50 protein-coding genes, 1 tRNA gene and 1 other RNA gene (1 of these 52 running past the window's edge) are annotated in these 57144 nt (G+C 62.3%); 17 read left to right on the top strand and 35 right to left on the bottom strand.

The window, feature by feature from the left end; all coding sequences use genetic code 11:
* Positions 1-555 precede the first annotated feature (555 nt).
* From CDQ91_RS13905 to moaA, 13 genes are all read right to left on the bottom strand, one after another.
* Positions 556-1287: a hypothetical protein gene (locus CDQ91_RS13905; RefSeq protein ID WP_144036775.1), complete on the bottom strand. Its 732-nt coding sequence runs from the start codon at positions 1285-1287 to the stop codon at positions 556-558.
* A 68-nt stretch (positions 1288-1355) separates the two neighbouring features.
* Positions 1356-4571, bottom strand: a complete 3216-nt coding sequence (locus CDQ91_RS13900; RefSeq protein WP_088473323.1) for a type I restriction endonuclease subunit R — start codon at positions 4569-4571, stop codon at positions 1356-1358.
* Positions 4568-5623, bottom strand: coding sequence for a restriction endonuclease subunit S (locus tag CDQ91_RS13895; protein WP_158213680.1), 1056 nt, complete (start codon positions 5621-5623; stop codon positions 4568-4570). Before CDQ91_RS13895 ends, CDQ91_RS13900 begins: the two co-directional genes overlap by 4 nt.
* Positions 5620-7623 (bottom strand): type I restriction-modification system subunit M, encoded by a 2004-nt coding sequence (locus CDQ91_RS13890; protein ID WP_201791902.1) that lies wholly within the window; start codon positions 7621-7623, stop codon positions 5620-5622. Before CDQ91_RS13890 ends, CDQ91_RS13895 begins: the two co-directional genes overlap by 4 nt.
* A gap of 91 nt (positions 7624-7714) precedes the next feature.
* Positions 7715-8329 (bottom strand): hypothetical protein, encoded by a 615-nt coding sequence (locus CDQ91_RS13885; protein ID WP_088473320.1) that lies wholly within the window; start codon positions 8327-8329, stop codon positions 7715-7717.
* A gap of 1 nt (position 8330) precedes the next feature.
* Positions 8331-8564: an HGGxSTG domain-containing protein gene (locus CDQ91_RS22050; RefSeq protein WP_419722568.1), complete on the bottom strand. Its 234-nt coding sequence runs from the start codon at positions 8562-8564 to the stop codon at positions 8331-8333.
* A gap of 74 nt (positions 8565-8638) precedes the next feature.
* The gene (locus CDQ91_RS13875; RefSeq protein WP_144036774.1) at positions 8639-9346 is read right to left on the bottom strand and encodes a helix-turn-helix domain-containing protein; all 708 of its coding nucleotides are present in this window, start codon (positions 9344-9346) and stop codon (positions 8639-8641) included.
* 8 nt (positions 9347-9354) lie between these two features.
* Positions 9355-9537, bottom strand: a complete 183-nt coding sequence (locus CDQ91_RS13870; RefSeq protein ID WP_237245986.1) for a helix-turn-helix domain-containing protein — start codon at positions 9535-9537, stop codon at positions 9355-9357.
* Between the two features lie 129 nt (positions 9538-9666).
* Complete coding sequence (locus tag CDQ91_RS13865; protein ID WP_088473317.1) at positions 9667-10431, bottom strand: hypothetical protein; 765 nt, start codon at positions 10429-10431, stop codon at positions 9667-9669.
* Positions 10432-10593: 162 nt separating this feature from the next.
* A complete protein-coding gene (locus CDQ91_RS13860; RefSeq protein ID WP_088473316.1) occupies positions 10594-11784 on the bottom strand; it encodes a tyrosine-type recombinase/integrase in 1191 nt (396 codons plus the stop codon).
* 163 nt (positions 11785-11947) lie between these two features.
* Positions 11948-12022, bottom strand: a tRNA-Asn gene (locus tag CDQ91_RS13855).
* Positions 12023-12083: 61 nt separating this feature from the next.
* Positions 12084-12854 carry an NAD kinase gene (locus CDQ91_RS13850; protein WP_088473315.1) on the bottom strand — a complete coding sequence of 257 codons (771 nt, stop codon included), beginning with the start codon at positions 12852-12854 and terminating at the stop codon, positions 12084-12086.
* A gap of 25 nt (positions 12855-12879) precedes the next feature.
* Positions 12880-13902, bottom strand: coding sequence for a GTP 3',8-cyclase MoaA (gene moaA, locus CDQ91_RS13845; RefSeq protein WP_088473314.1), 1023 nt, complete (start codon positions 13900-13902; stop codon positions 12880-12882).
* 60 nt (positions 13903-13962) lie between these two features.
* Between moaA and CDQ91_RS13840 the strand changes: the two genes are divergently transcribed.
* The 3 genes from CDQ91_RS13840 to CDQ91_RS13830 all read left to right on the top strand — a co-directional run bounded on the left by CDQ91_RS13840 (position 13963) and on the right by CDQ91_RS13830 (position 17262).
* On the top strand, positions 13963-15162 hold the full coding sequence (locus CDQ91_RS13840; RefSeq protein WP_088473313.1) for a GGDEF domain-containing phosphodiesterase: 1200 nt from the start codon (positions 13963-13965) through the stop codon (positions 15160-15162).
* Positions 15163-15271: 109 nt separating this feature from the next.
* Positions 15272-16105, top strand: a complete 834-nt coding sequence (locus CDQ91_RS13835; protein WP_088473312.1) for a cupin domain-containing protein — start codon at positions 15272-15274, stop codon at positions 16103-16105.
* On the top strand, positions 16105-17262 hold the full coding sequence (locus CDQ91_RS13830) for a GNAT family N-acetyltransferase (RefSeq protein ID WP_237245988.1): 1158 nt from the start codon (positions 16105-16107) through the stop codon (positions 17260-17262). Before CDQ91_RS13835 ends, CDQ91_RS13830 begins: the two co-directional genes overlap by 1 nt.
* Positions 17263-17274: 12 nt before the next feature.
* On the opposite strand, the gene mfd is transcribed toward CDQ91_RS13830, so the two are convergent.
* Both mfd and CDQ91_RS13820 read right to left on the bottom strand, forming a co-directional pair.
* Entirely contained in the window at positions 17275-20769 is a 3495-nt protein-coding gene (mfd, locus tag CDQ91_RS13825; RefSeq protein ID WP_088473310.1) for a transcription-repair coupling factor, read from the bottom strand.
* Positions 20766-21026, bottom strand: coding sequence for a succinate dehydrogenase assembly factor 2 (locus CDQ91_RS13820; RefSeq protein WP_088473379.1), 261 nt, complete (start codon positions 21024-21026; stop codon positions 20766-20768). Before CDQ91_RS13820 ends, mfd begins: the two co-directional genes overlap by 4 nt.
* An 81-nt stretch (positions 21027-21107) precedes the next feature.
* Between CDQ91_RS13820 and recG the strand changes: the two genes are divergently transcribed.
* Positions 21108-23174: an ATP-dependent DNA helicase RecG gene (recG, locus tag CDQ91_RS13815; RefSeq protein ID WP_088473309.1), complete on the top strand. Its 2067-nt coding sequence runs from the start codon at positions 21108-21110 to the stop codon at positions 23172-23174.
* 48 nt (positions 23175-23222) lie between these two features.
* Here the strand turns inward: recG and CDQ91_RS13810 are convergent, their stop codons facing one another.
* A complete protein-coding gene (locus CDQ91_RS13810; RefSeq protein ID WP_088473308.1) occupies positions 23223-23564 on the bottom strand; it encodes a PilZ domain-containing protein in 342 nt (113 codons plus the stop codon).
* A gap of 74 nt (positions 23565-23638) precedes the next feature.
* Positions 23639-24865, bottom strand: coding sequence for a tyrosine--tRNA ligase (tyrS, locus tag CDQ91_RS13805; RefSeq protein WP_088473307.1), 1227 nt, complete (start codon positions 24863-24865; stop codon positions 23639-23641).
* A 32-nt stretch (positions 24866-24897) separates the two neighbouring features.
* Here tyrS and CDQ91_RS13800 point away from each other — a divergent pair, with 32 nt between their 5' ends.
* Positions 24898-25455 (top strand): DOMON-like domain-containing protein, encoded by a 558-nt coding sequence (locus CDQ91_RS13800; RefSeq protein WP_088473306.1) that lies wholly within the window; start codon positions 24898-24900, stop codon positions 25453-25455.
* Entirely contained in the window at positions 25452-26660 is a 1209-nt protein-coding gene (locus tag CDQ91_RS13795) for an exo-beta-N-acetylmuramidase NamZ family protein (protein WP_088473305.1), read from the top strand. The genes CDQ91_RS13800 and CDQ91_RS13795 overlap by 4 nt, the downstream gene beginning before the upstream one ends.
* Here the strand turns inward: CDQ91_RS13795 and CDQ91_RS13790 are convergent.
* The 3 genes from CDQ91_RS13790 to CDQ91_RS13780 all read right to left on the bottom strand — a co-directional run bounded on the left by CDQ91_RS13790 (position 26654) and on the right by CDQ91_RS13780 (position 29646).
* The gene (locus CDQ91_RS13790; RefSeq protein WP_088473304.1) at positions 26654-27505 is read right to left on the bottom strand and encodes a DUF817 domain-containing protein; all 852 of its coding nucleotides are present in this window, start codon (positions 27503-27505) and stop codon (positions 26654-26656) included. The genes CDQ91_RS13795 and CDQ91_RS13790 overlap by 7 nt on opposite strands.
* Positions 27498-28304, bottom strand: a complete 807-nt coding sequence (locus tag CDQ91_RS13785) for a lipid II flippase Amj family protein (RefSeq protein WP_088473303.1) — start codon at positions 28302-28304, stop codon at positions 27498-27500. The genes CDQ91_RS13790 and CDQ91_RS13785 overlap by 8 nt, the downstream gene beginning before the upstream one ends.
* 163 nt (positions 28305-28467) lie before the next feature.
* Positions 28468-29646 carry a vWA domain-containing protein gene (locus tag CDQ91_RS13780; protein ID WP_088473302.1) on the bottom strand — a complete coding sequence of 393 codons (1179 nt, stop codon included), beginning with the start codon at positions 29644-29646 and terminating at the stop codon, positions 28468-28470.
* A 1117-nt stretch (positions 29647-30763) separates the two neighbouring features.
* Between CDQ91_RS13780 and CDQ91_RS13775 the strand changes: the two genes are divergently transcribed.
* Entirely contained in the window at positions 30764-32185 is a 1422-nt protein-coding gene (locus tag CDQ91_RS13775) for a methyl-accepting chemotaxis protein (RefSeq protein WP_237245985.1), read from the top strand.
* A 128-nt stretch (positions 32186-32313) separates the two neighbouring features.
* Here the strand turns inward: CDQ91_RS13775 and CDQ91_RS13770 are convergent, their stop codons facing one another.
* The 7 genes from CDQ91_RS13770 to CDQ91_RS13740 all read right to left on the bottom strand — a co-directional run bounded on the left by CDQ91_RS13770 (position 32314) and on the right by CDQ91_RS13740 (position 39762).
* Positions 32314-33159: an AAA family ATPase gene (locus CDQ91_RS13770; RefSeq protein ID WP_088473301.1), complete on the bottom strand. Its 846-nt coding sequence runs from the start codon at positions 33157-33159 to the stop codon at positions 32314-32316.
* A gap of 127 nt (positions 33160-33286) precedes the next feature.
* On the bottom strand, positions 33287-33958 hold the full coding sequence (locus tag CDQ91_RS13765) for a DUF6975 family protein (protein WP_237245984.1): 672 nt from the start codon (positions 33956-33958) through the stop codon (positions 33287-33289).
* 252 nt (positions 33959-34210) lie between these two features.
* The gene (locus CDQ91_RS13760) at positions 34211-34492 is read right to left on the bottom strand and encodes a PspC domain-containing protein (protein WP_088473299.1); all 282 of its coding nucleotides are present in this window, start codon (positions 34490-34492) and stop codon (positions 34211-34213) included.
* Positions 34493-34867: 375 nt separating this feature from the next.
* Positions 34868-36898 carry an RNA polymerase sigma factor RpoD gene (gene rpoD / locus CDQ91_RS13755; RefSeq protein ID WP_088473298.1) on the bottom strand — a complete coding sequence of 677 codons (2031 nt, stop codon included), beginning with the start codon at positions 36896-36898 and terminating at the stop codon, positions 34868-34870.
* A gap of 33 nt (positions 36899-36931) precedes the next feature.
* Entirely contained in the window at positions 36932-38821 is a 1890-nt protein-coding gene (gene dnaG / locus CDQ91_RS13750) for a DNA primase (RefSeq protein WP_088473297.1), read from the bottom strand.
* A complete protein-coding gene (locus tag CDQ91_RS13745) occupies positions 38818-39207 on the bottom strand; it encodes an endonuclease domain-containing protein (protein WP_088473377.1) in 390 nt (129 codons plus the stop codon). Before CDQ91_RS13745 ends, dnaG begins: the two co-directional genes overlap by 4 nt.
* Positions 39208-39309: 102 nt before the next feature.
* A complete protein-coding gene (locus tag CDQ91_RS13740) occupies positions 39310-39762 on the bottom strand; it encodes a GatB/YqeY domain-containing protein (RefSeq protein WP_088473296.1) in 453 nt (150 codons plus the stop codon).
* A gap of 132 nt (positions 39763-39894) precedes the next feature.
* Here CDQ91_RS13740 and carA point away from each other — a divergent pair, with 132 nt between their 5' ends.
* The 5 genes from carA (at position 39895) to CDQ91_RS13715 (ending at position 46329) form a co-directional block, all read left to right on the top strand.
* Positions 39895-41190, top strand: coding sequence for a glutamine-hydrolyzing carbamoyl-phosphate synthase small subunit (carA, locus tag CDQ91_RS13735; protein WP_088473295.1), 1296 nt, complete (start codon positions 39895-39897; stop codon positions 41188-41190).
* Positions 41187-41765, top strand: a complete 579-nt coding sequence (locus CDQ91_RS13730; RefSeq protein WP_088473294.1) for a DUF6680 family protein — start codon at positions 41187-41189, stop codon at positions 41763-41765. The genes carA and CDQ91_RS13730 overlap by 4 nt, the downstream gene beginning before the upstream one ends.
* On the top strand, positions 41765-45100 hold the full coding sequence (gene carB, locus CDQ91_RS13725; protein ID WP_088473293.1) for a carbamoyl-phosphate synthase large subunit: 3336 nt from the start codon (positions 41765-41767) through the stop codon (positions 45098-45100). The genes CDQ91_RS13730 and carB overlap by 1 nt, the downstream gene beginning before the upstream one ends.
* A 97-nt stretch (positions 45101-45197) precedes the next feature.
* Positions 45198-45674, top strand: coding sequence for a transcription elongation factor GreA (greA, locus tag CDQ91_RS13720; protein WP_088473292.1), 477 nt, complete (start codon positions 45198-45200; stop codon positions 45672-45674).
* A gap of 19 nt (positions 45675-45693) precedes the next feature.
* Positions 45694-46329 carry a rhomboid family intramembrane serine protease gene (locus CDQ91_RS13715; RefSeq protein WP_088473291.1) on the top strand — a complete coding sequence of 212 codons (636 nt, stop codon included), beginning with the start codon at positions 45694-45696 and terminating at the stop codon, positions 46327-46329.
* Between the two features lie 169 nt (positions 46330-46498).
* Here the strand turns inward: CDQ91_RS13715 and CDQ91_RS13710 are convergent, their stop codons facing one another.
* The 5 genes from CDQ91_RS13710 to CDQ91_RS13690 are packed head-to-tail and all read right to left on the bottom strand — an operon-like array spanning position 46499 to position 49659.
* Entirely contained in the window at positions 46499-47044 is a 546-nt protein-coding gene (locus CDQ91_RS13710) for an NUDIX hydrolase (protein WP_088473290.1), read from the bottom strand.
* A gap of 8 nt (positions 47045-47052) precedes the next feature.
* Positions 47053-47733, bottom strand: a complete 681-nt coding sequence (locus CDQ91_RS13705) for a TPM domain-containing protein (protein ID WP_088473289.1) — start codon at positions 47731-47733, stop codon at positions 47053-47055.
* 12 nt (positions 47734-47745) lie between these two features.
* Positions 47746-48552, bottom strand: a complete 807-nt coding sequence (locus tag CDQ91_RS13700; protein ID WP_088473288.1) for a TPM domain-containing protein — start codon at positions 48550-48552, stop codon at positions 47746-47748.
* Positions 48549-49061, bottom strand: a complete 513-nt coding sequence (locus CDQ91_RS13695; RefSeq protein WP_158213679.1) for a TPM domain-containing protein — start codon at positions 49059-49061, stop codon at positions 48549-48551. Before CDQ91_RS13695 ends, CDQ91_RS13700 begins: the two co-directional genes overlap by 4 nt.
* A gap of 1 nt (position 49062) precedes the next feature.
* Entirely contained in the window at positions 49063-49659 is a 597-nt protein-coding gene (locus tag CDQ91_RS13690; RefSeq protein ID WP_088473286.1) for a LemA family protein, read from the bottom strand.
* Positions 49660-49781: 122 nt separating this feature from the next.
* Between CDQ91_RS13690 and mscL the strand changes: the two genes are divergently transcribed.
* Both mscL and ssrA read left to right on the top strand, forming a co-directional pair.
* Entirely contained in the window at positions 49782-50198 is a 417-nt protein-coding gene (gene mscL, locus CDQ91_RS13685; protein WP_088473285.1) for a large conductance mechanosensitive channel protein MscL, read from the top strand.
* A 38-nt stretch (positions 50199-50236) separates the two neighbouring features.
* Positions 50237-50594, top strand: a transfer-messenger RNA (tmRNA) gene (ssrA, locus tag CDQ91_RS13680).
* Between the two features lie 254 nt (positions 50595-50848).
* Here ssrA and CDQ91_RS13675 read toward each other — a convergent pair.
* The gene (locus CDQ91_RS13675; protein ID WP_088473284.1) at positions 50849-51259 is read right to left on the bottom strand and encodes a MerR family transcriptional regulator; all 411 of its coding nucleotides are present in this window, start codon (positions 51257-51259) and stop codon (positions 50849-50851) included.
* A gap of 103 nt (positions 51260-51362) precedes the next feature.
* Between CDQ91_RS13675 and CDQ91_RS13670 the strand changes: the two genes are divergently transcribed.
* Entirely contained in the window at positions 51363-51980 is a 618-nt protein-coding gene (locus tag CDQ91_RS13670) for a cation efflux transmembrane domain-containing protein (protein WP_088473283.1), read from the top strand.
* A 157-nt stretch (positions 51981-52137) separates the two neighbouring features.
* On the top strand, positions 52138-52836 hold the full coding sequence (locus tag CDQ91_RS13665) for a helix-turn-helix domain-containing protein (protein ID WP_088473282.1): 699 nt from the start codon (positions 52138-52140) through the stop codon (positions 52834-52836).
* Between the two features lie 84 nt (positions 52837-52920).
* Here the strand turns inward: CDQ91_RS13665 and CDQ91_RS13660 are convergent, their stop codons facing one another.
* Positions 52921-55530, bottom strand: a complete 2610-nt coding sequence (locus CDQ91_RS13660) for a TonB-dependent receptor (protein ID WP_088473281.1) — start codon at positions 55528-55530, stop codon at positions 52921-52923.
* A 252-nt stretch (positions 55531-55782) separates the two neighbouring features.
* On the opposite strand from CDQ91_RS13660, the gene CDQ91_RS13655 reads away from it, so the two are divergent.
* Entirely contained in the window at positions 55783-56586 is an 804-nt protein-coding gene (locus CDQ91_RS13655) for a ThuA domain-containing protein (protein WP_158213678.1), read from the top strand.
* On the opposite strand, the gene CDQ91_RS13650 is transcribed toward CDQ91_RS13655, so the two are convergent.
* Positions 56556-57144: the 3' portion of an aldose epimerase family protein gene (locus CDQ91_RS13650; protein ID WP_088473279.1), read on the bottom strand. 560 nt of this gene lie beyond the right edge of the window; only the last 589 of its 1149 coding nucleotides appear in the window; its start codon lies beyond the right edge, outside the window; its stop codon occupies positions 56556-56558. The genes CDQ91_RS13655 and CDQ91_RS13650 overlap by 31 nt on opposite strands.

Genomic DNA, 57144 nt, shown 5'->3' with positions numbered 1-57144 from the left:
CGGAACGAATTCTTCGGCCGCGGCGATGGCAGTTCTGGTCATTTTCCCAAGCCATCGAGGCCATGAAAGACATGCCCTCGGGTCTGGAAAGGACTTTAGGTGTGTGTGTGGGTGCTGCCAGCTTTGAAAGCCGACATTGTCGGTGTGTCGAGCGAGCGGAGCGGCGATGATTCAGGGCGCGCAAGCGCATTGGCCGTCGTCTGGAATCGGCCCCGTGCAGGTTCCTCGGAGGACAGTGCTTTTAGTCCCGGCTTCTGAAAACTGGTAGAAGGATCAGCTCAATCGTAAGCCGACTGCGCTTTTCGGCTAAGCGACGGCTCGCAACGAAATTATTTTGTGGGGACGGATGTGGGGTCACTTTTGCGACCGCTGTAAAAACTATCTAAAATCAATACTTTAGATGCTATAATTGGCTCCCCGGGTAGGATTATAACTCTATAGATATAAGTAACTGAATTTATAATAAAATTATTGGTTCTGTGATCGGTCGAATTTGCCGTTTCCCCCACTATATCCCCCGCCGTGCTTTGCGGAGGAAGCTTTCAGCACTCTGGCTCAGTCTGCCCTATTGCCGTGGATATGGTGGCGGGCCGTTGCCGCCCGAATCAAAACCTGCGGCTCGGCTAAGGGTGCAATCTCGTTCGGATCAGTTGCTAGCGTTGCCTTGTTGTAACGATGGCAGAATGTTGTCGACCGACGTTTCATGAGGTAGTCGGTATAGTCGATTCGGCCAAAGACAAAGATGAAACCGGGCTTCTTGGCGAAGTCCGAAATCGGGCCTGTGTTCTTAGTCCCCTGCCGCATCCTTGCATCGGGCAGCAAAGTCCGATCTGCGAGCGTTTGGAATGGCTCTGTCTCGAAGTCCACCGCATCGAATTTTGACTGCTTCATCCACACCCGCGCCGACACGTTATGCGCTGGTGTTTTTCCAATGTTATGTATCTCAATCTGGCCGCGATACTCGGATTTGCCGATATCTTTCTCAATCCCCTGAGGGATTACCACAACGTAGGCGCGCATCTCGATAGCGTTTCGATCCCGCTCCTCTTGGAGCGTTTCCTTTGTTGCAAGCAAGGTCGCGCGGATAAAATAGAGCGCAGCGAACGAACCTAGCATCGTAAGCATGCCGCCGATCATCGCCCAGAATGCCCAGTCGGCCATCTCTTGTTGGGCAATCAGATCAGCTTGGGCGATGGCAAGTTTAGCCGATGTAGTAGCATGACTATCTGTCCCGTGACTTTGTGGCCCCGATGGTGTGGACATCCCTCCAATCGCGCCTGCCAGCATAAAAGTGCCGAATAGGGCTAGGTAGCAGAAGAGCGCTCCCCAGAATCCTAGTTTGTGCTCTCCAGATTTCACCGGCCAGCCACCCAAGAGGTGCCACGTTGCCGCGCTTGCGTCATCAGATGCGCAAGCACCGCGTCCGTCTTGGCCTCGATTTCCGGTTCGCCATAGCTGGTCGGAAGGCCTCTGTTTTCGTCCCAAAGGTAATTTCGGATGGTCACGCGGACCTGATCACGCGTGGCTTGCTTGGCAGCGAAGTCCTGCGTGGCGTCGATTTGTGTCTGAATCGTGTCATATAGGCCGACTGCCACCAGCTTGAGGCGCTTGATGTCGGCCTTTTCGAGGTCGGGCTTCATCAGTAGGTCAAACAGCGCCTGAGCCTCCTCAGTCAGGCCTTCGCGAACGGCCCGGCGCTGTTCCTCGTCTAGTTCTCCGGCGAGCACGAGCAGCGCCTCGAACACCCGCTCGATGTTCATCGCATCCTTCTCGCTGTTGTATTCGGCAACCAGCTCTTCGTAATGCCTCTGGAAATCGGTGCGCATCGGGTTCTGGCGCAGCATCAGTTCCAGCTTCTTCTGGATCGCGTCCTTAAGGCTCTGGACCGTCGTATTCTTGCGGGGGCTCCGTTCAAATTCCTTCTTCAGCTTTTCAAAATCTATCTGGCTGATGTCATATAGCCGTTCGTCCTGATCAGCTGGATTGGTCTGAATTTCGATGCTTGCGTTCACCACCGCATGCAGCTCGCGCATGATGTCGGAAATGTCAGCGCGCTGCACATCCTCTTCCAGGCTGTTGTAAATAACCCGAATTGCCGCAAACCGCTGGCGATAGGCGTTCACCGCGCGGAAGTTCACGCATGCCTTGAATTTCTTGAACACCTCCCGCGCCATGATCTGGAAGCGTTTGCGGCTTTCGTCATTTTCGTTGACCGCTTCCTTGGCGTCGATGATCGCGCGATTCCGCTCGAATCCGGCTTTGTCGAGGATGTCGAGCAAGCGGAAGTTGCGCGCGGACAGGAACCCTTCCGCCGCGTCGATCGCCTCCTCCAGATCGGCCAGCAATTCCTCGGGGGGACGGACCGGGTCGACTTCGGGTGGGGGATCACCCGGACTGCCCAGCCCGCCTCCCGGCGTCCCGGCATAGGTCGCCAGCGCCTTGCGCAGGTTCTTCAGTATCCCGCAATAATCGACGATCAGGCCGTTATTCTTGCCCGCATGAACCCGGTTGGCCCGCGCAATCGCCTGCATCAGCGTATGCGCCTTTAGCGGCTTATCCAGATACAGGGTCGACAGGCTGGGCACGTCAAAGCCGGTGAGCCACATGGCGCAGACGATGGCGATGCGGAACGGGTGATCCTGCTTCTTGAAGGCCGATTCCAAATCGATGCGTTTGCCATCATCAGTTTCAAACCCGTTCTTGATCAGCGCCCGGTGGGGCGTGATGTCCAGATCCCATTTGCGGAACCGATCAACCTCGCCCTGTTCTTCCGATACCACGACGGCCGCGCGCGTCGCCTTGACCCATGCAAGCTGGCGCTGCCGGTCGGCCAAATCCTGTTCGTCGGTCGCCCTCGCCAATTCCTTTTCCAGCGCCGCGATCCGCAAATCCCAGTGTTTGGTAATCAGCGCGTGCATGCGAACGCACGTCACCTTGTCGATGCACACCAACATCGCCTTGCCGCTTTCCCAGGCCGTTGTGTAATGCGCCACGAAATCCGCCGCGACCTTATCCAGCCGCGTCTCTGCCGTGATGATATGATATTCGCGCTTCAGCTCCTTTTCGAGCCGTTCGGTCACGCTCGGATCGTCCAGTTCAAACTCTTCCAGCTTGGCCGCGATCTTCTCGTTCAGGTCGTTGGTCGCGACGCCCAGCTTGTCGCCGCGCGCGTCATAATAGAGCGGGACGGTCGCATGATCCTCCACCGCGCGCTGGAAATCATAGGTGGAGATATAGTCGCCGAACGTCTGCTTGGTCGTCTCGTCGCCCGACATCAGGGGCGTGCCGGTGAAGCCCAGGAAGCTGGCATTGGGCAGCGCGTTGCGCATGTTGAGCGACAGCAGGCCGTTCTGCGTGCGGTGCGCTTCGTCAGTGATGACGATGATGTCGTCGCGGTCGGAATAGGGGTCGTCCGGGTTCACATCCTGATTGAAGCGATGGATCAGCGTGAAGACATAGGGCTTCTGCACCGCCAGCAGCGACTTCAGCTCCGCGCCCGTCCCGGCCCGCACCTGCGCCTTGTCATTGTTGACCAGCCCGCACCCGGCAAAGGTGCCGTAAATCTGCCCGTCCAGGTCGATGCGGTCCGTGACGACCAGAAAGGTGAAGTTCGCCCCAATCTTGCGATGCACCTTCTGCGTCAGAAAGGCGATGGAATAGCTCTTGCCCGACCCCTGCGTGTGCCAGAACACGCCCAGCTTGCCGTCGCGCGCCTTGCGATCACGCACCGCCGCAATAGCGCGGTTGACGCCCAGAAACTGGTGATTGCGCGCCACGATCTTGACCAGCCGTTCGCCGCCATCATCGAACAGGATGAAGTTTTCCAGCAAGTCGGTGAAATTGCCCTTGGCGCACACGCCCTTCAGCATCGTTTCCAGATCGACGACGCCCGGCGCATCCTCCTCCAGCCGCTTCCAGTCGTTGAAATGCTCGTATCTGCTGGAAAGCGAGCCGACCTTCGCCGCATGCCCGTTGGTCAGGATGATGAAGGCATTTTGGTGGAACAGGTGCGGGATTGTGTCCTTATAATCGGACAGATTCTGTTCATAGGCGTGGCGAATGTCCTTGTGGACCGCCTTGCACTCCACGAACAGCAGCGGCAGGCCGTTGACGAAGCCGATAATGTCGGCGCGGCGGCGATACAGGTCGCCCTTGATCCACAATTCGCGCACGCACAGGAAATGGTTGTTTTCGGGCGTGTCGAAATCGATCAGGCGCAGCCGCTGTTTGACCAACTCGCCCTTGGCATTGCGGAAGCTGGCCTGCACGCCATCCTTGATCAGCGCATAGGCGTCGCGGTTGATCGCCATCAGGCTGGAGCCAAGCGGCGCATCGGTAATCTGGCGCAGCGCATCGGCATAGGCAGCATCGGGCAGGCCGGGGTTCAGCCGGATCAGCGCCTCGCCCAGATGGCGGGTCAGGATGACATCCTGTTCGGACGCCCGCCCCAGCGACCCTTCCGCGCCCAGCGTTTCGGTATTGAACGCAAACACACTGTCCCAGCCCAGCGCATCGGCCAAATAATCGGCCATGGTCGCCTGAACCAGCGTGTCTTCGTTCAACGGCGTCATACGGCGATGGCTCCGCTCATCAGCTTGGGGAGGAGAAGGTCTCTCGCTTTGGCGAGCTTTTCATTCCAGTCGGTCAGCTTTTGCATCTGAAGGAAGATCGGCGTCACCTCTTCCTCAAATCGAGCACCAACTACGTTCGATGGTCGAACCAAGAACCGGCTATAAGCGAAATCCCGATTCAAGCCGGGAACAGCAACATCTGTGCTCATAAATTGCATTTGTTGCAAGGTAAGATACAGGTGAAAATTAGATTGCTCGGAAACGATGAAATAGACCGTATCGATAGGAAAGAAATCGGAATGTGACCAGCGCACGCTGCCCACATTACCTTTTCGACCCAGAATAATTCCCGGTCCTGAAACCAGCGCCTTATCGTGCGATCCGACGATTCCACTAGACCCGTAGACGGGCACGTCGCCGGGAGTGCGTGTTTCTTCCTTTAGCGCCTTTCCATAGTGAAGGGTCGCTACATCGCGAAGCGTTCTGCATTTCCACCCCTCCGGCACGCCGTCGATGATTTTGACATGTTCATGGCCGGGGAAGCGGAAGCGGACGAACCATTCCTTGTAAAGCTGCCGCGCGGCCTCCTCCAACAAGGCGATGCGCCGCCGGTTATTCTCGATCAGATCGTCATAGGTTGCGAGGATTGCTGCGATGCTCTGTTGTGCTTCGAGTTCGGGCAACTTGATTTTCAGCCGGTAAGCATTTTCCCGGTTGAGACCAGGAACTGCTGCATCGGAGTTCATCGACGCCAACGGGAGAGATTTTACTAGGAAGTAGGCGTAGCGCAGATCGACATCAGCACGCTTCGGTGTAACGAAATAGGTGGTGTCGATTGGGAAAAAATCGCTTTCTGTCCAGTGGGTTGCTCCAATTGTGCCTTTCCGCCCTACGACGATTCCCGGACCCGTCACTAGCGCTCTGTCATGCGAACCGACAACACCCCCAGAGCCGTAAACTGAGAACTCCCCATCGTTCCGGTTACGGTCGGGAAGCGACTTGCCGTAGTTAAAAACTAGGGTTTCGCCGATGCTCGTCTCGACCCAACTCACAGACCCCACCTCGCAAAATTCCCCTGAATCTGCACGGCCAGCGCCGCCGCTTCCTCATTCAACCCCGCCAGCTCGATATGAATATCGCGCATCACGCCTTCAAAATCGAAATCCTCATCCTCTTCTTCCGGGGCCACGCCGACATAGCGGCCCGGCGTCAGCGACCAGTCGTTCGCCGCCAGTTCCGCCCTGTCCACCAGCTTGACCAGCCCCGGCACCGCGACCAGCCGCGCATCGGGAAAGCGGCTCAGCAGCCAGTGCGCCTGCCGGTGGAAATATCGCACCAGCTTGAGCTGATCGACGGCCTCGACTCGCGCCTCCTCCAGCGCCTTGACCGGGCTGGCCTTGCCGCGCTTGCCGCCCGCATCGCGATGCGCCTTTTCCGCCAGCTTGTAGAGTTGATCGATCTGCCGGATCAGGTCGCGCGATTGTTCCGCCATCGGTTCCAGTGCGTCATGCCGTGAATGAAGCGCCGCAATGTCGGGAACGGACATATCGCCACCGCCAACATGGCTCGTCACCGTCTCCGTGAACGCCTCCCAATCGGACGTGAACACGGCAGAGGCGGCTTCAAGCTCTGTATCGTCCGCCAGTGCGTCCAGCACATCCACCAGCGCGGCGGTGAAGGCAGGCTCTTTCAACAGACCGGCGATTGCATCCACCACGCAACGGCTGAGAAAACCGCTTACCAGTTCCCGAAACCGCTCTTCCTGCCCGCGATAGAGCCAGAAAATCGCCGTCAGATTCTGCGACTGTTCGGGGGAGAAGTCGAAGACCTTGCGCGTCACCTTGCGGAACACCTGCCGCGCATCCAGCATCAGCACCTTATCGGCATGCTCCGGCGCCTTCGCCTTGTCGAACATCCACAATTCGCAGGGAACGGTTCGCGTGTAGAAGAAATTGCCCCGGATCGCGACCATTGCATCGACATGGCCGGTCTCGATCAGCTTCTGCCGAACCTTGGCCTCTTCCCCGCCCGCGCTGGACGCCTGTGACGACATCACGAAGCCCGCACGGCCTGCGTCCGACAGGTAGCTGTAGAAATAGCTGATCCACAGGTAATTGCCGTTGGAAACCTTCTTGCCCTTGTTCACGCCGGGCAGGCCGAACGGCAGGCGCGGATCTTTCCTAACCTTCTCCGCGTCCACTTCGTCCACGTTGAACGGCGGATTGGCCATCACGAAATCGGCTTTGCCGACCAGTTCGTGCGCATCGGTATAATAGGTGATGCCGGGTTCGATCCGTCCCTCCAGCCCGTGGACGGCCAGGTTCATCTTGGCCAGCCGGATCGTTGTCGCGTTCTTTTCCTGCCCGTAGAAGGTGGCGACCTTGGTCGGGTCTTGCTGCATCCTCTCGATGAAATGCGCGCTCTGCACGAACATGCCGCCTGAACCACAGGCCGGGTCCAGCACGCTGCCATGATCCGGCTCGATAGCGTTGACGATCATCTGCACGATGGACGGGGGCGTGAAAAACTCGCCGCCGTCATGCGCGCTCTGATCCGCAAATTGCGTCAGGAAATATTCGTAGATGCGGCCGAACACGTCGCCCCTGGCTTCCTGAAGCGCCGGATCGTTGAAGATGCGCAGCACATTGCCCAGGACATCGTTTTCAAGACTTTGGTATTCGGTCTTTGGCAGAACGCCTTTCAGTGTGGGGTAGTCTTCCTCCACCGCCTCCATCGCTGCAATGATCGCTACTGCACGGTCCGCGCCATCGGGCAGGTTCACGAGGTGATCGAATTGCGCTTCTTTCCGCAGGAAGATCGCGCCCCGGCTGGTGAAATCCTGTTTGGTAAGGGCAGGGCGCACGCCGCCACGGCTGGGCAGGCTCGCTTCGATCTCGGGCTTCACCGCTAGATAGCGGCTGTAAGCGTGGCGTAGGAAGATCAGGCCCATGACGGGCATGAAATACTCATTGCTGGCAAAATCGCTGTTCGCGCGAAGCTGATCCGCAGCCGTCCACAAACGCCTTTCGACGGCTTCGATATTCTCAATCACTAACAACCCCCCAACACAATTTGTCGGGGACGATGTAACTGATTGAATGGGCACATGCTAGGCAAGGTGCATGGTGATTGTAGCGGTCGGCTTATCGGCCCAGTCGCCCCATCACCGCCATCATTTCCAGCGCGCACTGCTCGTCCAGTTCCCAATAGCGTTCAAGATGCCGCTCGAAGGTCCGGTTCCACATACCCTTGGGACGATAGAGACCAGCTTCCCAGCCAGGATCGCATCCCAGCTTCTTTTGCAGCCGGGAGAGTCGCTCGAACGGCCGGTCCCGCGCGGAGTCGCGCTGGCATTGATAGCCAAGCCGCCATGCGTGCCGCGACGCAAAGCGGTCGCCGCCGGGTGGCAGATACAATTTGCCGACGCGGATATGGCGATAGGGGCAGATCATCCACCATCGCTTCCCGCCATAATTCGGGCGGGTGTGGCAAAGCCGAATGGTCTGGCGCACCTGCTCGCGATCCTCCCCGCTTCCGCGCGCGTAGGAAAGTTCCAGCCGTTCCCCGCCCGGTTCGTGCATGATGGCATCATAGCGGATCGAGCCTGACGGCTCGCCGCCGCAGGTCCAGTTTAGCGCGCCGCGCTGGTGCGCGCCCTCTTTCGCCCGCCCCGTCCGCAGCATCCACGCCAGATCGATGCGAAGCGATGCGTCCGCCGTCGGCCTGCCGCCATATCGCCCCGAACCCCAGCCACCCATTTCAATCTCCTCCGCCAGCGGTCGCGTCGCCAGTTTTTCCTAAATCATCAGCTTTCTGCACCCTCACATGGGGTTCGCCTCGAATGGCCCGATTTCCATTACGAGCGGACCGCCGCTTGCCTTTTGCGGTTCGCGGCCCCGTCGAAGGTCCGCCATGCAACTTGCACCGGCCGGACCGATACAGATCGCGGCGCTTGCACGGCGTTCCAGTGCGGGTGCGAGCACCGCAGATCATATCTCTGCATTGGGGTGGAAAGTCGCCCCGCTCTTCGCACCATCGCCGCCACAGGGCGCGTTTATCCGCATCATTCATGCCGCAAGCCGTTTTTCGGTTATGGCCCGACTGAGGAAACCGGCGAGGATGGTCGTATAGGCAAGCTGTGCGAGGGACAGGCTGTGATCGGGCTGCCACCATGCGACCGATGGCAAACGCGGGTGGTGCTGCGCGGCCGATTGGAGCGATATCCCCTGGTAACTAGTATGTGTCCCTGATTTCGGGACAGTAGCAGTTTGGCGGTTTTGCGCCATTTCTTTCGCTTCGCTGTCCCCGATTTGGGGACAATGGACGGGGGCATTTTGCGTAACTGTCCGCGTTTCGGGGACCGCATCGTCCCTGTTCCGGGGACCGCGCTTTTTCTCCGGTCTCCATTTTTCATAAGCATGGGACGGCGCGCGATGCTCGCTTCCCTTAGGCCCCGCTGCCCAAGTCAGCCCCCAACGCGCGGCGTGCGGCGTCTTGCGAGAAAAGCCACCGCGTTCGGCGCAATAGATGAAGCCCTTTTCCAGCAATTCGTGCAGTGCGCGATTAACGGCATTCTTGCCCAGTCCGGTCATTTCGGCCCCGGTGCGTGCCGAAAGGAAAAACTCGCCATTATTGTCGCCTTTTTCGAGCGCGGCCAGCGTCAGCAGCACCTTTGCGGCGCTGCCGGACAGGTTCCGCCATGCTGCGGACTGTAATAGCCTGTGAAAGATACGGACGTGGCGGGGATATGTTGCCCGGCGAAATTTATCGGACACGGCCTATCTCACGCGGCGTCGCGGGTCGCCGGGCCTTCGGCCAGACGCTTGATGCTGTCCACCTTCACAAGACGACGGGTGCCGATGGTGATGGTCACAAGCGAGCCGTCGTCGATCAGCTCATAGGCTTTCGTCCGGCCGATGCCCAACACGCGGGCGGCGTCGGCGATGCTGCAAAGCACGGGATCCATAATGTTACTTCCTTTCCGGTTCATCCCCGCACGGCAACGGCTGCGGGCGATAGAGAAAGGATAGCGGCGGGCTGCCCCGGCCGTCGGCCAGCAAGGTCGAGAACTGGTCAGAAACCCTAGGCCAAGAGGTTATTGCCCGCGTCGCCGAAATTCCTCGAATAGCCAGCGGGCGCGATCTTTCAGTAAGGTTTCCGACGGCTGTTCATCCCGGTCTGCGAACCAATCCGCCAGCTTGTTTTTCACCTCGGCTTGGGAGGTGGGCTGCCAAGGCCCATCATCCGCCCACTGGAACACGATTGCCGCCACCGCGCGTTCCCAATCATACTTCGACGGCGCACCACCCTTGTTGCGCTCGGCCGCGCGTGATGCTGGAGCGCCAGCGGATTCGACTTCCGCCGGTCGAACCTCAATATCGCAAACCACATATGTCTCTTCGAAATAGCCGCTGCTCAAAAAATCGCCGCTCGAAGCTTCGGCGGTTGCGAACCGGTCCGCCGTCCATGTCCAATCGGCGCGCGCCGCTTTGTATTCGTCCCAACCCTCATACATGAAACGCAGAGTGACTTCGTTGAGTCCGAAGGTTTTGCTGTTCTCGGCAAGGCCTTCTTTCAGCGATACCCATCGCCGCGCCGGAATTTCTCCGATCCCGTCCCTCTGATTGTGGTCGTTCCGGTATCGCTTCCAACTGTAGCTGCCAGTTGATACCAACTGCCCATCCGCCAGAAGCGATAGCATGGCCATTGCTGGATCGACGTGCCCTTCCATGGCGAGCCGATTTATCGCTTCACTAAGAGGCATCATCAAAGGAACTTCAATTTCAAAGCGAGTATCGAAACGATCCCATCCCCAAGACTGGATAATTGCCAGCGCCTCGCTATCGCCGTGAAGGTCCATGCTTGTCGCCCTATCAGAAGCTGCCCGTATCTGTGCGGACAGGGGTGAACATTGATGGAACATGGCTTCCGCAGGTTAATCGCGCAAGACACGTCAGTTATGTTGCGGTCTAGCCGGGCGTGAAGCGCAGCATCTCCCGCAAGCCGCGAGCTTCGTAGTTCGTTATTTTCGCGTCCCGGCAGCAATGGGCACCACATTCCCATCACCGGCACCAGCAGCAAATCCGGCCCAACCATCCATCAATTCGCGGCGCTTGTCGAAAAAATCGGTCCGGCGGTAGGCGGCTTCGACCGCATTGGGCACGGTATGCGCCAGCGCGGCTTCGGCGATTTCGCCCGGCAGGCTGGTCTGTTCCGCTGCCCAGTCGCGAAAGGTTGAGCGAAAGCCATGCACGGTGCAGGGAGCGTGCATATCGCGCAGCGCCTTGGTCAGCGTCATGTCGCTAAGCGTCTTGCCGCTTATGGCTGGAAAAATCAGATCGGTCCCAGCGCGCCGGATCGAAGCGGCCTCACGGAAAAGGGCGACGGCGGGGAGCGATAGGGGAACGCGATGCGCCCGCCGTGCCTTCATGCGCTCGGCCGGGACGGTCCACACGGCGGTGTCCAGATCAATCTCGCTCCACGTTGCGCCCCGAATCTCACCGCTGCGCGCGGCGGTCAGGATCAGGACGCGCAACGCCAGCGCCCCCATGCCGCCCTTGTCGGCCAGCCGCGCCATGAAGGCGGGCAGGTCGCCATAGGGCATCGCCTCGAAATTCCCCCGCTTGGGCTGGGCGGGCAAGCGGTCGGCGATAGCCGGGCCAAGTGTCCCGATGAACAGTGCGCCATCCGGCCGGGCAAATCGCAGGGTGCGGATAATCAGACTGCGGACCTTGCGTCCCGTTTCCGGCTTGCGCGTCCAGATCGGGCGAAGGCAGGCGGCGATGGCGTCGGCATCGATGCTTTGCACCTGCAATTTGCCAAGGGCAGGAAAGGCATAGGTTTTGAGCTGCGATAGCTGCTGCCGCCGTTTGGCATCCGAAATTTTGGCGTCCGCCGCCTTTGCTTCCAGAAAGCCCAGCGCCGCGTCGCGGAAGGTGCGGGTCAGTTCCTTTGGAGGCTGCAACGCCAGATGCGGGTCGCGACCGGCGACCAGTGCGGCTTTCACCAAAGCCGCCTTCTCGCGCGCCGCGCCGAGCGTCACCGCGCGCAGGCTTCCAAGACCGAACTCGCGTCGCTTTCCGTCGTGCTGAACCCGGGCGACCCAGCTCGCTTGCCCCGTTTCGCGAACGAAAAGCAGGAGTCCGTCGCCGTCGTGGTGCTTTCCGGGCTTCGCTAGCGCAGCCCGGATATGCGCCTGTGTAAGACTGCCCATTCCCACCTCAAAGTTCGAGTTTGAACTGTTCCGCCGTTTTGTCCCCCACCATTAGCGCGAAAGGGAGCGAATGGCAACGAACACAAGCGAACGGGTCCGCCGCAGTTTCTCTAGTGATTTTGGGTGATGGGTGGTCGCTTGCGAACAGCAGCGAATGAAGAAATGGCTCCCCGGGTAGGATTCGAACCTACGACCGATCGATTAACAGTCGATTGCTCTACCACTGAGCTACCGAGGAGCGGTCTGCCGAAGCAGACAAGGCGGTCCCTTTGCCGCCGCTTGAATCATTTTGCAAGACCTCAAACGATAAATTGTTCCATCGCGATGCGCTCGTCGAGCCCCTGGTCGGGATCGAAGAGCAAAGTCAGCGGTCGGCTGCGGTCGCTGGTGACCAAAACCGTCTTCACATCGCGGATTTCGCGCTGGTCGGCGACCGCGCTGACCGGGCGTTTCGCGGCCTCGCGGACGTTGAAGCGGATGCTCGTCGATTCGGGGACCAGCGCGCCGCGCCAGCGCCGCGGGCGAAAGGGGCTGATCGGCGTCAGTGCGAGCATTTCCGACGTGAGTGGCAGAATCGGGCCGTTAGCGGACAGATTATAGGCGGTCGAACCCGCCGGCGTCGATACGAGCACTCCGTCGCACGCAAGCTCCTCCAGCATCATGCGTTCGTTGATCAACACCTCCAGCTTTGCCGCCTGGCGCGTTTCGCGGAGCAACGAAATTTCGTTGATCGCGGGCAGAATGTGGCGTTCGCCGTTGATCGTTGTGATGTCGCCCGAAAGCGGGTGGATCAGGAACGGCCGTGCTTTCGCGATTCGGTCGATCAGCCCCTCGACACGAAATTCATTCATCAAAAAGCCTATGGTGCCGCGGTTCATCCCGAAAACGGGCAGCGAGCGCCGCTCGTCGAGCAACTGGTGCAGCATGTGGAGCAGGAAGCCGTCGCCGCCGAGCGCGATCAGCAAATCGGCCTCGCGCAGATCGACGAAGTCATAAAGGGGACGCAGTTCGGCCTCCGCCTCCATGGCCGCTGGCGCGTTCGATGCGACGAGCGCGATCTTGCGATACATTTTGATTCCCCTTGGGGTGGCTATCCTAGCCGCCCGTTGCACTCATATGACGCGCGACCGCCGGTCCCGACTTTCGTTCGATATGAAAGTCATGCGCGCGAGGTTTGCCAGCGAGTGCGGCGTCGATCAAGCTATCTGCGGCTGCGGCACCACCCTCACGCAGCGCGGCGCGCAGGTCAACATGGTCGTCCTGCCCCAAGCACATATAGATGCGGCCCTCGACCGTCAGGCGGATGCGGTTGCAGGTCGAACAGAAATTGTCGCTCAAAGGGGTTATCAGGCCCAGCGTTACCGGGCTGTCCTCGACTGCGAAATAGCGCGCCGGCCCGCCGGTTTTCTGATCGACCGGATAGATAGGTCGTTCTGCACGTAACGGCGCGATGAAATGATGGAGCGGGATATAATGGTCGCTGCGGTCGTCGGTTACTTCGCCGAGGGGCATCGTTTCGATGAGTGTGAGGTCGCAGCCGTTTGCGGCGCAATAGGCGAGCATCGGCAAGAGTTGGTCTTCGTTGAGCCCGGCGAGCGCAACCATGTTGATCTTGACCTGTAGTCCGGTATCCCGCGCCGCCGCGATACCGCGCAGCGCGACGCCCAAGTCGCCGACGCGGGTGATGTGGCGAAAGGCGGCAGGGTCGAGCGTGTCGAGGCTGACGTTGATGCGCCGCACCCCCGCCGCCGCCAGCATCGGGGCGTGTTCGGCCAGCCGCATCGCGTTGGTGGTCAGCGTCAGTTCGTCGATGCCATGGCCAATCAGCGCGCCGAGCCGCATGGCCAGCGTGTCGATCCCGCGCCGTACCAGCGGTTCGCCGCCGGTCAGGCGGATACGGCGAATACCGCGCGCGACGAAACGCTCGGCAAGTTCGGCCATTTCCTCGATGCTCAGCACCTGCGATTTGGGGAGAAAGACCATATCCTCTGCCATGCAATAGCGGCAGCGCAGGTCGCAGCGGTCGGTGACCGACAGGCGCAGATAGTCGATCCGGCGGCCATGGCCGTCGACCAGATTTGCCGCGGCGGCGCGCGGAGAGGAGGAAATTTCCGCCATCGCCGATATTGTGATGCAAAAGGCAAGCGCTTGGCAAGCAAAGCCTGTTAGGAAGCGGCGATGAATCGCGTTCCCGAATCCTTTGCCGCCTGCGTTCGCACCCTTGAACTGTTGCAGGTGAAGCATGATGCCGACGTTGGTGTGATACTGGTTCAGGTCGACCAGATGGCGCGTATCAACAACAGCGCCGGAACCGCGGCGGGTGACGCGGTGCTTGATGAGATGGGGCGGCGCCTTGAGAGTTTCGCAGGCGATGAATTCGGCCGGGGCTCGCGCGTCGAGCGGCTCGACGGTCCGCGTTTCCTGATCATTCCCGCCGTGCCGCTGTCGCTTGGCGCGTTGCGCGCGCAGGAGCGGGCGCTCCACGTCGCGCTCGCCGAGCCGATGGTCGGCGACCCCAATGGGCGCCTTGCGATCCGCATCGCGGCGGCGATGATCACGCGCGACGAGCCTGTCGGCGAGCAATTGCGCAGCGCGAGCGATCAGCTGGGGCGCCCGGCATCGGCGCGCGATGGGGCGATGGTCCATGCCGCGCTGTCGCAAGATGAAGTCATCATTTTTTATCAGCCGCAATATGATGTCGGCACCGGAGAAATGATGGGGGTCGAAGCGTTGCTACGCTGGCAGCACCCCGAATTGGGGCTGCTTGGCGCCGGGGCGCTCGTCACTGCGGCGCGCGCGGCGCGGCTCGAGCGCGAACTGACCGAACATGCACACCGCGTTGCGCTGGCTGAAATCGCGAACTGGCCGAAATCGCTGGGTGGACTGCGCGTATCGCTCAACATTACCGCCGCAGACCTCGGCGATCCCGAATTTGCCGGGCGTTTTGCCGCGATGACAAAGGCTGCGGGAGTCGATCCCGACCGGCTGACGCTCGAGCTCACCGAACAGGCGATGCTCAGCGATCCGGCGAGCGCCGCCGATCAACTCGCGCAGATACGGTCATTTGGCTGTGCGGTTGCGATCGACGATTTCGGCACCGGCTATTCCAGCCTGTCGCTGCTCGCGCGGCTGCCGATCGACTATCTGAAGATCGACAGCGGCTTCACCCGTACGATCGATGGCAGCGACCGCGACCGCATCGTCGTGCGCGCCATCGTCGACCTAGCGCGTGCGCTGGGGCTGTTGGTGGTGGCCGAAGGAGTCGAGAATGAGAAGCAGCTCGCGCGATTGAAAGAACTTGGAGTTGCGAGCTGGCAGGGATTTTTGCGGTCGGGTCCGGTGCCATGGGATCAGCTTCCCGACCTGCTTGCCGCCTGACGGTGTTCCGGTACGGGACGATAAGGGCATGGAAATAGAGAGAATTAACCGGTTTTTTAGCCTTCGCCGCTAGCCCGAGAGGAAGCGGCGGAGGTTTTCAAAACCGGTTATGACATTTCTGGTACCATCCAGTTTGGGAGGCTTTTCCAATGCCTATCCCCTGTCGCCAGCCATATTGCGGCACGAACTCGCACATCATCCGCTGTTGTCGCTGTCCGCGCTGGCCCAGGCAGCGCGCGACCTGCCCGAACAGCATGTCGAGCGGCGCGTCGCGGATGCGGCGCATGGCGGCGATTTCGCCATGGATACGCCGGGCGGCGGCGATATCGCCGATATCATCCCTTCGATCGAAACCAGCGGCAACTGGGTCATGCTGCGTTTTGTCGAACAATTGCCGCGCTATCAGGGGCTGCTGCAAAGCCTGATGGCTGAAATTGATCCGGCGATCACCCCGCTGACCGGGCTGTCACAATCGCTGAAGGGGTTTATCTTCATCTCCGCGCCGGGGACGCTGACGCCTTTTCATTTCGACGCCGAATATAACATCCTGTTCCAGATCGCAGGGGACAAGGATTTCGTCACCTATCCGCCCGAACCGCCCTTTCTGTCGCGCGACCGGCGCGAAGCCTATCACCGCGCGGGCGAGAATATGCTGCCCTGGCAGGATGATTTCGAAGCACTTGGAACGGTGCATCCGCTGGCGCCCGGCGACGCGCTCTATGTTCCCCATGCTTCGCCGCATTGGGTGCGGGCGGGGCCGATGCCGTCGATCTCCTTGTCGATGACATGGCAGAATGACTGGAGCCTCGCCGCCGGCGACGCTTTGACGGTCAACCCTGTGCTGCGCCGTTTCGGCCTGTCGGCCGACATTCCTGCCTGGCCGAAAAAGTCCGTTTGGCGAGCCTTCGGCTGTCGTGCCGCGCGTCGGGCGCGGTTGCTGTGATGCATCAAGCCATTGTTCGTACCAAAGATGCCCGCAAACCGGGCAGGCTTGGCGTGCAGATGCGGCGACATGCCGATCTGACCGCCACAGATCATAAGCGATGGGCCGATCTGTCGACCGCGGCCGGTGCGGCGAATATCTTTGCGCAGCATTGGTTCATGGACGTGGCCTTGCGCCATGCGGCGTCGGCGCGCGACATCCGGCTGGCGATTGTGTCCGGCGACGACGGGGCGTGGCATGGTGTCCTGCCGTTGGCGCGCGAATCGCGCTTCGGGCGCTGGCCGGCGGCCAATTGGCAGACATGGTCGGCGACCAACCAGTTTCTTGGCTTCCCCCTCGTGCGACCCGATGCTGCTTCGCACTTCTGGAGCGCGCTGTTTTGCCATCTCGATAGCCGTCTGGGCGGGGAGATGCTGATCCATTGCCGGAAGTTCGCGCGCGACGATCCGGTCTGCGCGGCGCTCATCGCGCATTGCAAGACCAGCGGGCGGGGGTTTCGTATGTTCGGCCGGTTCGACCGACCGGCGCATATATCGGGTAGCGACGCTGCGCCGGATGGCAAGAAGCTGGCGCGCTTGCGCGGCCTGCGTCGGCGGCTGGAGCGTGACCATGGGCCCGTTTCGGTGGAGATGCTGGATATAGGTGCCGACCCGGCGGGTTGGATCGACGGGTTTCTCGCGCTCGAAAAGTTGGGCTGGAAGGGGCGGGAGGGCAGTGCGCTGGCCTGTGCCCCGGAAACCGAAGGCCTGTTCCGCGAAGTCATCACAAAGGGGCAGCATCAAGGCCAGGCTCGGTTGGCGGCGCTGATGGTGGGCGGACGTGCGGTCGCCATGTCGAGCTGGTTCGTCAGCGGCAACCATGGGGTCGGATTCAAGATGGCGTTTGACGAGGAGTTTCGCAGCTATGCGCCCGGCCTGCTTTTGATGCGTGAGGTTGCCGAAAGTGTCGGCCAGAATCCGGCGATGCATTTCGATACCTGCGCGCCGACTGCCGGAGGTTGTGGTCAGCCACTGTGGAATGGCAGTCGGACGATCTTCGATTGCGCGGTCGCCATCGGGCCGCCGCGCCGCCGCTTGTTCTTCGATGGCTTGATGCGCGCGCGGGCGGCCTATGCGGCGATCAGGTCAGGGATGCGGCGGGTCGCAACCTCAGCTTGAACCAGGCCGACTTTAGCCCACCTGCCGGGCCAGCTTCCCCAAGCCCTTCGACAATTGCAGCGCGCCGTTGAGCCGCGCACCCGTGCTGACCCAATCGCCGCTAACCGACAGCTTGTTGTCGGGGCGCAGGCGCGCGCGGCCCTTCAGTCGTTCGACATAGGCGATCAGGCCGGGGACGTTGGCGAACTGGTTGTCGTGGAATGACACCAGCGCGCCCTTGGTCCCGACGTCGAGCTTGGCGATCCCGGCCAGCTTCGCATTGGCCTTGATCTCCATCAACTGGACAAGGTTTGCGGTTTCGGGCGGCAGCGGGCCGAAGCGGTCGATCATTTCGGCGGCGAAGGCGTCGAGCGCCGGGCGATCCTCGGCGTCGTTGAGGCGGCGATAGAGCGCCATGCGCAATGGCAGGTCGGGGACATAATCCTCGGGGATCAGGATCGGCGCATCGACAGTGATTGTTGGCGAGAGCGCTTCGCGCGGCGGCAGTTTGCCCGCGCCTTCGGCCTTGGCGACGAGGATCGCGTCCTCGAGCATCGATTGATAAAGTTCGAAGCCGACCTCGCGGATATGGCCCGATTGTTCGTCGCCGACGAGATTGCCCGCACCGCGAATGTCGAGGTCGTGGCTCGCGAGTTGGAAGCCCGCGCCCAATGTGTCGAGATCGCCGAGCAGCTTGAGCCGCTTTTCCGCCGTGTCGGTGATCGCACCATGCTCGGGGGTCGTCAAATAGGCATAGGCGCGCGTTTTCGCTCGCCCGACACGGCCGCGAAGCTGGTACAACTGGGCGAGTCCGAAGCGATCGGCACGGTGGATGATCAGTGTGTTGGCGCTTGGGATGTCGAGACCGCTTTCGACGATCGTGGTCGAAAGCAGCACGTCATATTTGCGATCATAGAATGCGCTCATCCGGTCCTCGACCTCGGTCGGGGTCATCTGGCCATGCGCGACGACATATTTGATTTCGGGTACCCGGTTGCGCAGGAACTCTTCGATATCGGGCAGGTCCTTGATCCGTGGCACGACGAAGAAGCTTTGCCCGCCGCGATCATGTTCGCGCAGCAACGCTTCGCGTAGCACCACGGCGTCCCACGGCGCGACATAAGTGCGCACCGCGAGGCGATCGACCGGCGGGGTCTGGATGACGCTGAGTTCGCGCAGCCCCGACATTGCCATTTGCAGCGTGCGCGGGATCGGCGTCGCGGTGAGCGTCAGCACATGGACGTCGGTTTTGAGCTGTTTCAACCGCTCCTTGTGGACGACGCCGAAACGCTGTTCCTCGTCGACGATGACGAGGCCGAGATTTTTGAACTCGACCGATTTGGCGATCACCGCATGGGTGCCGACGACAATGTCGATATGGCCGCTTGCGAGGCCGTCGCGCGTCTTTTGCGCTTCGGCGGCAGGGACGAGGCGCGACAGGCGGCCGATTTCGATCGGAAAGCCTTTGAAACGCTCGACGAAATTGGTGAAATGCTGGCGCGCGAGCAGGGTAGTCGGGCAGACGAGCGCGACCTGCACCCCCGCCATCGCTGCGACGAAAGCGGCGCGCAGCGCGACCTCGGTCTTGCCGAAGCCGACGTCGCCGCAGACGAGCCGGTCCATCGGTTTGCCCGACGCCATGTCGGCAAGCACATCGCCGATCGCGCGGTCCTGATCGTCGGTTTCCTGATAGGGGAAGCGGTCGGCGAAGGCGGGATAGGCGGCGTCGGCGGCAAGCGCTTCGCCCGAGCGCAAGGCGCGCTGCGCCGCGGTCGCGAGCAGTTCGCCCGCGATTTCGCGGATGCGGTCCTTCATCCGCGCCTTGCGGCGCTGCCATGCTTCGCCGCCGAGCTTGTCGAGCCCGACGCCGTCGCTCTCGCCGCCGTAGCGCGAAAGGACGTCGAGATTTTCGACCGGAACGTAGAGCTTGTCGCCGCCTGAGTAGGTGAGCGCGACGCAGTCGTGCGGGCTCTTGCCCACGGGGATCGAGGTCAGCCCCTCATAGCGGCCGATGCCATGGTCGAGATGGACGACGAGGTCGCCGACGCTGAGCGTCGCGAGTTCGGCGAGGAAGGCGTCGGCGCTCTTGCGGCGCTTTTGGCGGCGGACGAGGCGTTCGCCGAGAATATCCTGTTCGGTGAGCAGGCTGATCGCGTCGCTCGCGAAACCATGGTCGAGCGGCAGCACGACCATCGCGGTCGCGCCGCCGGCTTCGGCCGATGCGGTGCCGAGCGCTTCCTGCCAGCTGTCGACCGGCGCGAGCGAGGTGACGCCATGCTCGCGCAGCAGCCCGGAGAGGCGATCGCGCGCGCCGCCCGAGTAGCTGGCGATGATCGTGCGGCGCGCCTTGCGGCGCTCGTCGGAGAGATGGTCGGCGACCTTCTCATAGACATTGGCATCGGCCGCGCGTTCGGGGGTGAAATCGCGCGCGGCGAAGGTTTCGAGGTCGATCACCTGCGGCGCGGGGGGGACGTCGAAGGGCGTGATGATGTGGATCGGGCGGCTCGCGGTGGCGCCGGTCCATTCACTCTCGGTCAGATAGAGCGTGTCGGGGGCGAGCGGGCGATAGCTGCCGGCGCTCTCCTGTGCGGCGGCGACGCGGTTGGCGTGATAATCGGTGATCGCGGCGAAGCGCGTCTCGGCGCTCGCCTCGGTGCGGTGGCCGCGCAGCACCGGGGTTGCGGGGTCGATATGGTCAAACAGGGTCGATAGCCGTTCCTCGAACAGCGGCAGCCAATGGTCCATGCCCGCCTGACGCCGGCCTTCGCTGACCGCCTGATAGAGCGGATCGCCGGTCGCCTGCGCGCCGAACAGGTCGCGATAGGCCGAGCGGAAGCGCTTGATCGTGGCTTCGTCGAGCAGCGTTTCGGCGGCGGGGAGCAGGCTGAGCGCCTTGGCGGGGCCAAGGCTGCGCTGGTCGGCGGGGTCGAAGCGACGGATGCTTTCAATCTCGTCGCCGAAGAAATCGACGCGCAGCCCAGTTTCTTCGCCCGCGGGGAACAGGTCGACGATGCCGCCGCGGATCGCGAACTCGCCCTGATCGGCGACGGTGTCGACGCGGCTGAAGCCGTTCGAGACGAGCAGTTCGGCGAGCGAATCGCGGTCGATCCGCTGTCCCGCCGCAAGCGTCGTCGCGAGCTGGCGGATGCGGAACGGGGTGAGGGTGCGCTGAGTGATCGCGGCGACGGTGGTGAGGATCAGCTCGCCGCGCTTCGGCGGGTTCTGCAATGCCGACAGCGTTGCGAGCCGGTCGGCGCTGACGCGCATCGACGGGCCGGCGCGGTCATAGGGCAGGCAGTCCCACGCCGGAAAGCGGTGGACGATCAGATCGGGGGCAAAGAAGGGCGCGGCATCGGCGATCGCCTGCATCGCGCTGTCGTCGGTCGCGACATAGACAAGGCGCTTGTCGCTCGCGCGGGCCAGGTCGGCGAGCAGCAGCGGCAGAAAACCGTCGGCGGCGCGGGCCAGCGTCAGCGGCGCCGATGCCGACCCGATGGCGGCGAAAATGTCGGCGGCGGGCTTCGTCATGGCAGCGGGATATAGTCCAGCCGGCGCATGGCGGGGATCAGTTTGGGGTGCGCGAGGTGCGCAGGGGGTTCGCCCGTGCCGAGCGCCCACGCCATGATATCGACGTCATCCTCCTCGACCACAATTTCGTACCAGGCGATTTCTTCCTCGCTCCATGTCGCTGCATAGCGATCGAAAAAGCCGCCGATCATATAATCGGCCTCGCGCGTGCCGCGGTGCCAGGCGCGGAATTTCAGGCGTTTGAGGCGGTCGGTCATGGCGGGCCTTTTAATCTTCTTGGGCGATGTATCAACCGGCCATTCCCCCGAGGCAAAGGCGAGGCTAGACAGGCCGCAATCATGCGACCCGAAATCCTCCATCCGCTCTTCGCCGCGCTCACCGACCTCAAGGGTGTCGGGCCGCAGCTTGCCAAGCCATTGACGCGGCTGGGGCTGGAACGCGTCGTCGATGTGCTGTTCCATCTGCCGACCGGGCTCATCTCGCGATTCCCGGTCGACCGGCTCGATCAGGCGCAGGTGGGGCAGGCGATCATCGTCGATCTGACTGCGCAGGATTATCGTTCGGGCCGGTCCCCGCGCGCACCATTTGGCGTCGAGGCGTATGACAGCGCGGGCGATCATGTGCGGCTCGTCTATTTCGGGCGCGCATCGGGACTGGCGCGCAAACTCTTTCCGCTGGGCGAGACGCGGCGGGTGTCGGGGCGGCTCGACATGTATGGCGACATGCGCCAGATCGTCCATCCCGACCATGTCGCGGAGCCGGGCGACGAGGCAGGGATCGCGATTCATGAACCCGTCTATCCGCTGACTGAGGGGCTGACCAATGCGCGGCTGTCACAGCTCGCGGCGGTGGCGCTGGAGCGGCGCCCCGAGCTGGCCGAATGGATCGACGCACCCTTGCTCGGCGTCCGCAGCTGGCCGGCGTGGCGCGAGGCGATCGAGCGCGCGCATGCCAGCCCACACGACGCCCCGGCGCGCGACCGGCTGGCCTATGACGAGATTTTCGCGAGCCAGGTCGCACTGATGCTGATCCGTCAGGGGCTGCGCAACCGCAAGGGGCGCGCGGTGGTCGGCGACGGGCGGCTGATCGACGCACTGCGCCTGCCGTTCGGGCTGACCGGCGCGCAGGAACGGGTGGGGCGCGAGATTGCCGCCGACATGGGGCGCGAAACGCCGATGCTGCGCATGCTGCAGGGTGATGTCGGGTCGGGCAAGACGCTGGTGGCGCTGCGTGCGATGCTCGCGGCGGTCGAGGCGGGGACGCAAACGGCCATGCTCGCGCCGACCGAGATATTGGCGCGCCAGCATTTTGCCACGCTGCAGAAAATGCTCGCCGGGCTGCCGGTCAATATCGCGATCCTCACCGGCCGCGACAAAGGCAAGGCGCGCGAATCGACGCTGATGGGTCTCGCCGACGGCAGCATCGACATTCTTGTCGGGACCCACGCGATCTTTCAGGATGCGGTGAATTACCGCGACCTGTCGCTGGTCGTCGTCGACGAACAACATCGTTTCGGCGTCGCGCAGCGGTTGATGCTGACGCAAAAGGCGGCGCGACCGCCGCATTTGCTGGTGATGACCGCGACCCCCATCCCGCGCACCTTGCTGCTTGCCAATCATGGCGAGATGGACGTGTCACGGCTCGACGAAATGCCGCCGGGTCGCACGCCCGTCGATACCCGCGTCGTGTCGGTCGATCGGCTGGACGAGGTTGTAGGCGGACTCGAACGCCATCTGGCTGGCGGAGCGCAGGCCTATTGGGTGTGTCCGCTGGTGGCCGAAAGCGAGGCGAGCGAATTGGCGGCGGCTGAAGATCGGGCGGCGTTGCTGCGCGAACGGCTCGGTGCCGATCGCGTCGGGTTGGTGCATGGCCGGATGAAAGGACCCGACAAAGACGACGTCATGGCGCGCTTTCAGGCGGGCGAGATCGGCGTCCTCGTCGCGACGACGGTGATCGAGGTCGGGGTCGATGTTCCTGCTGCCAGCCTGATGATCATCGAGCATGCCGAGAATTTCGGTCTTGCGCAGCTCCATCAGTTGCGCGGGCGGGTCGGACGCGGGACGGCGAAGTCGGTGTGTCTGCTGCTGCGGTCGCAGAATCTGTCCGAAACGGCGCGCGAAAGGCTGGCGCTGATGCGCGACACCAATGATGGTTTCGTGATTGCGGAGAAGGATCTGGAGCTGCGCGGCGGCGGCGAGTTGCTGGGGCTCAAGCAGTCGGGCGATGCCGATTATCGGTTGGCGACGCCCGAACAGCTGGTCCGGCTGCTGCCGGTCGCGCATGACGATGCGCGACTGTTTGTCGAGCGCGACGGCGGGATGGACGGCGCGCGGGCCGAGCCGGTGCGGCTGTGTCTTTACCTGTTCGAGCGCGATGCGGCGGTGCCGTTGCTGCGGAGTGGGTAAACAAAGCGTCGCCCCCGCGAAGGCGAGGGCGACGATATTGGCGCTAGCTTAATTGACATCCCCGCGTCCGCCCATGGCGCGGATCATCGGCAGATAATCTTCGGCGGAGATCGAGGTTTCGAACTGTACGCCGGTTTTGCCGGCGAGCGACCAGACGACCTTCGCCGCGATGCGCCCGATGATCGGCATGCGGAAGACGATCAGGTCGCCGATCTCCAACCCGCGTTCGAAGCGCATCAGCAGGCCATCGGCGCTGATGTTGACGCAGGTGCACATTTCCTGTTGCCCGTCGGGCATGACGAAGGGCAGGCGCGCATAAACATCGCTGCGCGGAGCAATTCGCTGGTCGAGGCCGACATAATGGGCCTTGCTGGTATCGATCTTACGCATAGGTCCGGACCTTTAATGGTTTGGCGAAAGGATCGGTTCCATTTCTGAAGAATCAGTAAACGCCTTTGGACGGGTTAGCGAGTCACGAGCCCATGTTTCTTCGCGCCCAGGCTAACCGGAATCGCTGTTTCGGCGGGTAGGATCAGGTGGTGCGGATCGCGGATCACTTCGCCATCGACTTTCACCGCGCCCTCGTCGAGCTTGCGGCGGGCTTCCTTGTTCGACGCGGCAAAGCCAAGCTCGCGCAGCGCGTTCAGGATGCCGATGCCTTCGGCGGGCGCCGCGACTTGCGGCAGGTCGCCGCCGATTTGTCCCTTTTCAAAGGTTTGCGCGGCGGTCTCCGAAGCTATCCGTGCAGCCTCTTCGCCGCGGCACATCGCAGTCGCGGCGTCGGCGAGGATTTTCTTGGCGCTATTGATCTCGGCGCCCTCGAGCGCCTCGAGTCGTGCGATCTCGCCCAGCGGCAGGTCGGTGAACAATTTCAGGAAGCGGCCAACGTCGCGGTCGTCGCAATTGCGCCAGAACTGCCAATAGTCAAAATGGGACAATTGTTCGGGATTAAGCCACACCGCGCCGGCAGCGGTCTTGCCCATTTTTGTCCCCGCAGCGGTGGTGAGCAGCGGAGTCGTCAGGCCAAACAAGGCCGTCCCGTCCATGCGGCGGCCAAGCTCCATTCCGTTGACGATATTGCCCCACTGGTCCGATCCGCCCATTTGCAGGCGCACACCCATCGTCTGCGCCATATGGCGGAAATCATAGCCCTGCAGGATCATGTAGTTGAATTCGAGGAAGGTCATCGGCTGTTCGCGCTCGAGCCGCAGCTTGACCGAATCAAAGGTCATCATGCGGTTGATCGTGAAGTGGGTGCCGACTTCCTGGAGCAGCTGAATGTAACCGAGCTGGCCGAGCCAGTCGGCATTGTTGACCATGATTGCGTCGGTCGGCCCGTCGCCAAAGGTCAGGAACTGTTTGAAGATGCTGAAGATCGACGCGATATTCTGTTCGATCGTCTCATCGGTCAGCATCTTGCGGCTTTCGTCGCGGCCCGTCGGGTCGCCGATCCGCGTCGTCCCGCCACCCATCAAGACGACGGGCTTGTGCCCCGCCTGTTGCAGACGGCGCAGCATCATGATTTGCACCAGGCTGCCGACGTGCAGGCTGGGTGCGGTTGCGTCGAAACCGATATAAGCCGGGATGACCTGCTTCGCGGCGAGGGCATCGAGCCCTTCCGCGTCGGTCATCTGATGGATATAGCCCCTGGTATCGAGGGTGCGCAGCAGGTCGGATTTGTAACTGGTCATAATGGGCGGGCGCTTAGCATGGGGTTTGCGATTTGAATAGCATCCGGGAACCGCTGATCTGCCACCCCGACACCCCGGCGCGGGCGGTCGCAGGCGTGTCGGCCGAGGTTGAATGGTCGTTCGACGATGGTTTTGTGCTGCGCTTCTTCGTCGACGGTGCGATCGACCAGATGGTGCTGCCGTCCGGTGACGGGCAACTCGTCATCGCCGACAGTCCGACCGACGGATTGTGGCAGAGCAGCTGTTTCGAAGCCTTTCTGACCGATGGCGAGGAACCCGACTATACCGAGTTCAACTATGCCCCCGATGGCCGCTGGGCCTGTTACCAGTTCGACGACTATCGCTCGCTGCTGCGGTCCGACGATCTGATGCCGTGGAGCATGACGGTCGAGCGCAGCCCGGCACAATTTATCCTGCGCGTCGAGCCCGGCATCTTTCCCGATACCGGCACGCGGATGGCGCTGTCGGTGGTGATTGAGGAAGTTGACGGCACCAAAAGCTATTGGGCGCTTCGCCATCCGCCCGGGAAGCCCGACTTCCATCATCCCGATTGCTTTACACTCTCGCTTGGGGCACCCGACGCGGCATGACCGTCCAATTTGGCATCGACCGCCTGCTCGCCGACCCCGCGCTTTTGAAGTCGCTGGAGGGCCAGCGCGTCGCGCTGCTCGCGCATCCCGCCTCGGTCACCGCCGACCTGACCCACAGCCTGGACGCGCTGGTTGCGGCGGGGGTAAATGTCACCGCGGTGTTCGGGCCGCAACATGGCGTGCGCGGCGACCTTCAGGACAATATGATGGAGTCGCCCGACTTCAACGACCCGACATATGGCATGCCGGTGTTCAGCCTCTATGGCGAAGTGCGCCGCCCGACCGGCCAGTCGATGCACACATTCGATGTGATCCTGATCGACCTGCAAGACCTTGGCTGCCGCATCTACACCTATGTCACGACCTTGCTCTATATGCTCGAGGCCGCGGCGGCGCATGGCAAGGCGGTGTGGGTGCTCGACCGGCCAAACCCCGCGGGGCGCCCGGTTGAGGGGACGCTGCTGCGCGCGGGCTGGGAAAGCTTTGTCGGCGCAGGACCGATGGTCATGCGTCACGGGCTGACGATGGGTGAGATGGGCGCGTGGTTCATTCGCCATTTCAACCTCGACGTCGATTATCGCGTGATCGAGATGGCGGGATGGAAGCCTGATGCTGCGCCCGGTTACGGCTGGCCGGCGGACCGCGCGTGGGTGAACCCCAGTCCGAATGCCGCCAACGTCAACATGGCCCGCGCCTATGCCGGGACGGTGATGGTCGAAGGCGCGACCTTGAGCGAGGGACGCGGGACGACGCGCCCGCTCGAACTGTTCGGCGCGCCCGACATTGACGCGCGGGGGGTGATCGCCGAAATGCAGCGGCTGGCGCCCGAATGGCTGACGGGATGCAAGCTGCGGGACATCTGGTTCGAGCCGACTTTCCACAAACATGCCGGCAAGCTCAACAGCGGGATCCATATCCACGCCGACGGACCATGGTATGATGATGCGGCGTTCCGACCGTGGCGCGTGCAGGCGCTGGGCTTCAAGGCGATCCGCGCGCTGTATCCCGACTATCCGATCTGGCGCGGCACCGACTTTAAATATGAATATACCGACGATGTGCTGGCGATCGACGTGATCAACGGCGGCCCGATCCTGCGCGAGTGGGTCGATGATGCTGGTGCGGCGCCGGGCGATCTGGATGCGCTGGCGCTGCCCGACGAGGCGGCGTGGCGCGGGGAAATTTCGGATCTGCTGCTTTACTGATCCAGCCCTTTCGGCCGCTGAACGAGGCTGACCAGCACGAAACTGATGATCATCAGCAGATACCAGCTGCCGAGCTTTTCAATGCCGACCATGTGCCAGCCGTCGTTTTGACTCGGATAGGTCCAGGCGCGGGCGAAGGTGCCGATATTTTCGGCGAACCAGATGAACAGTGCGACGAGGCCCCAACCGACGAGCAGCGGCATGCGGCGGTGGGCGTGGAGCGGGCGGAACCATATCTGACAGCGCCAGAAGAGGAGGGCTGTTGCCGCGAACAGGAGCCAGCGGATATCGGGCAGCCAGTGGTGCGCGAAGAAATTGACGTAGATGGCGGCGGCGAGGGCGTAGCTTGTCCAAGCGGGCGGGTAGTCTGTGTAGCGAAAGTCGAAGATGCGCCAGACGCGGGCGATATAGCTGCCGACCGCGGCGTACATGAAGCCCGAGAAGAGCGGCACAGCGCCGATGTGGAGCAGGCTCGCCTCGGGATATTGCCATGATCCGGCTGCGGTCTTGAACAGTTCCATCACCGTGCCGACGATGTGGAAGACCAGGATGACTAGCGCTTCGCGCGGCGTTTCGAGCCGGAAGGCGAGCATGGCGATCTGGATCAGCACCGCGCCGATGGTGAGAGCGTCATAGCGGTGGATCGGCGCATTGTCGGGCCAGAAAAGATGCGTGCCGAGCAACAGCGCGAGCATCAGTCCGCCGAACAGGCACGCCCAGCCTTGCTTGAAGCCGAACACGAGAAATTCGAGGAACCAACCGCGCGGCCCCGGCTTGATCGCCATCGCTTCCAGTCGCGAACGGACGGCGTGAAAACGGCTGTGCCCGCGCTGAATGTCAGACATAGACGGCGACGTAGGCGATAAGGAGAGCGGCGGGGAGCAGCAAGAATTGGGCGAGGATGGTGCCCGCAAGGCGGCTCAGCGAGATGAGGGTGATCGCACGGCGGAAGTCGGCCTCGTCGACTTTGCCCTCCACCGCATCGTCGGTCATCACCGACAGTTGCGGGTCGATGAAGGCAAACAGGAGTATCGTGGCAAAGCCGTTGATCAGCGCCGAAAGCTGCGACGCGGTGACGCGAAACTCGGGGGCGAGATAGCCCGCATAGAGCGACGCGACGACCCCGACGGCGAGCAGCGATTGTGCGAGGCAATTGGCGATGAGGACGCCCCAGCCGATCCCCTTCGGCATGCGCCAGCCGCGCAGATGGGCGAGGCTGGGGAAGCTCAGCGACCGGCGGAATGTGCGGAGCCCGCTCGGGCTGGCGGCCTTGAGCGCAAGCTTCGTCGTCGAACGATTGGTCTGATACCAGCCGATCGCCACTGCGAACATGCGCTGTCCTGTCGGAACGAGCAGGATGCCGACCAGCGTCGCGATGCTCGCCGCGGCGAGGACGAATTGCATGTCGATAAACAGCGAGGCGCCGCTGCCGTCGTGGATGCGCGTCTCGATCCGCTTGGCAAGGAAGGGGCCGAGAAAGCTGTTCGATGTGCGCGAGAAGAGGACGAGGATGTTGAACAGCGCGAAGGACATGGCGATGCGCCGCGTCCGCACCCCCGCGATCCGCGCGGCATAGGCGAGCGCGCCGATCAGGTTGATGAAGCCGGTGAGCAGCAGGATGACGATGAGGGGGAGGTCGATCATGGCGGGCCTGATACAGCCGGATCCGGGATGATCCGTTCGTGTCGAGCGCAGTCGAGATGCCCCGAAGGCATGCACGGCCGATGGGCATCTCGACTGCACTCGATGCGAACGGAATTAGGGGATCGCATCGAAGTCGTCACGGCCTAAATGGGCCGCAGTACCGTCAATGTTTCCGCGTCAGCTCGCGCATCGCATCGTCGAGCCCCGACAGGCTGAGCGGATACATGCGGTCGTTCATCAGCTGTTTGATCAGCTTTACCGACTGGGTGTAGCCCCAATGCGCTTCGGGCACCGGGTTCAACCACACTGCGGCGGGATAGACATGGGTGATCCGCTGGAGCCAGACTGCGCCCGATTCCTCGTTGAAATGTTCGACGCTGCCGCCCGGATGGGTGATTTCATAGGCGCTCATCGACGCGTCGCCGACGAAGATCACCTTATAATCATGGCCATATTTGTGGAGGATATCCCACATCTGATGGCGTTCGGACCAGCGGCGCTTATTGTCCTTCCACACGCCTTCATAGGGGCAGTTGTGGAAATAGAAGAATTCCAGATTCTTGAATTCGGTTGTCGCGGCGCTGAACAATTCCTCGCACAGCTTGATGAACGGGTCCATCGACCCACCCACATCGAGGAACAGAAGCAGCTTGACCGCGTTGCGGCGCTCGGGGCGCATCTTGATGTCGAGCCAGCCCTGCCGCGCGGTGCCGTCGATCGTGCCCGGAATATCGAGCTCGTCGGCCGCGCCCTCGCGCGCAAATTTGCGCAGGCGGCGGAGCGCAATCTTGATGTTACGGGTGCCGAGTTCCTTGGTGTTGTCGAGATTGGCGAACTCGCGCTTTTCCCAGACCTTGAGCGCGCGCTTATGCTTGCTCTCGCCGCCAATCCGGACGCCCTCCGGGTTGTAGCCCGAATTGCCGAACGGGCTGGTGCCGCCGGTGCCGATCCATTTGTTGCCGCCCTGATGGCGCTTTTGCTGTTCCTCGAGCCGCTCCTTCAGCGTCTCCATGATCTTGTCCCAGTCGCCCAAGGATTTGATCGCCTCCATCTCCTCGGCCGACAGATATTTTTCGGCGACGGCCTTCAGCCATTCTTCGGGAATGTCGACGGGGTTCTGGCCATAATCGGTGAGCAGGCCCTTGAATACCTTGTTGAACACCTGATCGAAGCGATCGAGCAGGCCCTCGTCCTTCACATAGATCGCGCGGCTGAGGTAATAGAATTGCTCGGGGCTGCGATCGATCACTTCGCGGTCGAGCGCTTCGAGGAGCATAAGATGCTCTTTCAGGCTGGCAGGGATGCCCGCAGCGCGGAGTTCGTCGAGAAAGCCAAAAAGCATGGGACAGGATTATCCTGTCGGGGCGACGGGTGCAACCGCTTTACGTAAACGGAAAGCGCGCGACGCGGTCGATCGAAAAAGGGCTGAAAACTGCGCAACTTCATTCGTGAATCGCGTTGGTACATCGGCCGCGAGATCGATTGCGAGGTCGCGTCTGCGTATTAGAGAGGCAAATGATACGGACGCGAAGCCGAAAAATGTCTCCTTTGTCGCTTTAGACGGCGTTGCGGGGGAGGTGCCATCGCGGCGCTCGACGGGCATGGCTGTTCGGGTCATTCGACAAGATAGATCATGGCGGGGTTTTGTAGGAAAGCTGTTTTGATGGGTGGTGCCGTTACGGACCAACGCTTGAATGGCAGGAATCGACCCGTTAGCGGACGCTGACGTCGACTGGGAAATCCCTCACTTCCAAGGTTAGCGGGCCAAATGATGCGTCTTGAGGGTTCAAATACTCCATCGACAGCCGACCAGTATTTGCCTCGCGCCAAATCGCACGACAGCGCGACCCGGAAAACCACTTCGTTATATGAGTGCCCTCATCGGGTATGACGCACACACGCCCACCTTTGATCGACCATCGTCCCGAAAAATTGACGGGCCCACGTCCAAGATGCGTTCCTGTCCAGACGCCGTTTGCTTGGAAACCTTCCCATATTTCTGTGTCGGCCCATCCCGGCAACGAATAACCAACAAGCTTATCCGACAACAGAGCACGAACCGCAGAGGGTTCCGTCAGTTGCTGCGGCGCAGGGGGCTGCGCCAACGCCGGTTCAACGGTGGTCGTCCAAGAAAATGTTAGCGCCATCAACAATGTGTGTGATTTCATGACCGTTCCCGAACCGACGAACATCGTTGCTGACCACTCGATGCAGCGATTTCCAACAATTATGACGCGTGCAACGTTAACGGCAGCTTTCCACCCCCAGTCGGACGTCCCTCTTTTGCGTCGCCCCGGAACTTGATCCGAGATCCATGACCGCCCTGGACCCCGGATCAAGTTCCGGGTGACGAAGGAGTGTGGATCGTGGCGGTTTCCTCTCCAATCGACCTCCTCCGTGCCAGCATCGCCATCCCATCCATTGACCCCGTATTAACCAATATCCGGCATGACCCGTCGATGGATTTTACCGTGGGTGGCGCAATGAAATATGATCCGATCGATCCGGCGGGGCCGATACTCGACCAGTCTGTGGCGAGCGACTGCGGCGAACTGGCCGTCGGTTGCAGCGATGCGGCGGGGCGGATCAAGCGCGCGACCGACCAGATGGACCGCCAGATCGGTGATCTCGTCCGGCTGGAGGATTATGTCGTCAGCCTCGAGGCCGACCAGCGCCAGATCGCCGATTCGACCGACGAAGCGAAACTGCTGTCGGCGCGGGCTTGCGAACAGCTCGATACCGGCGCCGAGCGCGTCAACGCCGCGGTCACCGAATTCCGTTCGGTGATCGATCTTGTCGCGCGGCTCGGCCAGCATGTGACCAATTTTGCCGCAGTTATGGAACAGGTACAGCAGGTCAGCCAGTCGATCGAGCAGATCGCCAAGACCACGAACATGCTCGCATTGAACGCAGCAATCGAGGCCGAACGCGCCGGCGATGCCGGACGCACGTTCGCGGTTGTCGCTGCCGAGGTGAAGAAACTCGCGCAGAATACGCGCGGCGCCACCGACGAAATCCGCCGCAGCATCGGCAGCCTCGCGGCCGAAGCGAGCGGGCTGGTCACTGAAATTCAGTCGGGGGTCGAGCAGTCGAGCCGCGCCGAGGCGCAGTTCGAAACGATCACCGACGCGCTGCACGATGCGACGCATCTCGTCGCCTTGCTCGATGATCAGAGCGACCGGATCGCGCAATCGAGCGCGATGGTGCACGCCAACGGCGCGAAGGTGCGCGAGGCACTTGACCGCGTCGTCGGATCGGTGCGCGACAATAGTGCGACCCTCGGCGGGACGCGCGACAGCATCGTGTCGATGGAGCATGTGTCGAGCCGCATGTTCAACGCAGTGATCTCGGCGGGCGTATCGCCGCGCGATTCGGCGATTGTCGATCTCGCGGCGCGGGTGCGCGACGAGTTTGTCGCGCTGGCCGAGCGCGCGCTCGACCGGAGCGAGCTGACGATGGAGCAGCTTTTCGACACCAATTATGTCCGCGTCCCGGGGTCGAACCCCGAACGTTTCCGCACGACGCTGTGCGACTGGGCCGACGCGAACTGGCGACCGCTGTTCGACCGGATCGTCGCGGAGCATCCCGAGATTAAAATGTCGTCGGCGGGCGACATGAACGGCTTTCTGCCGACGCATATCTCGGCATGTTCGCGCGCGCCGACGGGGGAGCTCGAGCATGACACCGCGCACTGCCGGAATGGCCGCATCCTCTATGACGATACCGACGCAGCGGCGAAACACAGCACCGCGCCCTTTTTCATGACGGTCTATCGCCAGGAAGGCGACGGCATCCATTATGTGACGGTGCGCAACGTCTATATGCCCGCGACGATCGGCGGACGGCGTTGGGGCGATGTTGAGGTGGCGTACCAGCTGTAAGTTTTGATCCTCCCTGGGGCGCAGGCATGGGGAGGGACCGTCTGGTGGAGGGGTATGCGCCACAGCCCCTCCGTCAGCGTTTCGCGCTGCCACCTCCCCATCGCTTCGCGACAGGGAGGATTATGTCGTCAGTTGCCCTGGCGGCGGGCCATGAAGGCGAGCTTTTCGAACAGCATTACGTCCTGCTCATTCTTGAGCAACGCGCCGTGGAGCGGGGGGATCGCTTTGCCGACGTCGCGGTTCTGGAGGACTTCGAGCGGCATGTCTTCGTTGAGCAGGAGTTTCAGCCAGTCGATCAGCTCGCTGGTCGAGGGTTTTTTCTTGAGCCCCGGGACGTCGCGGACTTCGTAGAAAATGTCCATCGCGCGGCTGACCAGCGTTTTCTGGATACCGGGGAAATGGACTTCGACGATATCGGCCATCGTGTCGCGGTCGGGGAATTTGATATAGTGGAAGAAGCAGCGGCGCAGGAAGGCGTCGGGCAGTTCCTTTTCATTGTTCGAGGTGATGACGACGATCGGGCGTTCCTTCGCGGTCACCGTCTCGTCGGTTTCATAGACATGGAAGGCCATGCGATCGAGTTCCTGAAGCAGATCGTTCGGGAATTCGATATCGGCCTTGTCGATCTCGTCGATCAGCAGGACGGGCAGCTTGGGGGCGGTGAACGCCTCCCACAATTTGCCCTTGCGGATATAGTTGGCGATGTCGTGGACCCGCTCTTCGCCGAGCTGGCCGTCGCGCAGGCGCGCGACCGCGTCATATTCATACAGGCCCTGCTGCGCCTTGGTGGTCGACTTGATGTTCCAGGTGATCAGCGGTGCGTCGAACGCCTTGGAAATTTCCTCGGCCAGCACGGTCTTTCCGGTGCCGGGTTCGCCCTTCACCAGCAGCGGGCGGCGCAGCATCGTCGCGGCGTTGACCGCGACCTTCAGGTCGTCGGTGGCGATATAGGCGCTGGTACCTTCGAAACGCATGGCTGCTCAGCCTTTCCCTTAACGTGAACGTCAACTGGGATTTGCATAGCGAGGGGAGGGGGAGGGTGCAAGCGTGGGGGTACAACCATGATCATCCCCATCGCTTCGCGACAGGGAGGATCTAGCTTCAGGAAATCGCGCGGCTTGCCGCTCGCGCCGCCATCAGGTCCCACAGGCCGCTGTGCTGGGCGATCAGCTGCTGTGCGCCGAATGTCATCGCGCGTTCGACCGCGGCGCTGTCGGCGATGGTGCCGGCGAGCCGCGCGGTGTCGCGCAGGTCGGGGAGCGTGCACGTGGGCACGGCCATGTCGAGCCGCTGGGCGCTGATGTCGAGAAGGACGCGGATCGTGCGCCAGTCGAGCGTCAGCGCGATTGCGGCGCCGATCGCGCAGCCGTGGCGATCCGATTCGGCGAGCATGTCGAGCGCGCGGCGCTGTGCCGCGACCGCGGCCTCGCACTGCGCCTGGCCCTGGGTGCTGGGCATCGGGCCGACCGCCGATGCGATTTTCGTCAGGAAGGCGCGCTCTTCGGCAAAGGCTTCAGCGGCTTCGTCGAGCCATGGGCGCGACGCGGGATCGACCGCTTTTCGGGCGGCGCTGTCGATCACGCCGGGATGGCGGCCGTGGAGCAGGCAGAGGAAATGGACGGCATCGGCGAGATTGCGCATCGCCTCTGCACCGCTCGACAGGGCGCCCGAGCGGACATGAGGGTGCGCGCCGGTGCCACTGCTGGCGACCAGCGCATCGAGCATTTCCGCGGCACTGCGCGTTTGCGGTCTGGGCTGGATCGACTGGTTCAACGCTTCATCCTCGCCTGCGGCTGCGGGACGGGCCCGCGCCGGTGAATTCAGCGATCAGCGATAGAGCAACGTTGTAAACGACGTGTTTATACGCGGCGGAAGAATCGATGAACCGTTGTTCCAGCGCGGGACGTTGACGCAAAACGACCGGCAAGCCCGGGGAAGCTGGCCGGTCGCTTCATGGCGCCGGTGGGGCACCATGAGGGCGGGGAGGGCCGGCCGGGGGAGAGTGCGGCTGGCCGGATTCCCCTGTTAAGCTGCGAGCGCGAATTCTTCGGCCTGGTGGGCGGCGGGCTCGGCTTCCACCGAGGCGGACGGAGTGGCCGCCGGGGCCGGGAAGAGCAGGCGCGATGCGAGCACGATGGCGCCGAGACCGAAATAGGCGGCGAAGGTCTGCACCGGGAAGAAGAAGAGCGGCGCAATCAACGCGAGGCGGAGCCACAGCGGGTTGAAGCCGAAATCCTGGCCCACGGCCTCGCAAATGCCAAAGAAGGTATCGCGGCGCTGGAAGAGGTTGGTGGTATCATTGTCCATTGTCTCGTCTTTCCCTTTGGCTGCGGACACGCGTCCGTGCGGATGCCATGTGCATCGCAAAGGCCGTGCCAATTTGTGCAGTCCCCAATTTTCCGGGCTTTTTGGGTCAGTCGATCGCCACTGCCTGCCCTGAGCTGTGGATCGTTTCCCATCAAGTGGGATTGGTTGCCATTTGATGGGTAGCGCCTGAACCGTTGATGAAGCGCCGCCTTCGTCTGACGATCCGCTATCTGGTGTGCAAATATGAAGATTTAAAGATGAACGCACGAAGTAATTGTGCGGTGCAGCATTTTAGCAACAGTTTGTTACTGCGCATAAAATAAAACACCCCGCCGGTGAGGGCGGGGTGTTTGATGTTCGGAAGGGGCCGAAGGCTTACTGGTCGAGGAAGCTGCGCATCTTGCGGCTGCGTGACGGGTGCTTCAGCTTGCGGAGCGCCTTCGCCTCGATCTGGCGGATGCGTTCGCGGGTCACGCTGAACTGCTGGCCCACCTCTTCGAGGGTGTGGTCGGTGTTCATCCCGATGCCGAAGCGCATGCGCAGCACGCGCTCCTCGCGCGGGGTAAGCGACGCCAGGACGCGGGTCACTGTTTCCTTGAGGTTCGACTGCACAGCGGCGTCGACCGGGATGACGGCGTTCTTGTCCTCGATGAAATCGCCGAGGTGGCTGTCTTCCTCGTCGCCGATCGGCGTTTCGAGGCTGATCGGCTCCTTGGCGATCTTCATCACCTTGCGGACCTTTTCGAGCGGCATCGACAGACGCTCGGCCATTTCCTCCGGGGTCGGCTCGCGGCCGCTTTCGTGGAGGAACTGGCGGCTGCAACGGACCAGCTTGTTGATCGTCTCGATCATATGCACCGGAATACGGATGGTGCGCGCCTGATCGGCGATCGAGCGGGTGATCGCCTGACGGATCCACCAGGTCGCATAGGTGCTGAACTTGTAACCACGGCGATATTCGAACTTGTCGACCGCCTTCATCAGGCCGATATTGCCTTCCTGAATGAGGTCGAGGAACTGCAGGCCGCGGTTCGTGTATTTCTTGGCGATCGAGATCACGAGGCGCAGGTTGGCCTCGACCATTTCCTTCTTGGCGATACGCGCTTCGCGCTCGCCCTTCTGGACCATGTTCACGACGCGGCGGAATTCGGTCAGGCTCATGCCAGCGGCTTGTGCGATTTCCGAAATCTCGATGCGGATGCGGTCGACGGCGCCGGCTTCATTCTCGGCGAAGGCGGCCCATTTCTTGTCGATCGACTTGACGCCGTCGATCCAGTTTTCTTCCAGTTCGCGCCCGACATAATTGTCGAGGAACGACTTGCGCGGCACTTTGTGGCGCTCAGCCAGGCGCAGCATCTGGCCGCCGAGAGCGGTCAGGCGGCGGTTATAGCTGTAGAGCTGATCGACCAGATATTCGATCTTGGTGTTGTGGAACTGTACGTTTTCGACCTGCGTGGTGAGTTCCTCACGCAGCTTGTGGTACTTTTTTTCCGACGCGGCGGGGAATTCGCCGCCCGACGACAGGGCTTCGAGGCGCGCGTCCTGAAGCTTGGAGAAGGCCTTGAAGCTTTTGGTGATGTTGGCGAATTTCTCGAGCGCTTCGGGCTTGAGCAATTCTTCCATCGCCGCGAGGCTCAGGGTGTTGTCTTCTTCTTCCTCTTCGAAATTCTCGCGCTTCTTTGCGCCTTCGCCGTCCTCGTCGTCGCCATCGGCTTCGGGTTCGTCCTCGACCTCATCTTCGTCCTTGAACGAGACGCCGGCGGTCTTTTCGCTGATCTCGCCATTATCTTCTTCGGCGGCCTCAAGGCTTTCGGGCGCCGGATCCTTGACGAGCATGGCCTCGAGATCGACGATCTCGCGCAGCTGCATGTCGCCATTGTTGAGCGCGTTCGACCATTCGATGATCGCGTTGAAGGTCAGCGGGCTTTCGCACAGCCCGAGGATCATCGTGTCGCGGCCGGCTTCGATGCGCTTCGCGATCGCAATTTCGCCTTCGCGGCTGAGCAGCTCGACCGCGCCCATTTCGCGCAGATACATGCGCACAGGGTCGTCGGTGCGGTCGACGACTTCCTTTTTCTTTTCGATCGCGGGGTTCGACACCGAACCGGTGCCGGCGCTGACGTCGACTTCATCGTCGGTCTCGGCGTCGGCCTCTTCCTGCACATCTTCGTCGCTCTCGACGATGTTGATGCCCATGTCGGAGATCGCGGACATGATGTCCTCGATCTGCTCGGACGACATCTGGTCCTGCGGCAGCGCCGCATTCAGCTCGTCATAGGTCAGGTAGCCGCGCTTTTTGCCGCGCGCGATCAGTTTTTTGACGTCGGCCTCGTTGAGATCGATCAGCGGGCTGTCGGCATCGACCTCAACGTCGGTATCGGTATCGGCTTCTTGCTTGCTTGCCATGTAATATTCCTGCCTCGGGGCGAATTAGGTGGGTCAGCTCTGGCTGCTGTCGGACAGCGCGGCCAGGCGGCGGGTCAAATCCTCGTCCATCGCGCGCAGTTTTTGCTGTCGCGCCAGGCCTTCGTCATCCATCGTGCGCTGAAAATCCGCGGTGGCTTCGGCCAACCGGGCGCGGATTTCGGGCTGGGTCACCAGCACGCCGATATATTCATCCAGATCGCGAAGCGCCGTTTCCCGCGCCGCTGCGACCTCGTCATTGCTTTCCAGCCTGCGATTGAACGAGAAGTGCATTCCGTCGGCTCTGAGCAATGTCATCGCCCTATTATACACTTTCATTGGCTCCAATATGGCAAGCAACCCCTCGCAATCAAGCCCTTCCTGACGCATTGCGATGTCAAGCATTATGCCGAGCAGTTCGGCGTCGCCGGAATCGGGCATCGGCAGCCGCGTCAGCACCTCCTCATTGCGCCGTAACGCCTCGGGAAAGCGTAACAATCCGCCGAGCAGCGATGCCGCATATGGTGCCGCAATTCCTTCCTGTCCGATCATACGCGTTTCGTCGCCGGGAGGTTGCAGGCGCGGGTCGGGACCGAAACGGCGATTGCCGCCGCCCCCGCGCGGCGGGTTCGGCGTCCATGGCTGACGCTGGGGGCGCTCGGGTTGTTTGCGGGCGAACAGGCCGTCGATTCGCTCGCGGAACGCCTCGCGATAATGGTGGCGGACGTCGGGATCCTCGACTGCATCGGCGTGGGCTAGCAGCCGGGTCTTGAGCGCGGCGCGTTCTTCGGGCGTGGCGAGCGACCCCGCCGCGACCTCATGCGCCCACAGGCGCTCGACCAACGGCTGGGCGTCGTCGAGCAGCGTGGTGAAGCCGTCGGCGCCGCGGGCGCGAACGATATCGTCGGGATCCTGTCCGGGGGGCAGGGTGGCGAAGGCGAGGCTGAAGCCCGGGCGGAGGAGGGGCAGCGCGCGCATCGCGGCGCGCATCGCGGCTTTCTGTCCCGCCGCGTCGCCATCGAAGCAGAGGACGGGCACCGGTACCATCCGCCAGATCAAGCCAAGCTGCGCCTCGGTCAGCGCGGTGCCGAGCGGCGCGACCGCATCGGCGATCCCCGCCTCGGCGAGCGCGATGACGTCCATATAGCCTTCGACGACGATAATCCGGTTCGTCTGCCGCGAGGCGGGCGACGCCTTGTCGAGGTTGTAGAGGACACGGCCCTTGTCGAAGAGCGGCGTGTCGGGCGAGTTCAGATATTTGGGCTCGCCGTCGCCCAAAATGCGCCCGCCGAATGCGATCACCCGGCCGCGCGCGTCGCGGATCGGGATCATCAGGCGGCCGCGGAAACGATCGTAAGGCTCCTTGCCCTCGACCGCGATCAACATGCCCGATTCGACGAGCATTGCGGTCGGGAATTTCTTGAGCGCTTCCTTCAGCGCGCTGCGGCTGTCGGGGGCGAGGCCGAAGCCAAAGGCGCGGCGTGTCGGCTCCGAAATGCCGCGCTTGACCAGATATGCGCGGGCCGGGGCGCCATTGCTGCTGTCGAGCTGCTGCGTGAACCAGTCAGCGGCGCCTTGCACGACATCGCGCAGGCTTGCCGCCTCTTCGGCCTTTTTCGCGGCGCGGGGGTCGGCGGCGGGGACTTCCATTCCGGCTTCGGCGGCGAGTTCCTTGACCGCGTCCATGAACGACAGGCCGCGCTGGTCGGTCATCCAACGGATCGCGTCGCCATGCGCCGAGCAGCCGAAGCAGTGGTAGAAGCCCTTTTCGTCGTTGATCGTGAAGCTGGGCGTCTTTTCGTTATGGAAGGGGCAGCAGGCTTTGAATTCGCGGCCGGCGCGCGTGACCTTCACCGTGCGGCCGATGAGGGTCGACAGCGTGACGCGCGAGCGCAGTTCGTCCAGCCATTGCGGGGTGAGGGTCAAAGATTCCCCTCCCGCTTGCGGGAGGGGCTAGGGGAGGGCATGTCTGAAAGCACACGCTCGATCTCGCTCACGACGCCGTCCATCCGTTCCAACACGTCATTGTTCCAGAAGCGGATCACCCGATACCCTCGTGATTGCAGATAGGCGGTGCGCGCCTCGTCTTTTTCTACACCAATGGCGTGCTGGCTGCCATCGACTTCGATGACGAGCTTGGCTGTTCGCGAGACGAAATCGCAGATGAAGGGGCCAATCGGGAATTGGCGATTGAAGCGGACGCCTGCAATTTTTCGGGCGCTCAATTGCGCCCAAAGCGCACGCTCTGCCGGGGTGGAATTGTTGCGCAATTCGCGGGAGCGCATTGTTGGTCGTTTGTAGCCCTTGTCCAACAGGCCCTCCCCCGACCCCTCCCGCAAGCGGGAGGGGAGAATTAAGATCGCGACCGTCGGTCCCCCTCCCATTTTATGGGAGAGGTTAGGGGAGGGCATGTCTCAGGAGAGCGCCGCCTTCACCCAACCACTCGCCTTGCTCATATCCAGCTCGGACCCGTGGCGGTCCTTCACCGCGGCCATAACCTTGCCCATATCCTTCAGGCTCGTCGCGCCGAGTTCGGTCGCGATTGCCTTGATCGCCGCCTGCGCTTCGTCGTCGCTCAGCTGTGCGGGCAGGAAATCCTCGATCACGACGACTTCGGACGCCTCGATATCGGCGAGTTCCTGGCGGCCGCCCTGTTCGTACATGGCGATCGACTCGCGGCGCTGTTTGACCATCTTTTGCAAGACGTCGGTGACCATGACATTGTCGTCGGCCGGCGCGGTGCCGGTGCGCAGTTCAATGTCCTTGTCCTTGATCTTGGCCAGCATCAGCCGGATGGTGCCGAGCCGCGCCTTGTCGCCGGCCTTCATGGCGGCAACCTGCGCAGCCTTGATGTCGTCACGAATCATGCGTGTCCCCATGTGCTGCAAATTTCGGAAAGGCCCTCTCTAGCGGCAAGATTCCAAATCGGATAGCTTGTGAATCATTTTTTTGAAGCCTACTTGGTCGGCCGTTTAGCCCCCCGTCCGGAGCATTTTTGAATGGCACCAGCCAACCCCTCTGCCGCGCCCACTGGAGCGACCGGCGTTCTCGTCCTTGACGACGGCACTGTCCTGTGGGGGCAGGGCTATGGCGCCGCTGGCGCCGGTGTCGGCGAGATTTGTTTCAACACGTCGATGACCGGCTATCAGGAAATCCTGACCGACCCGAGCTATGCCGGGCAGATCATCACCTTCACCTTCCCGCACATCGGCAATGTCGGTGCGAACCCCGAGGATATGGAGCGCGACCGCCGCGGGGCGATCGGCGCCATCACGCGCGAGATGCCGACGCTGCCCAGCAATTTCCGCAGTGTTCAGACGCTGCCCGAATGGATGGCGGCGCAGGGCCTGATCGGCCTCGCCGGTATCGACACCCGCGCGCTGACCCGCCGCATCCGCGACGCGGGCGCGCCGAACGGCGTGATCGCGCACAATTCCGATGGTCAGTTCGACATCGACGAACTGCTCGCGATGGCGCGCAGCTGGCCGGGGCTCGAGGGCATGGACCTCGCCAAGGACGTCAGCCGGACGGATGTGGGTGATTGGACCGGCGGCGTGTGGCATCTCGGTTCGGGCTATAAGAACCCGTTCGCATCGAGCCCTTCGACTGCCTTGGCAGGCGCTCAGGATAAACTTCGGCCTGCGGCCGAAGTCGAGATGCCCCTCGGCAGCACTCCCACGCCCGGTGTCTCGACTTCGCTCGACACGAACGGAAATGGGACATCGGTTGAAGGCCGCCCGCATGTCGTCGCGGTCGATTATGGTGCGAAGGATAATATCTTCCGCAACCTCGTCGACGCTGGCGCGCGCGTCACCGTCGTTCCCGCAACCGCGGGCCTCGACGAAATCCTCGCGCTCGAACCCGCTGGCGTCTTTCTGTCGAACGGTCCCGGCGATCCCGCCGCGACCGGCGATTATGCGGTTCCGGTGATCCAGGGGCTGCTGGCGCGCGACATTCCGATCTTTGGCATCTGCCTTGGCCACCAGCTGCTCGCGCTCGCCGCGGGCGCGAAGACGGTGAAGATGCACCAAGGGCATCGCGGCGCGAACCATCCGGTGCAGCGCGCAGAAGATGGCGTGGTCGAGATCACCAGCATGAACCACGGCTTCGCGGTCGACGCCGCGACCCTGCCCGCGGGCGTCGTCGAGACGCACAAGAGCCTGTTCGACGGATCGAACTGCGGTATCGCGATTACGGGGAAGCAGGCGTTCAGCGTGCAGTACCATCCCGAAGCGAGCCCGGGGCCGCAGGATAGTTTCTATCTGTTTGAGAAGTTTGTTGGCGGGTTGAAGTGAGCACCAACGAGATACTAACGCTAATTGCGGTGATTGTCGGTCCCGTTACGGCTGTCGCTATCACGCTTTGGGTGGATGGCAGACGTCGAGATCGTGAGCAGAAGATCATTGTCTTAAGGCTGTTGCTTGCGACCCGTCACCTTCCTGCTGATCCAAGCTTCTTGGCCGCAATTAATCTAATTCCGGTTGAATTCAGCGAACGACGGGATGTGATCAAAGCTTACAATGAATTTATTGAGGCAACGAAGCCACGGCTTGATGGCATAAACGACGAAACAATTATACGTAACTCTTCGACTAAGCTGACGCGACTGGTCTATGAGATTTCCCTATCACTCGGCTTTAAGCTTCGAGAAACCGACATCCAGACATCAGCATATGCGTCGGATGGTTGGATAAGGCGTGATAATCTAGCCCAAGATTCCCAGCAAGCGATGAGAGATATCGCGAATATTCTCTGGCTTCAAACTCGGCTTTTGTCCGGCGAAACTTGGGAGCAGATTCAAGCCAGTAAAAACGATGCGCCATCAGCCGAAAGCAATGGCATTTCGGCCGCAAAAGAAGAAAAAGAATAATGCCCAAAAGAACTGACATCAAATCCATCCTCGTCATCGGCGCTGGCCCGATCGTTATCGGTCAGGCGTGCGAGTTCGACTATTCGGGAACGCAGGCGATCAAGGCGTTGAAGGAGGAGGGCTATCGCATCGTCCTCGTCAACTCCAACCCCGCGACGATCATGACCGATCCCGAGCTGGCCGACGCGACCTATGTCGAGCCGATCACGCCCGAGATTGTCGCGAAGATCATCGCGAAGGAAACCGCCTTGCATCCGGGCGGCTGGGCCGTGCTGCCGACGATGGGCGGGCAGACCGCGCTCAACACCGCGCTGGCGCTGTGGAGCGACGGCACGCTGACCAAATATGGCGTCGAGATGATCGGTGCCGATGCCGAGGCGATCGACAAGGCCGAGGACCGGATCAAGTTTCGCGACGCGATGGACAAGATCGGGCTGGAAAGCGCGCGCTCGGGCATTGCGCACACGCTTGATGAGGCGCTCGCGGTGCTCGAACGCACCGGCCTGCCGTCGATCATCCGCCCCAGTTTCACCATGGGCGGCACCGGCGGCGGTATCGCGTATAACCGCGAGGAGTTCGAACATATCGTTCGCGGCGGCCTGATCGCCTCGCCCACCACCGAAGTCCTGATCGAGGAATCGCTCCTCGGCTGGAAAGAATATGAGATGGAGGTCGTCCGCGACCGCAAGGACAATTGCATCATCATCTGCTCGATCGAAAATGTCGATGCGATGGGTGTGCACACCGGCGACAGCATTACCGTCGCGCCGGCGCTGACGCTGACCGACAAGGAATATCAGATCATGCGCAACGCGAGCATCGCGGTGCTGCGCGAGATCGGGGTCGAAACCGGCGGATCGAACGTCCAGTTCGCGGTCAATCCGAAGGACGGCCGCCTGATCGTGATCGAGATGAACCCGCGCGTGTCGCGTTCGTCGGCGCTTGCGTCAAAGGCGACGGGCTTCCCGATCGCCAAGGTCGCGGCAAAGCTGGCGGTCGGTTACACGCTCGACGAGATTATGAACGACATCACCGGGGTCACCCCGGCGTCGTTCGAACCGACGATCGACTATGTCGTCACCAAAATCCCGCGCTTTGCCTTTGAAAAATTCAAGGGCGCCGAGCCGATCCTGTCGACCGCGATGAAGTCGGTCGGCGAGGTGATGGCGATCGGCCGCAACATCCATGAATCGATGCAAAAGGCGCTGCGCGGACTGGAAACCGGCCTGTCGGGCTTCAACTTCGTCGATCACCTCGTCGGCGCGAGCCACGACCAGATCAAGAGCGAGCTGGCGCGGGCGACCCCCGACCGGCTGCTCAACGCGGCGCAGGCAATCCGCGAAGGCGTGTCGCTCAGCGAAATCAACCGCATTGCGGGTTATGACATGTGGTTCCTTGAGCGGATCGAGGAGATTGTCGCGGCCGAAAATGAGGTCATGGAAAATGGCCTGCCGCGCGATGCGGCCGGCTTGCGCAAGCTCAAGTCGATGGGCTTTTCGGACAAGCGGCTGGCCTATCTGGCGCTCCAGTCGGCGAATTTGCGTCCCGGATCGCGGCAGGCGACGGCGCGCGGCAGCGGGCTGATCCACGAGGCGGTCAAGGCGATGACCGGCGGCGTGACCGAGGCCGAAGTGCGCGCGCTGCGCCACAAGCTGGGCGTGCGTCCGGTGTTCAAGACGATCGACACCTGCGCCGCCGAATTTGGGGCCAAGACGCCCTATCTTTATTCGACCTATGAAGCCCCGACCTTCGGCGAGCCCGAGTGCGAGGCGAACCCGTCGGAGCGCAAGAAGGTGGTCATCCTTGGCGGCGGTCCGAACCGGATCGGGCAGGGGATCGAGTTCGACTATTGCTGCTGCCACGCGTGCTTCGCGCTCGAGGAAGCGGGTTATGAAACGATCATGATCAACTGCAACCCCGAAACGGTATCGACCGACTATGACACGTCGGACCGCCTCTATTTCGAGCCGCTGACCGCCGAGGATGTGCTGGAAATCCTGGCAGTCGAACAGTCGAAGGGTACGCTGGTCGGCGTGATCGTCCAGTTCGGCGGCCAGACCCCGCTCAAGCTGGCGCAGGCGCTGGAGGACGCGGGCATCCCGATCCTCGGCACCTCGCCCGACGCGATCGATCTGGCCGAAGACCGCGAGCGCTTCGCGGCGCTGGTCAACAAGCTCGGCCTCAAGCAGCCCGAGAACGGCATTGCGCGCAGCCGCGAGGAAGCGATCGCGGTCGCGACGCGCATCGGTTATCCGGTGCTGACGCGCCCGAGCTATGTGCTCGGTGGCCGTGCGATGGAGATCGTCGACGATCAGGCGCAGCTCGAAAATTATATCGAGACTGCGGTGAAGGTGTCGGGCGATTCCCCGGTGCTGATCGACCGTTATTTGCGCGACGCGATCGAGGTCGATGTCGATGCGTTGTGCGACGGGACCGACGTGGTCGTCGCGGGCGTGCTCCAGCATATTGAGGAAGCCGGGGTCCATTCGGGTGACAGCGCCTGCTCGATCCCGCCGTACAGCCTGTCGGCCGAGATCATCGCCGAAATCGAGCGCCAGACCGAAGCGCTTGCGCGTGCCCTGGAAGTCCGCGGCCTGATGAACATCCAGTTCGCGGTCAAGGGCGACGAGGTCTATCTGATCGAGGTCAACCCGCGCGCCAGCCGCACCGTGCCCTTTGTCGCGAAAGCGGTGGGTTCGCCGATCGCCAAGATCGCGGCGCGGGTGATGGCGGGCGAAAAGCTCGCCGACCTGCCGAAGATCAACCGCGACATCAAACATGTCGCGGTGAAGGAAGCGGTATTCCCCTTCGCGCGCTTCCCCGGCACCGATCCGGTGCTGTCGCCCGAAATGAAGTCCACTGGCGAAGTCATGGGAATCGATAGTGATTTCAACCTGGCCTTTGCCAAGGCGCAGCTCGGCGCGGGCGACCGCCTGCCCACCGACGGCCGGGTGTTCGTATCGGTCAAGGACAGCGACAAGCCGCGCATCGTCGATGCCGTGCGCAAGCTGACCGGCTGGGGATGGCAGGTCATCGCGACCGGCGGCACCGCCGACTATCTGACCGAGCAGGGCATTGCGATCGAGCGCGTCAACAAGGTGGCCGAAGGCCGGCCGCATATCGTCGACCGGATCAAGGACGGCGATGTGCAGTTGATCTTCAACACCACCGAGGGGTGGCAGAGCCTGCAGGACTCGCAGTCGATCCGCGCTTCGGCGCTGGCGGCGGACATTGCCTATTACACTACCGCAGCGGGCAGCGACGCCGCGACCCACGCGATCGGGGCGCTGCGCGCACGCTCTCTTGAAGTGAAGCCGCTTCAGGACTATTATTGAACATACCGCTCCACCCCCCGACATTGACGGACACAGCGGCATAGCCGCCCGGCGACACTTCGCTGGCGGCTTATTATTGACGAAGGACAACAGGATAATGGCAAGCGTTGAAAAGGTGCCGATGCTGGCGGAAGGCTATGAGAAGATGAGCGCCCAGCTCTCTGCCCTCAAAGCCGAGCGGCCGTTGATCGTCGATGCGATCGAGGAAGCGCGCGCCCATGGCGACCTTTCGGAAAATGCCGAATATCACGCCGCGAAGGAACGTCAGGGCCAGGTCGAAGCGACGATCGGCGATCTGGAAGACAAATTGTCGCGCGCGCAGGTGATCGATCCGACGACCTTGTCGGGCGACCGCATCGTGTTCGGTGCGACCGTCACACTTGCCGACGAAGACGAAAAGCCGGTGAAATATCAGATCGTCGGTCAGGCCGAGGCCGATGCCAAGGTCGGCAAGATCAGCTATAATTCGCCGCTCGGACGCGCGCTGATCGGCCGCCGCGTCGATGACGAGATTGAAGTCACCGTGCCCTCGGGCGACAAATATTATCTGGTGACGAAAATCGAATTCCTCTGAGCATCGCGGGGTCCGCGCGATGAACCGGCACGGCGCACCGATTGTTACGGGCTTCGCGCTCGTCTGTGTCGTGGTGTTCGTGCTGCTGTGGATCACCGGTCTGCAGGGCGAGGCGTTCGTGCGCGCGGGTTTCATCCCCGCGCGCTTCGGCGCCGAGCTGATCGCCCCGCCGGGGACGATGGTGCCGTTCATCCTGACCCCGCTGACCTCGGCCTTTCTGCATGGTGGGGTTTTGCACCTCGTCTTCAACCTTGTGGTGCTGCTCTATATCGGTCGCCAGCTTGAGGCGCCCCTGGGGGCCAATGCGATGGCGGCGTTGCTCGTTGGCGGCGCTTATGCCGGGGCGTTCGCGCAATGGGTGGCCGATCCCGGTTCGCCGATCGTCATGGTCGGTGCGAGTGGCGCGATTTCGGCACTGATCGCGGTGTTTGCGTTGATTTTCAGCCGCTCGCAGGCGCCCGCGATCGGGCCGATCCCCAGCCATTGGGTGCGCGCGCTGTGGCTCGCTGCGGCGTGGATCGGGCTTCAGCTGCTGATCGGTTTTGCCGGTGGCGGAGGTTTTGGCGCGATCGCGATCTGGGCGCATGTTGGCGGTTTTCTTGCGGGATTGTTGCTCGCGCGGCCGCTGCTGCGCTGGCGGTTCGGGGCGCGCTAGACACTGGAACTGACGGGAATGTCGGCTTTGGGGTGGGAGGCTGACTTCCCATTTCGTCATCCCGGGCTTGACCCGGGATCCCGCTTTTTGAGGCATCGACAAGCGCCTGGTTTCAAGCGGGACCCCGGATCAAGTCCGGGGTGACGATGATAGGAAATGGCAGCAGCTGTTATTCGCCTAACAACCCACCCGCAAGCAGCATCGCCACACGCACATCGATCCCACACCCTTCGGCGCGCTTCGCCGCGATGAAATCTTCGATGCCGTCCAGCGGCGCACGGTGGACGATGATGTCCTCGCCGCCGACCCCGCCGCCGTCGCTAACCTTGGTCAGCCCGGTGGCAACGAGCAGGGTGAAGCTTTCGCTGACCATCCCGGGCGAGCTGTAAAATTCGCCCACGGTGCGCCAATGCGCGGCGCGATAGCCGGTTTCTTCCTCCAGCTCGCGTTCGGCGGCAATTTCGGATGCCTCGCCTGCGGTCTCGTCGCCGACAAGGCCTGCGGGCAGTTCGAGGCACTGGACCTTCAACGGCACGCGATATTGTTCGACCAGGATGACGTGGCGCCCGTCTTCGGCATCGTCGATCGCGAGGATTACTGCGGCATGGATGCCGCGCGAGCGCGAGACATATTCCCAGCTACCCTGCTGCTTCACCGTGATGAAGCGGCCTTCCCACCGCGTTTCGATGAGGGTGTCGGGGCCGGGTCGGGTCATGCGCTGTCCTAAATTTCGATCAGCCGGTCGGGCAGCTCATTGGGATTCTCGCTGCCGCGCGGGAAATGCTCGGCAAGGACGATTCCCATCTGCCGCACCGCTTCGGCCATGCCTTCGCCGGGCTGACCCGCGCGCACGCGCTCGATCAGCGCCGCCATCGCGTCGCCCCATACTTCGGGCGAGACTTTCGCGGCGATCGCTTCGTCGGCGACGATATCGGCGCGATGCTCCTTCAGACTGACGTAGAGCAGGATTCCGGTACGGCCCATCGTCTTGCCCTCGGTGCCGACCTTGAACAGGTCGATCGCGCGGGCGCGGACACGCTGCGCGAGGATCGTGCGCGGGGTGAGGGCGAGGCGCAGTGGGCGCCACAGCAGGATCAGCCACATGCCGATCCATTTGAGCACACCGACGCCAATCACCGTCCCAAGCCATTGATTGGCGGTCAGCTCATGCCCCCAGCCGCCGGTCAGTTTGTCGTAAATTCCGCGATAAAATTCGGGGAAGAGCGCGATCGCCGACATGGCGACAAAGGCGATGATGCTCGCCCAGACGAGCGCGACATCGTCATAGTCGTTGGATTTCGCGGCGATGACGGTAACGATTTCGCCACTGGTATGCGCCTCCGCCGCGGCGACCGCGGTGGTGACGATATCATGATCGGCGGTGCTGACGTGGCTGACTTTCATCGGTCCGTTCCCCTACCAGCCACCGGAGGCGCCGCCGCCCCCGAAGGAGCCGCCGCCGCCCGAAAAGCCGCCGCCACCGCCCCAGCCGCCTCCGCCGCCACCCCATGACGATCCGCCGCCACTGCCGCCGCCCCAGTCGTCGCCGCCCCAGATGATGATCGGGGCGCCCCACGGGCTATGTTTGCGCCGTTTGCCGCGCCGCCCGAGGCTGGAGAGCATCGGCAGGACGAAGAAGAAAAAGATGATGAAACCGACGAAGAACAGCCCGCCGAAATTGCCGTCGTCGGCGCGGTCGCGCTCCTGCGATGCCGCTGCGGCCGCGCGCGCTGCGGCCTCCTCGGGCGGCAGTTGGATCTGCTCGGCGATTGCATTGACGCCCGCCCGGATGCCGCCGGGCATGTCGCCGGCCTTGAACAATGGGGTCACCGTGTCGCGGATGATCCGGCCCGACAGCGCGTCGGTAAGGATCGGTTCAAGCCCGAGGCCGACCGAAATATTCATCCGCCGTTCGTTGGGGGCGATCAGGAAGACGACGCCGTCATCCGTAGCCTCATCGCCAATCTTCCATTCGCGGCCGAGCTTATAGCCATAATCGGCGATGTCATTGCCCGCGAGGTCGCTGACCGTCGCGACGACAAGCTGGTGTCCCGTCTTCGTCTCCAGCTGTTCGAGCTGCGCATTGAGCGCGGCTTCCTCGGCGGGCGGAATGATATCCGCCTGATCGACGACGCGGCCGGTCAGCTTGGGGAAGGTCTGCGCCGTGGCGGGCGCGGCCAGCAACGAAAGGCCGAGCGCCCAGCCGAGCAAAATCGACCTCATGGCGTATCTCCCGTTTGAACGGCGATGGCATCGATGCCGGTCGAAAAACCGACGGCGTAGTCGCCCCCTTTGAAGTGAGGGGTCATCTGGTGGATCACGGCGAGCGCTTTGTCGTCGGTCAGTGTCTTTTCCATTCCGCTTCCGGTCGCAATGTGCATCTGTCGGTCGTTTGGAGCGACGAGGATGACGATGCCGTCATCCTGATCCTTTCGGCCGATGCCCCAGCGATTGCCAAGGCAGGTACCAAAATTGTCGACGCGGACATCATTCAAAGCGGGCACCGTCGCGACGACCATCTGGTGGCTCGTCCGCTGTTCGTACCGGGCCAGTCGTTCCGACAATTGCGCCTCTTCCTCCGCAGACAAAATGTCCGCTGTGTCGGTCACCCGGCCTTTGAGCGCCATGTGTGGCACGCCGGCACAAGCGGCTGATTCCGGCAACGCCGCCGCCTTGCAGCCGCTCGCGACAGCCAAGATCGCGAGCGGACCAGCAAGAACAGCGAACCGCATTTTACTGACCGAAATCGACCTTCGGCGCGACATTGGCGTTGGGGGTGATCGCCTTGTACGGCGTCATCGGCTGCGCGCCATGGACGATCTTGGCACCGATGATGTCGGGGAAGGTGCGGATCGTCGTGTTATAATCCTGCACTGCGGCGTTATAATCCTGAACCGACACGTTGATGCGGTTTTCGGTGCCCTCAAGCTGGGTCATCAGGTCGGCGAAGCGCCCCTGGCTCTTGAGGTCGGGATAGGCCTCGACGGTCGCGAGCAGGCGGCCGAGCGCGCCCGACACATTGCCCTGCGCCTGCTGGAACGCCTGCACCTTGGCGGGATCGTCGAGATCGTCGGTCGATAGTTTGACCTGCGTTGCCGAAGCACGCGCCTGGATCACGCCTTCCAGCGTCGATTGTTCGATCTTGGCGGCGCCCTTGGCGGTTTCGACGAGGTTGGGGATCAGGTCGGCGCGGCGTTGATAGGCGGCTTCGACATTGGCCCATTTGGCCTTTGCGGCCTCTTCCTTGGTCGGAACGCTGTTGATGCCGCAGGCCGACAGGCTCATCGCGGCGACGGGCAGGATCATCCAGCGGGCGGAACGATAGGTCATGGTCGTGGGTCTCCCTCCGGCGGCGTTTTGCCGCAACAATACACATAATAGGATGGCGCTTGCCTTTGCGCAATCGGCGAGGCATTTTTGGCACATAGATCAACCATCTGGGGAAAATGGAAATGCTGGGCGAATTCAGGGAATTTATCGCGCGCGGCAATGTTATCGATCTTGCGGTCGGTGTTATCATTGGCGGTGCATTCGCGACGATCACCGGCTCGCTGACCGAGGATCTGATCATGCCCGTGGTTGGCTGGATCTTCGGCGGGGTCGATTTCTCCAGCATGTTCATCCTGCTGGGCAATGTTCCCGACGGTGTTGCGGCGACCGACTATGCGGCGCTGAAAAAGGCCGGAGTGGCGATGATCGGCTATGGCGCCTTCATCACCGCGGTGATCAATTTCCTGATCCTGGCGTGGATCATCTTCCTGCTCGTGCGCACGGTGAACAATGTCGTCCGCAAGGCGCCCGATGCGCCAGCGGGGCCGACCGAAGTCGATCTGCTCGCCGAAATCCGCGACGAGTTGCGCAAGAAATAAAAGGGATAGCCGTCCTCTGGGACAAAAAGCCCGTCTGCGCTCTTTCCATGCGCGGGCGGGCTTCCTATATAGGGGGTGCCGGTTTCGACCGGATATGAGGATAAATGGTGTCGTGGAATAGACACAGCGGACCCGGGGGCAGTACCCGGCGGCTCCACCACAAACCCGAATTTCCCTGATGGGACGTGCGGGTTTCTGACGGGGCCGAACCAGGATCGACGTGTGTTCAAAGGCGATATTTTCTTCCGGGCTGAGTAACCCGTTCAAGGCTCAAAACCAATAGGTGCTAACGATAACGAAGCACTCGCTCTGGCTGCGTAACCGTTAGGCCTCACGGCCGAAGGTTATTCAAATAGAACGCGGTTCGGACCGAACCGGGCAACAGAATCGGAAACCAGCGGCTGGGGACGAGCCGGGCAACAGAATCGTCCCACCTTTCCCTAATCACAACATTTGCCATTCCCGCGAAAGCGGGAGCCCAGCGTGCTGCGCGCGATGGGCAGCTAGAGCGCGATGACGTGGCTTGGGGTCGTCATTGCGAGGACCCCGGATTTGATCCGGGGGACGCTCTCCAGTTGTCGACGCCGCGCAAGGTTGATGGCTGGAGATTGCTTCGCTCCGCTCGCAATGACGAAAATAGGGCAGGAGCGTCAGTGCGCGCTTTCGCATTGCGCATGGTCGCCCAGCGCCTCGATAACCCGGCAGTCGGCGGCGATGCCGCCGCGACAGCGGCCAACGATGCGGGACAGTTCCTCGCGCAGGAGGGCTAGCTGCGCGATTTTCTCCTCTACCTGTTCCAGATGGCGGGTCGCGATGCGATCGGCGTCGGCGCAGTCGCGTTCGGGATGATCGGACAGGTCGAGCAGCGAGCGGATTTCCTCGATCGTGAAGCCCAGATCGCGCGAATGGCGCACGAAGGCGAGCCGCGCCCTGTGCGCGTCGCCATAGCTGCGATAATTGGCTGCGGTGCGCGACGGCGCGGGGAGCAGGCCGATCCGCTCATAATAGCGGATGGTCTCGATATTGGTGCCGGTGGCACGCGACAGTTCGCCAATTTTCATCGCTTGACCCTGTAGTTGATACAGGGTGCATATAGGGTGTCGAATCAAGGAACCAAGACGGTTTTCCCCGGAAAGCCGGATCGATGAAGCAGGAGATACGGCGATGGCCGATAGTTGTTGCGCCGGTGCCAGCGGCAAGACCGCATTGAACGATCCGCGCTGGCGGCGGATCCTGTGGATCGCGCTGCTGATCAACGCCGCGATGTTCGGGGTCGAGATCGTCGCCGGGGTCGCCGCAGATTCGCGCGCGCTTCAGGCCGATGCGCTCGATTTTCTGGGCGACAGTGCCAATTATGCGATCAGCCTGGGGGTTGCCGGCATGGCGCTTGCGTGGCGCGCGCGCGCGGCTTTGCTCAAAGCGGCAACGATGCTTGTTTTTGGGCTGTGGGTGTTCGGATCGGCGACATGGGGTTTTTTCAGCGGGACGGCGCCGCATGCCGAAACCATGGGGCTGATCGGTGCTCTGGCGCTCGCGGCGAATGTCGCGGTCGCGCTGATGCTCTATCGCTATCGCACCGGCGACGCGAACATGCGTTCGGTGTGGATTTGCTCGCGCAACGACGCGATCGGCAATGTCGCGGTGATGGGCGCCGCGCTCGGCGTGTTCGGGACGGGGCAGGGCTGGCCTGACCTGCTCGTTGCGGCGATCATGGCGGGGCTGGCGATCTGGGGCAGTATCGACGTGTTCCGCCATGCACGCGGCGAACTTAGCGCGGCTTAATTCGATAGGGCGCGGAGCGCTCACCGCGCGTGACGCACGGCTCATCCGGGTGGCGGCATCCCCGCCTTGTCGATGCGGCGCGCGCGCCGCATCGTCCGCCCATGTTGCTGGCGATCTTTACCATTCGAAAACCGATGTCGGCGCATAGACTCTGACCATGCCCATTCATGCGACGATCGAACATCAGAAGACCTCTGAAGGTCAGCGGGGCGCCGCGCGTGTCCGCGTGCGGATCGAGGCGCAGGGCTCGCTCGACGGCGGCGAGGGTGCGGCCGTGGTGATCCATAATCTGTCGGCCACCGGCATGTTGATCGAAACCACGTCGGAGCTGACGATCGGTCAGCGGATCATGGTCGCACTACCCGAAGCGCCCGACTTGGCCGCCGCTGTGGTCTGGCGCAGCGAGGCGCTCGCCGGTTGTCGTTTCGATCAGCCGCTGTCGCGCGCGGTGCTCAGCGCTGCACAGCTGCGCAATCCCCTGCCGACCGACGTCGATCCGGCGGGCGAGGCGGACGCTTATGAAATGCTCCCGCAGCGCTTGCACCGGTTGCGGCAGGAGCGCGGCCTCAGTCGCGCGGCGCTTTCGATGCGAACGGGCTTGAGTACCCCCAGCATCTGGGCGTGGGAAACCGGCAAGACAGTCCCGCGGCGCAGCAATCTGCTCGCACTGGCCGAGGCCTTCGGCATTTCGGAGCGCGAGTTGGTGATCGGTGATCCGGTGGCGCATGCCAGCGATGACGCCGTTTCCGGCGACAGGGTCGAGCAAATTCGCAAGCTGGTCGATGCCAGCCGCGAACAAATTGCGACGCTGGCGGGCGTGATGCCCGCCAATGTGAAGATCGCTATCGAATTGTGATGTGCACCGCGCGCCGGGACCCCGCCAGTTCCTTGCGGATCTGACGGGGCCATATCCTGCCCGCAGCATGGCTGCGGGCGCGCCCTAGAATTTGGCGCGCAGCCCGATCGAGTAGCGGCGTTCCGACAAGGCATAGCTGTTGATCGCGAGCGGGTTGAAATCGCTGATCTCGACCGTCGCGGAATCCTTCGGGATCAAATTCTGCGCTTGCACCGACAGCGAGAACTGATCGTTGATGTCGAAGCCGATCTGCGCGTCGAGCTGCGATCGTGCCGCGATGACCTGGGGGCGGCCCTGGATGAATTCGAACACGGCATCGTCGCGCCAATTATAGGCGACGCGTGCCGATAGCGGGCCCTTCTCGTACAGCGCGACGAGGTTGTAGCTGTGCTTCGATGTTGCGACGAGCGGGAAGCCGTTGCTGTCCTTGCTGTCGGCGAAGGTATAGTTGGCGATCACGCCGAAGCCGTCGAGCGGCGAGGGCAGGAAGTCGAGGAACTGGGTAACCCCGACCTCGAACCCCTTGACCTTCGCCGAGGCGACATTGTCGGGGCGCGAGACGCGGACGACGCCGAGGCTCTCAAAGCCCGGGATGATGGCCTCCGACGTGTTCGTTGCGATGAAATCCTGAACGCTTTTGTAGAAGACCGCGCCCGAAATCATTGAGCTTTTGCCAGTATAATATTCGATCGACAGGTCGAGGTTGCTCGAGATCGGCGGGGTCAGGCTGGCATTGCCGCTGGTCGATGTGCGGTTGGTGGCATCGACGAAGGTCGACGGCGCCAGTTCGGCAAGACCCGCGCGCTGCAAAGTCTGCGATGCCGATAGCCGGATCAGCAAATCGTCGGTGGCGTTCAGCGTGAGGTTCGCGCTGGGCAGGACGTTGGTATATTTGTTGGTGTCGGTGCGTGGGAGCAACAGATTGCCCTGCTGGGTGAAAGTATCGACCGAAAAGTCGGTGTTGGTGATACGGACACCGGCGTTGACGCGGATCGGGCGGCCGAAAATTTCATCTTCGGCATCGAACATCAAATAGCCGGAGAGCGTCTTTTCGCGCAGATCATAGTCGCGTGCAGCGTTGCGCCGCAGCGTTCCCGGCGGATCGCCCGACTGGTTCGGTTCGACGATCAGTACGCGGTCGATAATGAACTTGGCATCAGGAATTCCGGTCAGGAACTGGCGCGGGAAATTGCCGGCAATGTCTTTCAGGAAATTGGCGTTGCCGGTGTCGAGATAGGGCGCCAGGTCGGCCATGCTGGCGTCGGCGCGGCTGCGGAACGCCTCTGACTTGCCGCTGAGGTCGACATAGCGCACACCGGCCTTCAGCTTGATGCCGTCGCCTGCGTCATAGCCGACGTCGAAGCGGCCAGCCCATTCCTCCAGCGTTCCGGGCAGCGTGTTGGCCCGCAGTGTCAGCAAATCGGTGCGTGCAGGGAAGTTGGAGACGAGCGACGGGTCATAGGCCGCGCCGCCCGCCGTTTTCAGGATCAGGTCGGGAATCGGGCCGTTGCGAAAATCAAAGCTGCCGACGACATTGTTCGCGGTCTGCAGCGTGACGACTTCGATCTTCTGGCGCAGCGTGCCGCGGCTGTAATAGCCGTCGGCTTCGATGGTGAAGGCGCCGTCGTCATATTTGCCGTTGAGGCCGAGCAACAGGCTGGTGGCCGGATCGTCGCGGCGCTGGTTGCCGGTGCGGATGTTGCCGGTGGCGGTGCCCGCGACGATATGATTGTCCTCGATCACCGGATTGGTGATAATCGCGGCGGTCGCGCTGGTCGGCATGTTGAAGGCGATGAACTGGTTGGTGCGCTTCGCGTTGACCTTGGAATAGAGACCATCGGCGGTCAGCACGAATTCGGGCGAAGCCTGCCACTGGATTGACCCGTTGATCCCGAGGCGCGACCGGTCGATGTCGGTATTTTCATATTGCAGCAGGCGCGGCGCGAATTTCTTGGTCGTCCCGCCATTGAGGCTGTCGAAGAAATTATTGCGTTCGAACAATTGCAGGCTCGACGAGCGCTTCTGATATTCGCCCGAAATCAAGATGCCGATATTGCCGCCGGCGAGGGTCGTCGTGAACAGGCCGGAGAAGCCGGGTTCGAACTTGTCGGCGCCTTCCGAATAGGTGCCCTGCACCTGCGCCGACAGAGTGGTCTTCTTGAAATCAAAGGGTTTGGGGGTGACGAGGTTCACCGACCCGCCAAGGCCGCCTTCGACCTGGCTGGCGATCGGCGACTTGCGCACTTCGAGGCGGCCGAACAGCGAGGAGGGGACGGCGTCGAGGCCCGATGAGCGGCCCAGATTATCGTTTTCGGGGGGCGAGACGCGGGCGGAGAAGCCGAGCAGGGTACGGCCGTCGATTTCGACGCGGACCTGTTGCAGGCCGCGGATGTTCACTGCCTGGCCTTCGCCAAAGACGCGGGTAATCTGGACCCCGGTGACGCGTTGCAGCGCCTCGGCGACATTGGCGTCGGGGAGCTTGCCGACATCTTCGGAGGTGATGACGTCGAGAACCTGGCTGGCGTCGCGCTTGATCTCGGCCGCCTGCTCGAGTGAGCCGCGAATACCGGTGACGACGATATCGCCCTCGGCGACTTCGCTATCCTGTGTCGGTGTCGCGGCGCTCTGCGCCAACGCTTGTCCGTGGCACATGATGCCGATCACCGACGCGCACAGAAGAAGCCTCTTCTTCATAACATCCCTCTCCCTGATTTCGATACTTATGCGTTCGACATTGCGGTTTTCCACCGCTATTTCTTGGCAATGATACCGGTGTCGGTAACCGGTGTCAAGATTGTGCTCCGGAGGGAGGAAAGGTTGGTTATGCGGTTGGAATTCCGTATATTTCCTGTCGCGGCGACAGGGCCTTTGGTCGCGGCCTTTATAGTCGCGTCATACTCGCAGGCGACCGAGTCTCCCCCCACGCCTCCGCCAAAGCGCCTGCTGGTGATCGCCGATCATTCGACGGGCAACCAGACCGCGCATGGGGCGTCGAGCCATGCGGTCGCGACGATCGAGCGGCTGGGGCGGCAATCGGGCGCCTATGTGGCGACGATCCGCACCGACATGACGCTGGTGACCAAGGGCGAGGTCTGGGGGAAGGGCGATTATGCGAAGGGCGGGCCGAAGGCGTCGCGCGCGGCGACGCTCGACCATTATGACGCCGTGCTTTTCTATACCAATGGCGAGACCGATTTGTCCGATGCGCAGAAGCGCGACCTGCTGGCCTTTGTGCATGCCGACGGAAAGGGCTTTATCGGTGTCCATTCGGCGGCGGCGACTGCTTATGGCTGGCCCGAATATGGTGTGATGCTCGGCGGGGTGTTCGACAATCATCCGTGGAAGGTGACCGCGGCGCAGATCATCGTCGAGCGGCCCGATTTTCCTGCCATGCGGGGCTGGTCGACCGGAATGACGCTGACCGACGAACATTATCAGATGCGCGCCGCGCCTTACTCAAGGGGCGAGGTCGATGTGCTGGCGCGGCTTGACCCGCAGAGCGTCGATTTGGGCACTCCCGGAGTGCACCGCACCGATCGTGATTTCCCGGTGGCGTGGATAAAGCGCTATGGAAAGGGCCGGGTCTTTTACTCGGGCCTAGGGCATACCGACGAGAGCTGGGATGACCCGCGCGTCCAGTCGATGTTCTTGGAGGGGATTCGCTGGGCGCTTGGTTCGGGAGGCGGGGAAGTACGGCCGCATCCGATGAGCGATGCCGGTCAGCGGGCGGACATGACCGAAAAGCGATAGATGGTCAGCGACCGGAATTCCTGTCCGGGGCGCAGCACGGTTGACGGGAAGCCGGGCTGATTGGGGCTGTCGGGCAGGTGCTGGGTTTCGATCGCGAAGCCCGCATGGCGTGGATAAGCAATGCCTTCGGCGCCGACCTCAGTGCCGTCGAACCCGTTGCCGCTGTTGAACTGGACCGAGGGTTCGGTCGTCAGAATCTCCAGCCGCCGGCCGGATGTCGGCTCGTCAACCGTCGCCGCCAGCCGCGTGCCGTGCGCGGGGCTGAGGACAAGGCTGTGGTCGAAGCCGTTTGACGGTGCGAGCAGCGGATCGCGAGCAGCCAGCCATGGTGCGAGCAGGGTCGGTCGCTGCAAGTCGAGCGCGGTGCCGGTAACGGGGAGGAGGCGCCCTGTCGGAATCTTGCGATTGTCGGTCTCGGCGTAGCGATCGGCGGCGATCGCCACGCGGTGGCTGCCGATCGAATCTGAACCGGCGCCCGCGAGGTTGAAAAAGCCGTGATTGGTCGGATTGATCACCGTCGCGGTATTGCTGCGTGCGCGATATTCGACGTGGAGTTCA

Source organism: Sphingopyxis witflariensis (genome assembly GCF_002205635.1).
Taxonomy (GTDB): Bacteria; Pseudomonadota; Alphaproteobacteria; order Sphingomonadales; family Sphingomonadaceae; genus Sphingopyxis; species Sphingopyxis witflariensis.
Note: the sequence above shows the minus strand (reverse complement) of the source record. Positions and strands in the feature narration are given on the sequence as shown.

Excerpts from the sequence above, each read along its gene's own strand:
- CDQ91_RS13795 (WP_088473305.1), top strand. The coding sequence starts at position 25,452 with ATGACCGTCCAATTTGGCATCGACCGCCTGCTCGCCGACCCCGCGCTT.
- CDQ91_RS13660 (WP_088473281.1), bottom strand. The coding sequence starts at position 55,530 with ATGAAGAAGAGGCTTCTTCTGTGCGCGTCGGTGATCGGCATCATGTGC.
- CDQ91_RS13705 (WP_088473289.1), bottom strand. The coding sequence starts at position 47,733 with ATGAAAGTCAGCCACGTCAGCACCGCCGATCATGATATCGTCACCACC.
- CDQ91_RS13785 (WP_088473303.1), bottom strand. The coding sequence starts at position 28,304 with ATGATCGACCTCCCCCTCATCGTCATCCTGCTGCTCACCGGCTTCATC.
- CDQ91_RS13900 (WP_088473323.1), bottom strand. The coding sequence starts at position 4,571 with ATGACGCCGTTGAACGAAGACACGCTGGTTCAGGCGACCATGGCCGAT.
- CDQ91_RS13665 (WP_088473282.1), top strand. The coding sequence starts at position 52,138 with ATGCCCATTCATGCGACGATCGAACATCAGAAGACCTCTGAAGGTCAG.
- greA (WP_088473292.1), top strand. The coding sequence starts at position 45,198 with ATGGCAAGCGTTGAAAAGGTGCCGATGCTGGCGGAAGGCTATGAGAAG.
- CDQ91_RS13770 (WP_088473301.1), bottom strand. The coding sequence starts at position 33,159 with ATGCGTTTCGAAGGTACCAGCGCCTATATCGCCACCGACGACCTGAAG.
- moaA (WP_088473314.1), bottom strand. The coding sequence starts at position 13,902 with ATGGCGGAAATTTCCTCCTCTCCGCGCGCCGCCGCGGCAAATCTGGTC.
- CDQ91_RS13870 (WP_237245986.1), bottom strand. The coding sequence starts at position 9,537 with ATGGATCCCGTGCTTTGCAGCATCGCCGACGCCGCCCGCGTGTTGGGC.
- CDQ91_RS13905 (WP_144036775.1), bottom strand. The coding sequence starts at position 1,287 with ATGCTGGCAGGCGCGATTGGAGGGATGTCCACACCATCGGGGCCACAA.
- CDQ91_RS13885 (WP_088473320.1), bottom strand. The coding sequence starts at position 8,329 with ATGGGTGGCTGGGGTTCGGGGCGATATGGCGGCAGGCCGACGGCGGAC.
- CDQ91_RS13860 (WP_088473316.1), bottom strand. The coding sequence starts at position 11,784 with ATGGGCAGTCTTACACAGGCGCATATCCGGGCTGCGCTAGCGAAGCCC.
- mscL (WP_088473285.1), top strand. The coding sequence starts at position 49,782 with ATGCTGGGCGAATTCAGGGAATTTATCGCGCGCGGCAATGTTATCGAT.
- recG (WP_088473309.1), top strand. The coding sequence starts at position 21,108 with ATGCGACCCGAAATCCTCCATCCGCTCTTCGCCGCGCTCACCGACCTC.
- CDQ91_RS13700 (WP_088473288.1), bottom strand. The coding sequence starts at position 48,552 with ATGAGGTCGATTTTGCTCGGCTGGGCGCTCGGCCTTTCGTTGCTGGCC.
- CDQ91_RS13820 (WP_088473379.1), bottom strand. The coding sequence starts at position 21,026 with ATGACCGACCGCCTCAAACGCCTGAAATTCCGCGCCTGGCACCGCGGC.
- CDQ91_RS13830 (WP_237245988.1), top strand. The coding sequence starts at position 16,105 with ATGCATCAAGCCATTGTTCGTACCAAAGATGCCCGCAAACCGGGCAGG.
- CDQ91_RS13690 (WP_088473286.1), bottom strand. The coding sequence starts at position 49,659 with ATGACCTATCGTTCCGCCCGCTGGATGATCCTGCCCGTCGCCGCGATG.
- tyrS (WP_088473307.1), bottom strand. The coding sequence starts at position 24,865 with ATGACCAGTTACAAATCCGACCTGCTGCGCACCCTCGATACCAGGGGC.
- CDQ91_RS13850 (WP_088473315.1), bottom strand. The coding sequence starts at position 12,854 with ATGTATCGCAAGATCGCGCTCGTCGCATCGAACGCGCCAGCGGCCATG.
- mfd (WP_088473310.1), bottom strand. The coding sequence starts at position 20,769 with ATGACGAAGCCCGCCGCCGACATTTTCGCCGCCATCGGGTCGGCATCG.
- CDQ91_RS13790 (WP_088473304.1), bottom strand. The coding sequence starts at position 27,505 with ATGTCTGACATTCAGCGCGGGCACAGCCGTTTTCACGCCGTCCGTTCG.
- CDQ91_RS13760 (WP_088473299.1), bottom strand. The coding sequence starts at position 34,492 with ATGGACAATGATACCACCAACCTCTTCCAGCGCCGCGATACCTTCTTT.
- CDQ91_RS13670 (WP_088473283.1), top strand. The coding sequence starts at position 51,363 with ATGGCCGATAGTTGTTGCGCCGGTGCCAGCGGCAAGACCGCATTGAAC.
- rpoD (WP_088473298.1), bottom strand. The coding sequence starts at position 36,898 with ATGGCAAGCAAGCAAGAAGCCGATACCGATACCGACGTTGAGGTCGAT.
- CDQ91_RS13780 (WP_088473302.1), bottom strand. The coding sequence starts at position 29,646 with ATGCTTTTTGGCTTTCTCGACGAACTCCGCGCTGCGGGCATCCCTGCC.
- carB (WP_088473293.1), top strand. The coding sequence starts at position 41,765 with ATGCCCAAAAGAACTGACATCAAATCCATCCTCGTCATCGGCGCTGGC.
- CDQ91_RS13865 (WP_088473317.1), bottom strand. The coding sequence starts at position 10,431 with ATGGACCTTCACGGCGATAGCGAGGCGCTGGCAATTATCCAGTCTTGG.
- CDQ91_RS13675 (WP_088473284.1), bottom strand. The coding sequence starts at position 51,259 with ATGAAAATTGGCGAACTGTCGCGTGCCACCGGCACCAATATCGAGACC.
- carA (WP_088473295.1), top strand. The coding sequence starts at position 39,895 with ATGGCACCAGCCAACCCCTCTGCCGCGCCCACTGGAGCGACCGGCGTT.
- CDQ91_RS13740 (WP_088473296.1), bottom strand. The coding sequence starts at position 39,762 with ATGATTCGTGACGACATCAAGGCTGCGCAGGTTGCCGCCATGAAGGCC.
- CDQ91_RS13695 (WP_158213679.1), bottom strand. The coding sequence starts at position 49,061 with ATGCGGTTCGCTGTTCTTGCTGGTCCGCTCGCGATCTTGGCTGTCGCG.
- CDQ91_RS13840 (WP_088473313.1), top strand. The coding sequence starts at position 13,963 with ATGAATCGCGTTCCCGAATCCTTTGCCGCCTGCGTTCGCACCCTTGAA.
- CDQ91_RS22050 (WP_419722568.1), bottom strand. The coding sequence starts at position 8,564 with ATGATCTGCGGTGCTCGCACCCGCACTGGAACGCCGTGCAAGCGCCGC.
- CDQ91_RS13810 (WP_088473308.1), bottom strand. The coding sequence starts at position 23,564 with ATGCGTAAGATCGATACCAGCAAGGCCCATTATGTCGGCCTCGACCAG.
- CDQ91_RS13835 (WP_088473312.1), top strand. The coding sequence starts at position 15,272 with ATGACATTTCTGGTACCATCCAGTTTGGGAGGCTTTTCCAATGCCTAT.
- CDQ91_RS13710 (WP_088473290.1), bottom strand. The coding sequence starts at position 47,044 with ATGACCCGACCCGGCCCCGACACCCTCATCGAAACGCGGTGGGAAGGC.
- CDQ91_RS13715 (WP_088473291.1), top strand. The coding sequence starts at position 45,694 with ATGAACCGGCACGGCGCACCGATTGTTACGGGCTTCGCGCTCGTCTGT.
- CDQ91_RS13775 (WP_237245985.1), top strand. The coding sequence starts at position 30,764 with ATGGATTTTACCGTGGGTGGCGCAATGAAATATGATCCGATCGATCCG.